This window comes from Pseudomonas putida (assembly GCA_041879295.1).
Taxonomy (GTDB): domain Bacteria; phylum Pseudomonadota; class Gammaproteobacteria; order Pseudomonadales; family Pseudomonadaceae; genus Aquipseudomonas; species Aquipseudomonas putida_Y.
The window spans coordinates 2,633,450-2,689,319 of sequence record CP047152.1; the positions used below are offsets into that span (position 1 = coordinate 2,633,450).

The following is a 55,870-nucleotide window of genomic DNA, read 5'->3' on the forward strand; positions in this document are numbered from 1 at the left end:
GGATCACGCTACGGCGTTTGAGTTCGCTGTACAGCCACTGCAGCACGAAGCGCCCGGTGAAAACGGCCTGACCCGCGAAGCCGATGATCAGCCAGAGGGTTTCGCGGGTCATCCTTCAAGCTCCTGCGGGCGGCTGTGCAGGCGGGTGCGGCGGATTAGCCACCACACCCCGAACAAGTCGAGGATGCCGACCAGGGCGCGGTCCAGGTTGCCGTACTTGGAGACACCGGCGTGGCGTGGCCGGTGGTTGACCGGGTGCACCAGCATGCGGCCGTTGTGGCGCAGGATCAGTGCCGGAATGTAGCGGTGCATGTGGTCGAAGTAGGGCAGGTGCAGGAAGGCTGCCCGCTCGATCAGCTTCAGCCCGCAGCCGGTGTCGGGCGTGGCATCCTTGAGCAGGCGGCTGCGTAGGCCGTTGGCAAAGCGCGAGGCCCAGCGCTTGCTGGCGCTGTCACGCCGGTTGACCCGGTGCCCTGCCACCAACTTGACGCCGCCGGCCAGGTTCTGGCTGGCGCGCACCAGGGCTAGCATGCCGGGGATGTCTGCCGGGTCGTTCTGGCCGTCGCCATCCAGGGTCGCCAGCCAGTGGCCACGGGCCACCTGGGCGGCATGCCACAGCGAGGTGCTCTGGCCCAGCGAACGGTCGTGACGCAGGATGCGCAATTGCCTGTAGCCCTGGCTTTTCAGTTGTTGCAGTACGTTCAGGGTGCCGTCGCTGCTGCCGTCGTCGACCACCAACACTTCGTAGTCTTCGGCCGTGAGTGCAGCACGAATCTCCATCAGCAGTGACGGCAGGTTGTCGACCTCGTTCTTGGCGGGGATGAGTACCGAGAGGTCAAGTGGATCGCTCATGAGGCTACCTGTGATCGTGTTGTGAGTGCGTGGATCAAACCCGGTAGAAACCCCGGTACCAACCAACGAAGGCGTTGACGCCATGTTCCAGCGACGTGCCAGGGGAGAAGTCGATCCAGCGTGTCAGTGAGCTTACGTCGGCCCAGGTTTCCAGTACGTCCCCCGCTTGCAGCGGTAGGTAGTCGCGCTGGGCCTTGATACCCAAGGCGTCCTCCAGGCAGTCGACAAAGTGCAGCAGCCTTACCGGCTGACCGCGGCCGATATTGAACAGTTGGCAGGGTGGTTTCCCTTCGACCGGGCGGGGCGGTTTCAGGCGCAGGCGCACGATGCTCTCGACGATGTCGTCGATGTAGGTGAAGTCGCGGCCCATCAGGCCGTTGTTGTAAAGCGCTATCGGCCGGCCTTCGAGCATGGCGCGGGTGAACTTGAACAGCGCCATGTCGGGGCGGCCCCAGGGGCCATAGACGGTAAAAAAACGCAGGCCGGTGGTCGGCAGGCGGTACAGGTGCGCGTAGCTGTGCGCCATCAGTTCATTGGCGCGCTTGCTGGCGGCATAGAGCGACACTGGCTGCTCGACCGGGTCGTCGATGCTGAACGGCAGCTTGGCATTGGCCCCGTACACGGAGCTGCTGGAGGCGTAGATCAAGTGGCGTGGTGGCTGCGCTCGGCAGGCCTCGAGAACATTGAGGAAACCAACCAGGTTGGCCTGCCCGTAGGCACCAGGGTTGTCCAGTGAATAGCGCACGCCGGCCTGGGCTGCCAGGTGGATCACCTCGCTGAACGCCTGCCTGGCGAACAGCGGTTGCAAATCGGCAGGGTTGGCGATGTCGAGGGTATGGAAGTGGAAGCTGGAAAAACCGAACAACGCCTGCAGGCGCGCCCGCTTGAGCTCGACGCTGTAGTAGGCATTAAGGTTGTCGATACCGACCACTTCGATGCCGGCCTCGCACAGGCGCCGCGCCACGTGGTAGCCAATGAAACCTGCCACACCGGTAATCAGTACGGGCATACTGGCTGCACCTGGCCACGGCCGATCCCGTAATAAGTCAGGCCGGCGGCGGCCATGTGCTCGGGCTCGAACAGGTTGCGCCCGTCGAACACCACCCGGTCGGTCAACTGCTGCGGCACCTTGTCCAGATTGAGTACGCGGTAGTCCTGCCACTCGGTGACGATCACCAAGGCATCTGCGCCCTTTAATGCATCGTCCTTGCAGGGCACCAGTTGCAAGTCGGCACGCGGGCCGTAGTGGCGCCGGATTTCTTCCATGGCCTGAGGGTCGTGGGCCTGGACCCGCGCACCCGCGGCCCACAACGCTTCCAGCAAGACCCGGCTGGAGGCTTCGCGGATATCATTGGTATTGGGCTTGAACGACAACCCCCACAGGGCAAACACCTTGCCCCGCAGGCCGCCGGGGTAGTGGCGCTGGATCTTGCTGAACAGCCGGCCCTTCTGCTGCTCGTTGACCGACTCTACTGCGCGCAGCAACTGTGTCTCGAAGCCTTCTGCCTCGGCACTGTGGCGCAGAGCTTGCAGGTCTTTGGGGAAGCAAGAACCGCCAAAACCGCAGCCGGCGTAGATGAAGTCATAACCGATGCGCGGGTCCGAGCCGATGCCACGGCGCACCATTTCGATGTCGGCCCCCAGGTGCTCGGCCAGGTTGGCGATTTCGTTGATGAAGGAAATCTTGGTGGCCAGCATGCAGTTGGCCGCGTACTTTGTCAGCTCGGCGCTGCGCGCGTCCATGACCATAAGCTTTTCGCGGTTGCGGCTGAACGGCAGGTAAAGCTCGCGTAGCAACTCCACTTCGGGCGCCTCTGCGCCGCCGATGATGATGCGTTCGGGGCGCATGCAGTCATCCACCGCAGAGCCTTCCTTGAGAAACTCCGGGTTGCTGATCACCTGGAAGCGGCTGGTATCGGCCACGGCCTGGGCGATGCGAGCCTTGATGCGGTGTACCGTACCCACCGGCACGGTGGACTTGTTGACGATCACTTTGGGCCCGTCGGCATGTTCGAGGATGCTGTCGACCACGGCAAAAACATGCTTCAGGTCGGCGCTGCCGTCGGCTTGCGGCGGGGTTCCGACGGCAATGAACTGCAACCTGGCATAGTTGGCGGCCGCTGCGGCGTCGGTGGTGAAGGACAGGCGACCGCAGGCGAGGTTCTTCTTCAGCAGCGGCGCAAGGCCGGGCTCGAAGATCGGGCAATGTCCTTCACTCAGGCTGGCAACCCGATCGGCATCGACATCCATGCACAGCACCGAATGGCCCACCTGGGCCAGACACACCGCCTGGGTCAGGCCGACGTAGCCGGTTCCGAAAACCGTGACCTTCATTTGACAGCTCCTTGATAAGAAAGCTGAAAAAAAATGTCACATCGTTGTTTAGGAATTGTTACCTGAAGGATGTTTCGTGGGCCATGAGGCCGTTATTCCACGGTGCCCAGGCAGAGCATCTAAACTTACTGACAGCTCGCGGTAGCGAATCGTACCGCGAACCGACACCCTTGAACCGACCACCGCCTCCCCGGAGTGGACGTCCCTCGCTGGCGATGGCCTTCTTGCAGAGGAGGGCAGGTCATGGACGAGGCAAAGCTTCACGATTTCATGGGCAAGCTGGTGAGCGACATGGGCGCAGCGGCGACGCTGGCCAACGTCATCCTCGGCGATGAACTGGGGCTGTACCGGGCCTTGGCGGACAGCCAGGCGGTCACCCCGGAGCAACTGGCGGAAAAGACCGGCTGCCACCCGCGGCTGGTGCGCGAATGGTTGAATGCCCAGGCGGCCTCGGGTTACATGGTCCATGAGAAGGGCCATTTCGTGCTGCCTGAGGAACAGGCCATGGCCCTGGCGCTGGAGGACTCCCCGGCCTACATGGCCGGCGGCGCGGCAGTGGTGGCAGCGCTGTTCCATGACAAGGACAAGCTGGTAGCCGCCATGCGTGGCGATGGCGGGCTGGCCTGGGGCGATCACCACCCGTGCATGTTCAGTGGTACCGAGCGGTTTTTCCGGCCGGGGTATCGCACCTTTCTGGTGGCGGATTGGCTGCCGGCGCTGGAGGGTGTGGTGGCCAAGCTGCAGGCGGGCGCCAAGGTGGCGGACGTGGGGTGCGGTCATGGTGCCTCGACGCTGGTGATGGCGCAGGCGTTTCCGGCGTCGACCTTCGTGGGGTACGACTATCATGAGCCTTCGATCGCAACCGCCAACGAGCGTGCACGTGAAGCGGGGCTGGAGGCGCGGGTGAGCTTCCAGCAGGCCAGCGCCAAGGACTATCCGGGGCATGACCATGACCTGGTGTGTTTCTTCGATTGCCTGCACGACATGGGTGACCCGGTCGGGGCAGCCCGGCATGCCTACCGTGCTTTGAAGGCGGATGGCACGGTCATGCTGGTAGAGCCTTATGCCGAGGACTCGCTGGAGGGTAACCTGACACCGGTCGGACGGTTGTTCTATGCCGCGTCTACCTTCATCTGCACGCCGAATTCGCTGTCGCAGGAGGTGGGCCTCGGGCTGGGCGCACAGGCCGGAGAAGCGCGCTTGCGGGCCGTCTTCGAGGAGGCGGGGTTCAGCAGGTTCCGCCGGGCGACGCAGACGCCGTTCAACCTGATTCTGGAGGCCCGCAAGTAGAGGTAAGCCTGCGCCGGCCTCTTCGCGGGCTTGCCCGCTCCCACAGGTTACGTGCTTGTTTCAGGCCTGTGACGATCCTGGACCTGGAAAGCAGAAGGGGCGCCATGTGGCGCCCCTTCTGTTTGTTGCTTAGGCTTCAGCGTCCCAAGGACGATCGCCTTTTTCATCTTTGACGCGGGTCGGCAGGCCCATCACGTCCAGCGCCTTGAGGAACGGCTCGGCTGGCAACTCCTCGACGTTGACCATGCGCTTGGCATCCCACTCGCCACGGGCAACCAGCAGGGCGGCAGCCACTGGTGGTACGCCGGCGGTGTAGGAAATGCCCTGGCTGTCGGTCTCGGCGTAGGCTTCTTCGTGGTCAGCCACGTTGTAGATGAACACTTCGCGCGGCTGGCCATCCTTGGTGCCTTTGACCAGGTCACCGATGCAGGTCTTGCCGGTGTAGCCAGGGGCCAGCGAGGCTGGGTCTGGCAGTACGGCCTTGACCACTTTCAGCGGCACCACTTCCAGGCCTTCGGCGGTTTTCACCGGCTGCTCGCTGAGCAGGCCCAGGTTTTTCAGAACAGTGAACACGTTGATGTAGTGCTCGCCGAAGCTCATCCAGAAGCGCACGTTCGGTACATTGAGGTTCTTCGAAATCGAGTGAACTTCATCGTGGCCGGTCAGGTACAGGTTTTGCGAGCCTACCACTGGCAGGTCGTCGGTACGCTTGACCTCGAACATGGTGTTGCTGGTCCACTGGCTGTTCTGCCAGCTCCACACTTGTCCGGTGAACTCGCGGAAGTTGATTTCCGGGTCGAAGTTGGTGGCAAAGTACTTGCCATGGGAACCGGCATTGACGTCGAGAATATCGATCGAATCAATGCTGTCGAAATATTGCTGCTGCGCCAGCTTGGCGTAGCTGTTCACCACACCCGGGTCGAATCCGACGCCGAGAATGGCGGTAATGTTCTTGGCCTGGCACTCTTCGAGGTGTTTCCACTCGTAGTTGCCGTACCACGGCGGGGTCTCGCAGATCTTGCCCGGCTCTTCGTGGATGGCGGTGTCCAGATAGGCGGCACCCGTATCGATGCAGGCACGCAGCACCGACATGTTGAGGAAGGCGGAACCCACATTGATCACAATCTGCGATTCGGTTTCGCGGATCAGTGCCTTGGTTGCCTCGACATCGAGGGCATTGAGCGAGAAGGCCTGGATGTCGGCGGGCACCTTGAGGCTACCCTTGGCCTTGACGCTGTCGATGATGGCCTGGCATTTGGAGATGTTCCGTGACGCGATAGCGATACGACCCAGTTCGTCGTTATGCTGCGCGCACTTGTGGGCCACCACCTTGGCGACACCTCCTGCACCAATGATAAGAACGTTCTTCTTCAATTTACCTTTTGCTCCTTACTTGAAAGCCGGTCTTACGACAGGCTGGAAACGTAGTCTTCGAAACCGAACTCGCGGACGACTTCGACGCTGCCGTCGAGCTGCTTGACCACGATGGAAGGCATCTTCAGCCCGTTGAACCAGTTTTTCTTGACCATGGTGTAACCCGCCGTGTCGATGAACGACAGGCGATCGCCAATGGCCAGCGGACGGTCGAATTGGTACTCGCCGAAGATATCACCGGCCAGGCATGACTTGCCGCAGACCATGTAGGTATGCTCGCCGTCATTGGGGGCCATCTTGGCGTTGAGGCGGTAGATCAGCAGGTCGAGCAGGTGCGCTTCGATCGAGCTGTCGACCACGGCCAGGTGCTTGCCGTTGTACAGGGTATCGAGCACGGTCACTTCCAGCGAGGCGCTGTTGGTGATGGCTGCTTCGCCGGGCTCCAGGTATACCTGCACGCCGTATTTTTCCGAGAACGCCTTCAGGCGCGCGCAGAAGGCGTCCACTGCATAGTCTTCACCGGTGAAGTGAATGCCGCCACCAAGGCTGACCCACTCGACCTTGTGCAGCAGGTGGCCGAAACGCTCTTCGATGTGCGTGAGCATCTTGTCGAACAGGCCGAAGTCACCGTTCTCGCAGTTGTTGTGGAACATGAAACCGGAAATCTGTTCGATCACCTGCTCGATCTTGGCCGGGTCCCATTCGCCCAGGCGGCTGAACGGGCGGGCCGGGTCGGCCAGCAGGTAGTCGGAGCTGCTGACCTGCGGGTTGACGCGCAGACCACGCACTTTGCCTTCGGACTGTTCGGCAAAGCGCTGCAGCTGGCCGATTGAGTTGAAGATGATCTTGTCGCAGTTCTCAAGCATCTCCTCGACCTCGTCGTCGGCCCAGGCCACGCTATAGGCATGGGTTTCGCCGGCGAACTTCTGGCGGCCGAGCTTGAGCTCGAACAGGGAGGACGAGGTGGTGCCGTCCATGTACTGCTGCATCAGGTCGAACACCGACCAGGTGGCGAAGCACTTGAGGGCGAGCAGCGCCTTGGCACCGGAGTGTTCGCGCACGTAGGCGATCTTCTCCATGTTGCTGAGCAGCTTGGTTTTATCGATGAGGTAATACGGCGTCTTGATCATTTAAAGGCCCCCGGCCAGGCCGGCCAAAAAAAGGACACGCATTGTGCCTTCACTTGCCGCAGACCGAAAGGGCGGGATACGCATTTCGTCAGGGTTGACGCGATTGCGAGGGCTTTTCGGTTGCGGCGAGCCTAGTAGATCAGGTGCATGTGACTGTCGTAATCACCCCCGACAGATGGCAGCTTCAGTCTGCCTGCTGCAGCCACGCCCTGATCTGCTCCAGTGTTGCGGTAGCGCCGCCACAGACCACCACCAGTACATTGCGCAAGGCGCCCAGTGCCTTGGCATCATAGGCCACTGCCAGCGCCGCCCCGCACGCGGGCTCGACCAGCACACGGTGGTCCAGCAGGAACCGCTCACAGGCCTCCAGCGCTGCGCGATCGCTGACCAGGTGGCTGTGCACCGGATGCTGCTGCACGCATATCAGCGCCTGATCAGCCACACGCTTGGCCCCCAGCGACGTCGCCACCGAGGCGATACGCTCCAGCTCCACCGAATGGCCGGCCTGCATGGCCGCATGCAGCGACGCCGCGCCCTCGGTTTCTACCGCCAGCACCGGCACGTCGCCCCAGCCATTGCGCTTCAGGCCCTCCACCACGCCGCTGAGCAAGCCGCCACCGCCGACTGACAACACCACCGCGTCCGGCTTCAGGCCGGCTTCGGCCACTTCATCCACCAGGCTGGCATGCCCGGCCCACAGCAGTGGGTCGTCGAATGGGTGGATGAAGGCATCGTTCGGGCCTACCAGTGTCTGTGCCAGGGCGTTGGCCTCTTGCCAGGAACTGCCGTGCACCACCACCTTGGCGTTTTCCAGGTGCAGCAGCTCCTTGGCCCGTTCGGTGGTGGTTTCGGGTACCACCACGGTCACCGGCACCCCCAGCTTGCGTCCGGCGTAGGCGACTGCCAAACCGGCATTGCCGCCTGACGAGGACACAAAGTGCCGGGCGCCGCGCGCCTGGTGTACCTCGCAGGCGTGGCCTACACCGCGCAGTTTGAACGAACCGCAGGGTTGCAGGGCGTCGAGCTTGAGCCAGATATTACGGCCGGCAGCCAACGACAGCGGGCGCGATTCGATCAGGGGTGTATGAATGTGCAAGGTCATTGGCTGGCTCCGCGTAGTTGCTCGAGGTAGTTGTAAATGGTGTAGCGCGTCACGCCGAGGGCGCTGGCAGCCTTCTCGACGCCGCCCTTGACGATGAACAGGCCGCGTTCCTGCATGACGCGCACTGCCTCGACCTTGGCCTGTTTGTTCATTCGCCCCTGGCCGCTGCGATGCAGGGCGGCCTGGATGATCTCGCTCATCAGCAGCTCCATGTCGGCTGGTTCGTTGACCGCCGGTATGGCCCCCAGCGGCTGCAACTGCTGGAGAAAGCTCATGGCAGCATCGAGGCCGGTGACGTCGGTGTTGACGCACAGGCTGGCGAACGGGTGGCCGCTGCTGTCACGGAAAATTGCCGTGGCACTTCGTAGCGTGCGGCCTTTGAGCGTAGTGGGGTAATCGGGCAGCACCACCGGCTCACAGCCGTGCTGGTCGGCCGAGGCCTGCATCAGTGCCTTGAAACCCTGGTCCTGCTCCGGTGCGGCGAGGATCGGGCTGCCCAGGCTGCGGCCGGAAAGATGACCATTGACGATCGCCACCACCGAGTGCTCGGGGTGGTCAAGGTCGTGCAGGAGAATTTCCATGTTGCGCGCGGCAACGCTGCCCAGGGCCTGGATGGCGGCCTTGAGCACGGTGAGGGTGAGTTGGCGTTCTTCGCTGGGGGTGATAGGCATGGCAGATCGCAAAATCAACTGTTTGTGTATTTTTACACATATGGTTGAAATTCGCGATCTGCTTTTAGGGGCCCTGTAAGACTCAGCCAAGCGCCGGCGTGCGCGGCGGGATCATCCGGCGCGAGCCGGTCGACTCGAAGGCGGCAGCAAAACTCAGCAGCGCGTTGTCGCTATAGGCCTTCCCGGCAAAGGTCAGCCCCACCGGCATACCGATATCGGCCATCACGCCCATCGGCACGGTCACGGTCGGAACGCCCAGGTGACGGATTGCCAGGTTGCCGTTGGCTACCCAGATACCGTTGCTCCAGGCGATGTCCGCCGATACCGGGTTGATATCGGCATCGGCCGGGCCAACGTCGGCTACGGTGGGGAACAGCACCGCGTCCAGGCCCAGCTTGTCCATCCAGTCTTCCAGGTCCAGCTTGCGGGTCTGCTCCAGGCCGCGCAGGCCGTCGGGCAGTGTTTCGATCTGGTCCCAGGTCTTCAGACCGCGTTTGGCCATGTTGACGTACTCGTCCATGCCGGCAGCCAGGTCGTCTTCACGGTTGGGCAAGGTGCCCGGGTCGTGCGGGAAGATCTTCAGCCCGTCGACATCAGCCAGGCGGTTAAGCTTGGGGTCATCGTTGGCGCGCAGGAAGTCGTCAAAGGCCCAGCCCGACAGTTCCCACAGTTCGTCATGCAGGAACGCTTTGCTGACGATGCCACGGTTGTACACGGTCGGCGCGCCTGGGCGGTCACCTTCACAGTTGGACACCAGCGGGAAGTCCACTTCCAGTACTTCGGCACCCGCTGCTTCCAAGGCCTGGCGTGCTTGTTGCCACAGGTCGATCACCGTAGCGCGGGTGTTGATGCGTTGGCCGGTCGGCCCGCCGATGCCCGGTTTTTCGGAGGTGCCTGCTTCGGGGTCGGCATTTATATACATGCGTGGTACGCCAAAGCGCTTGCCCTTGAGCGCGCTGGCATCCGCCGCCAGGTCAAGGTAAGACGTCGGACGTACCGTCGAGGCAGCCGGGATCGGCACCCACGGCTGCAGGCGCCACAGGTCGCCGCGCTTGTCGGCGTCATCGGCGACCACCACGTCGAGGATTTCCAGCAGGTCGGCCATGGTGCGGGCATAGGGCACCACCACGTCCATGGTCGGCGTCAGCGGCCAGTTGCCACGCACCGAAATCACTCCGCGCGACGGGGTGTAGGCACACAGGCCGTTGTTGGACGCCGGGCCACGGCCGCTGGACCAGGTTTCTTCGGCCAGGCCAAAGGCGCTGAAACTGGCTGCGGTGGCGGTGCCGGCACCGTTGGACGAGCCCGAGGCGAAGGGCGCGGTCAGGTAGTTGGCGTTGTACGGGCTTTCGGCGCGGCCATAGACGCCGCGCTGCATGCCACCGTTAGCCATGGGCGGCATGTTGGTCTTGCCCAGGCACACGGCTCCGGCGGCGCGCAGGCGCTCGATGGTGAAGGCGTCGCGCTGGGCGACCAGGTCCTTGAAGGCAGGGCTGCCGGAGGCGGCAGTCAAACCTTTGACCAGGTAGCTGTCCTTGGCGGTGTAGGGGATACCGTCCAGCGGGCTAAGCACCTGGCCCTTGGCACGGCGAGCGTCGGAGGCCTCGGCTTCTTTCAGCGCCTCCGGGTTGCGTACCACTACGGCGTTGAGGGCAGTGGCGGTGTCGGCGCCATCGTAGGCGTCGATACGTGCCAGGTAGGCCTTGACCAGCTCGACCGCCGTCGTGCGGCCCGACTCGAGCGCGTCGCGCAGCTCGGCAATGGAAACCTCGGTTACCTCGATCATGCGTTCACCAAAAAAAAATGTGCAGGTAGGGGCTAATGCGAGGAGTGTACAAGAAGGGCTTGGTGGGCGCAGGTTTGCGCAGGGGCAAATGGTTTTATGCAGGGGGGCATTGTCGGGGGGCATTAACAGGCATTACGCGGTCCTTTGCCGGGGCGGCCTTTTGTTGACAAAGGCCGCCCCCACACCGTATGCGTCAACCGGCCAGGTCTGCGGCGCTATGGCGCTCCGGCACCTGGCTGTTTTCATCTCCCCAGGTACGGTTCACCCGTGTACCGCGCTGCACCGCAGGGCGCAGGGCAATTTCCTCGGCCCAGCGCTGTACGTTCGGGTACTCGTCAACCGCCAGGAACTGTGCGGCGTCATACAGGTTGCCGCGTACCAGCTGGCCATACCAAGGCCACACGGCAATATCGGCAATACTGTATTCCTCGCCGCCCAGATAACGGCTTTCGGCCAAGCGACGATCAAGTACGTCCAGCTGACGTTTGGCCTCCATGGTGAAGCGGTTGATGGCGTACTCGAACTTTTCTGGTGCATACACGTAGAAGTGGCCAAAGCCACCGCCCAGGTAAGGCGCCGCACCCATCTGCCAGAACAACCAGTTCAGGCTTTCGGTGCGCGCAGCCGGCGATTTTGGCAGCAAAGCTGCGAACTTCTCAGCCAGGTACAGCAGGATCGAGCCTGACTCGAACACCCGCACCGGCGGCTCCACGCTACGGTCGAGCAGGGCAGGAATCTTCGAGTTGGGGTTGACCTGGACGAAGCCACTGGAAAACTGATCACCCTCGCCGATGCGAATCAGCCAGGCATCGTATTCGGCACCGGCGTGACCCAGGGCAAGCAGCTCCTCAAGGGCAATGGTGACCTTGACGCCATTGGGCGTGGCCAGGGAATACAGCTGCAGCGGGTGCTTGCCCAGCGGCAGGTCCTTGTCGTGAGTCGGGCCGGCTACCGGGCGGTTGATGCTGGCGAACTGGCCGCCGGAGGCTGCGTCGTTGCGCCAGACTTTGGGTGGCACATAGGCAGGCTTGCTCATGCATGAATCTCCTTCAATGGCGCGAGAACGTCACGTAACAACGTGGACCTGCATCTATGCCACGGGTTCGATACGATACGCAAATGCACGGGGCGCCGGCGCAACATGCATGACGGCGGTTTCATCCAGTTTTCATCCGGCACGAGCCCGGCCGTCTTTATGCTGAGCTATCTCCTCGTCCTGCAAGGAACCGCTGGCCGATGACCATTGCACGCTGCGTGTTGGCGCTGGTCTTGCTCGGCGGCCTGTTGGTCCGCGCCGAGGCCGCGCCGTGGGTTGCCGGCCTGCACCTTATGACCTTGACCGACCCGGTCGATAGCCGCCCAATGCAAGCGCTTGCGTTCTACCCGGCCATTGGCAAGACCCGTCGCAGCCGAATAGACGGGTATCCCGTCGATGTGGCCGAAGAGGCGCCCGTCGCCATGGGCCGATTCCCGTTGCTGGTGCTGTCTCACGGCAATACGGGCAGCCCATTGGCCTTGCATTACCTGGCCACGTCGCTGGCGCGGCAAGGGTTCGTGGTGGTTGCGGTTGTGCACCCGGGGGACAACGTGCGCGACCACAGTCGCCTTGGCACCCTGAGCAACCTTTATGGACGGCCGCTACAACTCAGCGCGGCGATCACCGCAGCGCGCGCTGATAGGATGGTCGGGCCTTATCTGAACGAAGGCAAGGTGGGGGTTATCGGCTACTCGGCCGGCGGAGAAACCGCGTTGATCCTGTCTGGCGCACGCCCCGATCTGGACCGTCTGCGTCAGTACTGCCTGGAGCGCCCGAAGGACGCAGACGCCTGCAAAACCCACGGCATACTGATTGCCGACCGCAGCGAACTGGCGCCTGAGACCGACCCGCGAGTGGGGGCGGTCATGTTGATGGCGCCGCTGAGCCTGTTGTTCGGGCGCCATGCCTTGGCCGGGGTACAGGTACCCGTGCTGATCTACAGTGGCGACAGCGATCAGCTTGTGGCTGTGGACCGTAATGCCGAGGCCCTGGCCCGCAAACTGCCGGTCACACCGGACTACCGCCTGTTGGCCGGTGCCGGGCACTTCGTATTCATGGCCCGTTGCGATGCCGAGCAGTACGCGCGGATGGCAGCGCTGTGCAAGGATGCCGATGGCGTCGACCGCCGGCATATCCATCGCTCGCTGCAGCGAGAAACGGCGGCGTTCTTCAGCCAGGCGCTGGGTGCGCCAGCGCCGGCTGAGCGTTCAGCTGCGACGGGCGCGCCGCGCCAGCAACAACGTTAGGCCGACCCCGGCCAAGGCGAGCAGGGCAGCCACGCAGAAGATCGAGGCATACCCCAGGTGCGCAGCGACGGCCCCCATCACTGGGCCGGCAATGGCCAAGGCCATGTCGAAGAACACTGCATAGGCACCCAGCCCCGCGCCGCGGCTGCTGCTGGGGACTTGCCTGATCGCCTCCACGCCCAATGCCGGGTACACCAGCGACAGCCCGAAACCGGTCAGCCCGGCGCCAACCAGCGCCCAGGGCGGCGACGGCGCCAGCCACAGAAGGCTCAGGCCAAGCACTTCGGTGGCCATGCAGGCGACCGCCACGTTGTAGCCACCAAAGCGGTTGACCGCGTTGACGAACAGCAGCCGCGAAATGATGAAGCACACACCAAACGCACTCAGGCACCAGGCCGCGCCAGCCCAGCCGCGCTCGAGGTAATACAGGGTGACGAAGGTGGTCAAGGTGCCGTAGCCGATCGAGGCCAGGGTCAAACCCAGGCCGCACGGGGCAACCCGGCCGAACGCCGACCAGAAGGGCAGGCGCTCGCCGCGTACCACGACCACGTCGGGGCGCTTGCGAAGCACCAGCAGGGCAAGGGTTGCCAGCACCAGCAAAGCCGGCCCCAGCACGCTGAAGTCCAGCCCGTCCACGGCCAGCACGCCCATTGGCGCACCGATGGCGATCGCGCCATAGGAGGCGATACCGTTCCACGAGATAACCCTGGCAGTGTGCTCGGGGCCGACTTGGCTGATGCCCCAGCTCAAGGTGGCCACGCCGATCAGCCCTTGGGCGATGCCCAGCAGCAAACGTCCACCGAGTAGCAGTGCCAGGCTCAGCAGCGGTAAGGTGAGGGTCCAGGCTGACAGCAACGTCAACACCCCACAACCGGCAATCCCCAGCAGGCCAAAGCGGATGGCCTGTTTCCCTCCCAAGGTGTCCGCCACCCTCCCTGCAAACGGGCGGCTCAGCAGCGTGGCCAGATACTGCAGGCCAATCGTTACACCGGCGATTACTGCGCCAAAGCCGAGTTGGTCGTGCACATAGCTGGGCAGTACCGCAATCGGCAGGCCGATGCATAGGAAGGCAATGAAGGTATAGAAAACGATCGACAGGATCTGCAGGGTGATGTGCAGCGTGTTACTGGCGGGGGCAGGTTGTTGCGCGGTCATGGGCTCTTTCGCGGGCGGGCGGTTGGGCGTGGGCCCATCATGGCTGGTGCGCGAAGGAAAAGAAAGCAGGCTAACGAATTATTCGTCGGGTAGTGTCAGTCGGTGGGAGGGGGCTTCGCGGGCAAGCCCGCGAAGAGGCCCAGCCACACAAGGTGGCCAGGCCTTGGCCTTCAATCAGACCAGCACACCCTGGCTACGCAGGTAGTCATCGTAAGTACCGCTGAAGTCCACCACACCATCGGCCGACAGCTCGATGATGCGCGTGGCCAGCGACGACACGAACTCACGGTCGTGGCTGACGAACAGCAGGGTACCCGGGTAGTTTTCCAGCGCCAGGTTCAGCGCTTCGATCGATTCCATGTCCAGGTGGTTGGTCGGCTCGTCCATCACCAGCACGTTCGGCTTCTGCAGGATCAGCTTGCCGAACAGCATGCGACCTTGTTCACCACCGGAAATCACCTTCACCGACTTGAGGATCTCGTCGTTGGAGAACAGCATGCGCCCCAGGGTGCCGCGGATCACCTGCTCGCCAGACGTCCACTGGCCCATCCAGTCGAACAGGCTCATGTCGTCTTCGAAGTCGTGGGCGTGGTCCTGGGCGTAGTAGCCCACTTCGGCGCTGTCGGTCCACTTTACCGAGCCGGCATCCGGGGTCATCTCGCCGACCAGGGTGCGCAGCAGGGTGGTCTTGCCAATACCGTTGGGGCCGATGATCGCAACGCGCTCGCCCGCCTCGACGGTGATGTCGAAGTTCTTGAACAGCACCTTGTCGTCGAAGGCTTTGGCCATTTTCTCGACGACTACGGCCTGGCGGTGCAGTTTTTTCGTCTGTTCGAAGCGAATGAACGGGCTGACGCGGCTGGACGGCTTGACCTCGGCCAGCTGGATCTTGTCGATCTGCTTGGCACGTGAAGTGGCCTGCTTGGCTTTGGAGGCGTTGGCCGAGAAGCGGCTGACGAAGGTTTGCAGCTCGGCGATCTGGGCTTTCTTCTTGGCGTTGTCCGACAGCAGCTGCTCACGCGACTGGGTGGCTGCGGTCATGTACTCGTCATAGTTGCCCGGGAACAGGCGCAGCTCACCGTAATCCAGGTCAGCCATGTGGGTGCAGACGCTGTTGAGGAAGTGCCGGTCGTGGGAAATGATGATCATGGTGCTGTTACGCGCCGTGAGGATCGTTTCGAGCCAGCGGATGGTGTTGATGTCCAGGTGGTTGGTCGGTTCGTCGAGCAGCAGCACGTCCGGGTCCGAGAACAGCGCCTGGGCCAGCAGTACACGCAGCTTCCAGCCCGGTGCCACTTCGCTCATCGGGCCGAAGTGCTGGTCCAGTGGAATACCCAGGCCCAGCAGCAGTTCACCGGCGCGGGACTCGGCGGTGTAGCCGTCCATTTCGGCGAATTCGGTTTCCAGCTCGGCGACGGCCATGCCGTCTTCTTCGGTCATTTCCGGCAGCGAGTAGATACGGTCACGCTCGGCTTTGACTTTCCACAGCTGGCCGTGGCCCATGATCACCGTGTCGATCACGGTGAATTCCTCGTAGGCGAACTGGTCCTGGCGCAGCTTGCCCAGGCGGGTATTCGGCTCGAGCATGACCTGGCCTGCGGACGGCTCCAGATCGCCGCCGAGGATTTTCATGAAGGTCGACTTGCCGCAACCGTTGGCGCCGATCAGGCCGTAGCGGTTGCCGTTGTTGAATTTGACGGAAACGTTTTCGAACAGTGGCTTGGAGCCGAACTGCATGGTGATGTTAGCGGTGGAGATCAAGGAGCTTACCTATCAATAACTTACGTGGCTTCTTCGCAGCTACGGACCAATTTGGAGCTTATCCAGCTCCTGCCAGTCGTTAGACGAGTTAATCCAGCGCGCATAAGTCGATAAGAGCATCTGCACGCCTTGCCCGAGCTGTTGGGCGATAAATGCGGGGTTGAGACCAGACATTGAGCATATTGTCGCATAGGTGTGGCGGCAGTTATACGGGGGCGGTACCTGATGCCCAAACCTTTCAGGATTGGCCGCTACTGGTGGTGCAGGTCCGACATCTGCTTGACGTGCTCCCCATTATTACCGGGCGGCAAGAGGAACGGCGATTCCCGTGCAGCGCGGTAGTGCACCTCTGCGTGAGCCTGCGGATAGCCTATCCCTAAGAACTGGACACCCAGCGCCAAACGACCGCGCGTGTGATTTCGTTCACCGACCGCCCTTGTAACAGTGGCGGAGGCAGCTCGCGCACAGCACAGTACAGTGCTTTAGTCGTTTTAGTGGTAGCGGCATTGCAGAACGGTGAGCATACCGGCCTCGAAGAAGTAGACCAGACGGTGCTCACGGGTGATGCGACGGGACCACACGCCAGATAAATCGCCTTTCAGCGGCTCAGGCTTGCCAATACCCGTGAAGGGGGGGCGTAGACACACGTCAATCAGGCGGTTGACGTTGCCAAGTATGGTGAGGTCGGCACTCTGCCAGTGACAGTAATCCTCCCAGCCCTCTTTGGTGAACTTCACGCTTACCTTGTCGCGGGCTTCATCCTTGTTCCGCTGCTTCTGGTTCTTGCTCATTGAGGTCCAGCTCCTTCGCCAAGGCCTGGCCGTCCCGGAGCTGATCGATGGATGAGCGCAAGCGCGAAGCGTTTTTGGACGATCCCAACAGGTGAATGGTCTCGTTCATCCCGTTGTAGTCCTCCAGGGACATTATCACTACGGGTTCGCCACGCTGTCGCGTGATTACGGCGGGCTCATGGTCCCGGCAAACATCATCCATTGTCTGCTTCAGTTCGGCGCGTGCCTGGCTAAAAGTCAGTACGTGCATTTGTCCATCCTCCGGGCTCTGCCCGGGTAAGGGTTGCTCTTTGGACCGCCACAGGCGACGCCCAAAGTACTAAGAAAGTGAAGCCAGTCGGCCCGCACAGCGGCTCCGTAGTGACTCACAGTGTTCTCTCATCTGGATCAGAATCGTCATTCCAGTAGCCACAGGCCAAAGGTGTCCAGATGGATCCAGCCGTCGCTGGCAACCGCAGCCATTGTACCTAACGTTGTACAAGGCATTAAACCGGTAGATGCAACGGGAGCTTTTGAGATGATCTGCAATGAGTGCGGAAAGGAACACGCCAGCGATGACATTGAGCTTGTTTTCCGCCGAACGATTCTTTGTCCGGGCAACGCTACCTCTTCCCGTATTGCAGCGTGATGAGCCCTATAGCGGGGGGGTATGGGTCGAACTCATGCAACCAGATTTTGAACGTATCTACGAGCAGTGGGATGCCCCCCATCAGTCCTCTGAACCACCGTTTTCCGTATCCCTTGCCAACTCCATACCGACTTTTGGTGACACCAACGGCCTTCACGCTCAATTGCGGCTGACAGGGCCGACTACCAGGCCCCAGGCAGTCTCTCTGCGGCGATCCGCGTGCAGAACGACGCGTGGCGCCTGCAAAGACGCTACATGCAATTGAAGGCTTTCGAGACGGTCAGCGATAATCCTCAAGCCAAGCTGTCGGCCGTGATCACCCAAACGGCGAACTCAGTGGCCAGCGCCATGATGAGTTACACCACTTGAGCAGTGATCAGCTGCCGACTTGTGAAGGACGCCCAGAGCATGAGTGCGCTTGCAGTTGACCGCGTCGCCCATTGCCGTAGAATCGCGCGCCCAAAATTCAGCAGGCATGGCGAGAGGGAGCTTGAATGCAGCGGGTGATGATTATTGGTCAGCCAGGGGCTGGGAAAAGTACCCTGGCGCGCAAGCTTGGCGAGCGCACTGGCTTGCCGGTCGTGCACATCGACACGATTCATTGGCAGCCAGGGTGGGTCGAGCGGAGCCGGGACGAGAAGACGCGTCTTTGTCATGAGGTCGAGGCCCGTGAGCGCTGGATCTTCGAAGGCGGGCATTCGACCACATGGAACAACCGGCTGGCCCGCGCTGACATGTTGATATGGATTGATCGCTCGGCTCCGCTTCGATTCTGGCGCGTGCTCCTCAGAACGGTGTTAAACCGCGGTCGATCCCGGCCTGACTTGCCGGACAACTGTCCGGAGTTGCTGGCCAACCTGCCGGAGTTTTTCAGGTTCATGTGGCGGACGAAAACCTCGTCTCGGGAGGCGATAAAGCGATTCGTGGCGACGGCCCCGCCGGGCTGTCGCGTGGCTTGCCTGCGGACCAATCGGGATACTGATGTTTTTCTCGCGAGTATGGGCACGCAGCCTGACCAGATTGCGCAAGGCCATTAGATGCCAGACCGCGCTTGATTGGCGGCAGGTGCCTGCCGTGTAGGCGCATCGGAACGTTTTCACTTGCCCAAGGAGGCCTCATGGCGCTGACCAGCAAGATCACGGCTTACGACCCTGCATGGCCGCAGCGGTATGAGGCGGTCAACGTTCTGCTCGCCTCGGTGTTCGGCGATGAGCTTCTCGCCATTCACCATGTAGGCAGCACGGCTGTGCCGCAACTTGCAGCCAAGCCTGAGATCGATGTGCTGGTCGAGGTTTTAGAGCATCGCAATGAGGCAGCGCGAGACGAGGTGTTGCTGACGTTGGGCTATGTGCGCGGCAGTGACCTGTCGGAATGACACCACTTCTACCGCCGCAATGTTGGCGAGATGCGGACCCCCGATCATGGCGTTGGGTTCGGTGGGGCCTGGAATTGTTCGTCATGAGGTTTTTGGCGCCTGCCAGATCGAGCGCCGCCCGCGCGGCGCATCGCGAGCTGCGCTCGCTCCTACGTTTGTTACGGGCCAATTGTTCCTGAGGATTTTGCGCGCGAACGCCTTGGCGCATGGCTCAGTAGCGCGTGGTACAAACCAGGCGGTCGCGCGCGCCTGTCACAGGCATGACTGGCCCGAAACAAACGTAGGAGCGAGCGCAGCTCGCGATGCGCCGCGCGGGCGGCGCTCGATCTGGCAGGCGCCAAAAATCTCATGATGAACACCTCAAGGCCCCCACCGAACTCAACGCATGTGGGGCGCTTTAACTAATGCCTACCGTTTTTTCGGCGAGTGAGATATCTGAGCGCTTGAAATGATCCCTGATAAGATCGGCAAGATCAGAAACAGGACGAGTAGCATCATCCAACGACTGCAACCGTACCGCGAATTCGGGCAGTGTCGGTAGCCCACAATCCGGCAATGGCAGGATGATATCTTCGGGCGCTAGGCGTTGCAGCCAAGGCGTAACCGCAAGCCCATTGCGAACCATGGTCAATGTGGTATCGGCTGATGCATTTTCGAACACCATCTTTCCAACAATACCTTCTTCGTCCAGACGCTGGAAAACGGTATCGCGAAAGGCACAATTCGCAGTCAGAAAGCACAGTGCCAATGGCCGCTGTGCTGCTGTTACCTCGTTGCCCAACCATACCAGTTGATCCACAGCCAACCGTTCGCCCAATTCGACGTTGGTCGGGCCTTGACTGATCACCAGATCGAGTTTGCCGTTGGTGAACGCTTGGTCGAGATCCGTCGAAGAAGCGCTGAAGATCTTTACCTCGACCCTCGGAAAGGCATTACTAAAAGCTTTGAGCAAGTGGGCAAGCGGGGCTCCGGCCATATCGAAGGGGAGCCCAAGGCGCACCGAGGCTGCTGATTCCCTTCCACCAATGGAGGCACAGAAAGCGTCATGCATTCGTAGCAGACGACGGGCGTCTGGCAGCAGCGATTTTCCCTTACCCGTCAGACGACTGCCCTGTGTATCACGCAGCAATAACTGGCAGTCGAGGAATGCCTCCAGACGTTTGATTCGCTGGCTAACAGCACCTTGTGTCAGGTGCAGGTTGACTGACGCAACGCTCATGCTCCCAGTATCCGCCACCTCGACGAAGGCTCTGAGCAGCGCCAGATCAAGGTTATGAGTTTTGTTCATGTCAAGCCATTAGCAGTGTTAATACCGGCATTATAATTCGTCGCTACTCAAAGTTCACGCTCCTCTTTAGATTGCAAGGCACAGACTGACACATGGACATGAGCAAGAATGATCAACACCTTGGACAGCATCAACCTACGAAATGAACTGGATACGCTCACAGAATACTGGAAGCCCCGAGTCCTCAGTCGCGTCAATAACCAGTTCGTCAAAATTGCAAAACTGAAAGGAGAATTTGTTTGGCATGCGCACGAACATGAAGACGAGATGTTTTCAGTAATCTATGGCACGCTTTGCATTCAGCTCGAAGATCGCACCATTGTCTTGAATGCAGGGGAGTTTTGCATTATTCCCAAACGGGTGCGACACAAACCGATCGCCGAAGATGAATGTGCGGTCATGTTGATTGAAACGGATACCACACTCCATACCGGCGGAGAACATTCGCCACTTACAGTCTCGATAGATGATCAATTGTATCCAGCTTGATTCAATGACAGCGCCCATGTTTTCACGTTCGAGATTTAGGCGCTCAACCAGGCCTTTGGGTGATTGACGCTACAATCTGCCGGCAGAGCATGCACCTGCGTGGAGCATTTTATGCCGGAGCGGCATAGGCGCTGGGCGAAGCCCTTCGGACCAATTCGCGAACCAACTGATGCGTTTTCGTGAGGGCGCCTCTCTTTCAGCCAGCCAAACATCCGTTCGATGATGTTGCGCTGCCGGTACTTGGGCCGGAAGAATTTACTATCGCATCACTGAAGCGGCTGTATCAGTTCGGCACCTTGGTTGCGCACATTGCCAATGGCTGTGCTCACTCGATACCACTCGAAGGCCTCGGCTGGCTCGCCCAGGTTGAGCGCCATCTGCTCGGCCTGTTCGCCCGGCGTCGTGGTTTGCATCCACTCACGCGCAAGGTCTGGGGCCAAAACCACTGGCCTGCGGTCGTGCACATCTACCATTCCGCCCTGGGCATCGGCCGTAATGATGACGAACCCATCATGCTCGCCGCCAGCGAACTGGCCGATGCTGGCGCAAAGGGAAGGGCGCCCGTCGCGGCGTCGGATGTAGTACGGCTGTTTCTTCGGTCCGCCTTCATCGACCCATTCATACCAGCCGTCGATCGGCGTTATGCCTCGGTGCGGCCAGATTGCCCGGAAGAAGGGGCCGTGTGTCACCTTTTCGACCCTGGCGTTGATCGGCGCAGCACGGTCGGTCGCCCAATGGGGCCGCCATCCCCATCTCACCAGGTCCGCCCGCGGGCCCGCCTCATCCATTCGCAGCACTGCCACCGGCGTGGTCGGCGCGACGTTGTACCGGCCAAGTGGCTGGTCGCCGACGTTGTTCCGCCAGGCCTCTGGCAGGCTCAGGGTTTCGACAAAATCGTGTATGCCTCGGTACTGGCTCAACCTTCCACACATGCGCGGCCCTCCTGCCTGAGCAAGCATAGCGCTTGGGTGTATCGCCACCCAGCGCGTCATGCGGCTGACGGATGGGTATACCGCAATCCAAAAAGGGCAGGGGCGTGCCCCGGCGATCCAGCCAACAAGTCAATGCTTGGCCGTGGCGAGTAGCCGATAGCGCGAGAAGGGCGTGCCGTCGATATCCACCTCTCCGTCAAGGCGAAACCCCAGGCGAAGAATACCTTTGATTCGGGTTCTGGTTGGTGGAAGCAACAGGGTGATCGACTCAAGCCCCATCTCCTGGAAAGCGCGCCGTACGATCTCATCGAAAATCACTCTGCCAAGCCCCCAGTAGTCTGGATGAAGCACCAAGGCAAGATCAGCGTCACCGTCTTCCTGCTGCAGGCCACCCCAGCCGGCGAATTCATCTTCAACGAAAAAAGCCCAGGGACCATAGCCATTCAGTGCCCATTGGGCCTCTTTTTGGGCGACCCACACCTTGCACTTGCTTTCGTCAAAGTCGGGACGACCCAAGGGCATTTGGCGTAAGACATCGGGATTGTTGTTGAGCGCGATGATGTCAGCGATGGAGGCGTCGCTGAGAGGTCGGAAATGCAGTTGCATGATGTGCCTTTTCAAACCGCTTTAAACCTGATGTATAGCGCCCTGGCCGAACTGCACCAGTGCGGATCGATTCATAGGCCGCCGACTGCACGGCCTGAGGTCCGCTTCTTACGCTAGACCACCGCGCCAAACAAGCGGCCCACCAGAGCCGTGACGCCCATGGCCAGCGCCCCCCAGACGGTCACCCGACAGGCGCCCGTCATGATGCTGGCCCCGCCAGTCTTGGCGGCAATAGCCCCCAATGACCCGAGAAATACCAATGACATGCCCGATATCCAAGGCACCACGCTGTGCTCCGGCGCGACAAAAGTCACCGCCAGTGGCAAGGCGGCGCCCACCACGAAACTGGCGGCGGACGCCAGGGCGGCTTGCAAGGGTTTGGCGGCGAGCGTGGTGCTGATGCCCAGTTCGTCCCGCGCGTGGGCGCCCAATGCGTCATGAGCCATCAGTTGATCGGCCACTTGATGCGCCAGCTCGGGTGCTACCCCGCGATGTATGTAGATGTTGGCGAGTTCGATGTGCTCAGCTTTCGGGTCTCTGGCCAGTTCTGCCCGTTCGCGGGACAAGTCCGCCCGTTCGGTATCGGCCTGGGAATGTACCGAAATGTACTCGCCAGCGGCCATGGACATGGCCCCGGCCATCAGCCCCGCCATTCCGGTGACCAGCAACGTGGCATGGCTGGCGTCGGCGGCCGCGACGCCTATCAGCAGGCTGGCGGTAGAGACAATGCCGTCGTTGGCACCCAGGACAGCGGCGCGCAACCAGCCGATACGATCGCTTCTGTGTACCTCAGTGTGTCTGTGCATGAATTTCACTGTTTAACGGGGCTCCCTGTCATCAGGCGGTTCAAGTGACTTGCAGCCGGCGTCAGCGGGTTTCAATTTGCGCCTGCAACTGTCCGCCGACAATGGATATTTCTTTGAACTGTTCGCCCTCGCGCAGCACGAACAGCGCGTCCATCCCGCGCTCCTGAGCCAGACGAGGGCCTTCGGTTTCGCCCAGGACCATCAGCGCCGTGGCCCAGGCATCGGCGAGCATGCACGAGGCCGCCACCACGGTGACGGCGGCGAGCGAGTTGCGCAGTGGCGCGCCGGTGGCCGGGTTCATGGTGTGAGCATAGGACTGACCGGCCACGTCGACCCACTGTCGGTAGTCGCCGGAGGTCGCGATTGAGGTATCGCTAAGTTCCATCACACCCATGACTTCACGCACGCCCCTTTTGGGCTTTTCCAGGGCCACGACCCAGCATTGTCCGTCAGGTTTGACGCCCCGGGCGCGCATTTCGCCATCGATACCGACCAGGTAGCGAGTGATACCTGACCCTTCCAGGCAACGGGCCAGTTCATCCACGCCAAAACCTTTGGCAATCCCACTCAAGTCAAGGTTCGCCGGCGCGCGCTTGCGTACCTGATTGCGTTGTGGCTCAACCTCCAATGCGGCGTCGGCTGACAGCCAGGTGCGCGGCGCAATTGTGCCGATTCCCTGCGCTGTGACCTGCCGCGCCGCTGGGCCGAAGCCCCACGCGTTCACCAGGTCACCAACAGCGATGTCGAAGGCGCCGCCGGTTTGCCGGCTGACGCGCAATGCAGCAGACAGCACCGTGGTCAGTTCGTTGGGTACCGACACCCATTGCTGCTCGGGGGCGGCATTGAGGCGGTTAAGGTCCGAGTCGGGTTTCCAGGTGGACATTTGCTGGTCCACCCGGGCCACGGCGCGGGCAAGTTGCTGGCCAATTTCGTCGGTATCAAGCCCGGCCCCGGCATAAAACAGGGCGGTGTAGCGGCTGCCCATGGTTTCGCCGTTCAGGCTGTAACGCTGCAACTCAGTAGACATCTTCACGGTAGCGTCCTTGTGCCTTGAGGGTCAGCACGCTGAGGTTGAGGGGCGCCAAGACTTCATCCAGGGCCTGCATTACGCCTTTGGCCATTTCGCGACTGCCACACACCAGCACTTGGGCACCTTTTTCAATCAGCCGGCGCAAGGCGAGGGCATCACTGATCAGCCGGTCTTGTACGTAGCTGCGCTCCGGGACCTGAGAAAAGGCGGCGTGCAATTGCGTAAGGCGGCGGTCCGACAAGAATTGGTTGAGTTCCGGTTCGTAGAGAAAGTCCGAGGCCGGGTTGCGCCCGCCCCAATACAAGTGCATCGGGTGTCGGGCCTTGTTGTTGCGGATAAAGCCGGCCAAAGGACCGATACCGGTACCGGCGCCGATCAGGATTACCGGGTGCGTGCCCGATGCCGGACGAAATTGCGGGTTGGGCTGAATGAAGGCGTCAATCTGCGCGCCAATGTCCAGGCCGTGAAGAAACTCCGAGCACATGCCCCCGTTGTGTTTACGCACACAGATCTCGAGCACGCCGTCCTGGGAACCGCTGGCCAGCGAGTAGAAGCGCGGGATTGGGCTGCCCGGGGGCAGAATCCCGACCAGGTCGCCGGCCAGAAAGCTCGGCAGTCCGCCGCGCGCTTTGAAGCGCAGGACATGGGTCGGTGCATTTACCTGTTCGCCATAGGCAATCCGCTCTGTCAGCTCTAGTGAATGGGTACGCGGCCGCTGCGGGGTATGAACCAGCGCCAGCGCGTGCCCCAACACGTCGCCCAACGCGTGGCCCCAGCGCGCAAACTCCTGAGGGGACTGGCGGTTGACGGTTTCCAGCCCCAGCAATGGCGAGCCACCGGCCTGCAACATGGCGTCCTGCACTTGATGGGCGTACTGACAGAACTGCGCAAACTGGCGGTCGCCCAGGCCCAGCACCGCAAAGGGTAGGCCGGGCTTGATGCCGGTTTTGGCCAGCCGCGCCAGGAACTGCGAAGCCGAGGCCGGCGCATCGCCGTCACCGTGGGTCGCGGTGAGGATGAACACCCGTTGGGCACTACGGTAATCGCCCAACCAGTCGTTCATCGCCGCGCTGTGCACCTGATGGCCGCTCTGGTGCAAGGCGTCATGCAAGGTTTTGGCAAAACCCCAGGTGCTGTTGTTTTCACTGCCCACCAGAATCACGCTGTCGGCGGCATGCGCAGGGCTGTTGTGGCGGAGGCTCGGGCCAGCCTTGCGGCGGCGCCACCATAATAGAACGCCGGTCACGCTCATCAACGGCACGCAGAGGGCGCAGAGCCCGAGCAACAGGCCCAGCCACCAGAGGCCTTCGCCAGTGTGCAACTGGTAGACCAATTCATAGAGGTTGAGCATCGGGTCGTGGGCTTGATAGGACAGCAAGGCGCCGCTGGCCTGATCCACGTAGCCGTCGCCCTGTGCTGTGCGCAGGGAATACACATCGCGGGGGTTGCCGGGGCTCGGGTAGACCAGCTCGCGCAAGTCGTTCAAGTCGGTGGCCTGCAAGGCCTGCAGCTTCGCCACCGGCAAGGCCGGACCGGCGCTGACGTGCGCAGGGAAGGCGGGTTCACCTTGACTGCCGTCGGCGATAAAACCAAACGTGGTGGCGGACATGTAGGCCCCGCTCAGTGCCGACAACAACAGCCCGAGCAAGGCCAGTCGCCCGACTTCAGCATGCCAGCGCTGGCTGAAAGTGCCCCGCAGCGGCCGCAGCAGGTTGCGCCAGCCACCCAGGCGTCGGGCCAGCAATAGCGCGCCGGACACTGACAGCGCCAGCATGAGCAGGGCACCAACACCCGATACGCCATGGCCCGGCGTGCCAAGGAACAGCGAGCGGTGCAGGTCTTTCACCCAGCGGGTGAACGCGGATGGCTCGTAAGGGGCGAGCCCTTGGCCGGTCAGTGGGTCGACCTTCTCCGCCCCGGCCTTGCCGTTCTGGTTGTAGTAGACGATCACCGTGCCGGACGCTGAGCGCTGGATCTGCTCCACCCCCGTAAAGTGGCTGGCAACGCGCCCGGCAAGTTGGCCGACGTTGAGTTGCCCGGCAGAAGTGGACGTATTGTGCAGACGTTCCAGCGCCGGCTCGACAGACAGGATCGCGCCGCTGATGGCCAATACCATGACCAACAGGGCGGCGATCAGGCCAGGAAGGGAATGGAACTGACGAAGCATGTTCAGCCTCCGGAGGTGGCGGGTGCTACAGATCGTAAGTAAAGGAGTCGACGTAGCCACTGCCGGTCGCGGGCTTGCCTGCACCCTTGGATGTCAGCGGCACGCTGACATCGCCGCGGGCGTCGCGTTTGTCCTCGACGGCGCTGTCGATGCGGATCTGATACCCGGCATCAATCAGGGTGTCCGCCAGTTCTACGCTGACTTTCAGCGTGCGCCCACTGCCGACGCTGGCGCCGCTGACCCCGTCGAACTCGCTCGGGTTCATCCCGCTGCCACGGGCCCAGTCGGCCAGGTGCTTGTAATATTTGGCCTTCTTGCCGGCCACCCAGAGGGTTTTCTGGTACTGGCCATTGGCGTCGGTGACGTAGATCGCCAGGTAGGCATCATTGCCGCTGTAGTCCTTGAGCTGCGTGGTCAAGGTCACTTCACGGGCCTGGGCCAGCGCCGGCAGGGTAATGGCGCCGATGAGGCAGGTTGCTGCGATGATCTTTTTCATGAGCGTGTCCTCTTGATCGTTAGGTCGAGAGCCTGGACCTGCCGGCTGACAGCAACCTGAACGGCAGGAAAATTCATAGACAGGTGAGTTGTCATTCGGCGAGCGGGCTGCCGAGATAGTCCCTGGCGTCGCCGTCATTGCGGAAATGGACCTCGAGTGTCCTCAGGTGCAGCGATGCCGGGGAGTAGCTGGCTTCGATGTCATTGCCTTTGCGGTCCTGGCCCTTGAGTTCGTAACAGCCATCGTCGACCTTGATGCGCTGCACGCGCCAACCGTATTGCCGCTCTACCTGCTGACGCAGGGTTTCGCGAGGTTGCCAGTCGCTGACCGGGTCGCTGCAGTCGTCACCGGCCAGGGCGTAACCGCTGAGCAGCAAGCCCATCAGCGTGGCATTGGCAATAAAACCTGATTTCATGACTTGTCTCCTGTCGAGGGCGGCGTCTGTGGCATAACCTAAAGGGCCTTCCTGACAGCCAGCTGAATTTTCAGATTCACGTCAGGCAAGGCGATTAAGGTGCTGCAAGACAACCATCACAGGAGGTGTCAGATGCGGGTTCTACTGGTCGAGGACGCTCCTGGCCTGGGTGAAGCGGTGCGCGAGCAGATTGCCGATGATGGCCACGCCGTCGATTGGGTACAGCGCTTGGACCACGCGCGCAACAGCGTCCGCAGCACGCCTTACGACTTGATCTTGCTGGACCTGATGCTCCCGGACGGGCGCGGGTTGGATTTTCTGCGTCAACAACGCTCGGCAGGAGACGTGACCCCGGTGATTATCCTGACCGCCCAGGATCAGATTTCCGATCGTATCGCCGGCCTCAACGCCGGTGCCGATGACTACCTGGTCAAACCGTTCGACCTGTTTGAACTCTCGGCCCGCGTGGCAGCGGTGGGGCGGCGTTATAGCGGCAATCCCAATCCACAGATCAAACTCGGTGATTTGCAGGTCGACATGAGTGCCCGCACGGTGCAACGGGGCAGTGCCACGGTGGACCTCACGGCGCGGGAGTGGGCGCTGTTCGAGGCGTTTGTGCAACGCCCCGGCGCGCTACTGTCCAAGTCGCAGCTCGAAGAGCGGCTGTATGCTTTTGGCGCCGAAATCGAGAGCAATACCATCGAGGTATACATCAGCCGTCTGCGTAAAAAACTCGGACGCGAGCTGATCGAAACCGTGCGAGGCATGGGCTATCGGTTAATGTCCGCATGAAGCCTTCTTCGAGCCTGCAAATACGTCTCGGTCTAGGGCTGACGCTTGGTATGACTTTACTCTGGCTGGTGGCGACAGTGGGTGCCTGGCTAGTGGTGCGGCATGAGTTGAACGAAGCGTTCGATAGCGCGTTGGAAGAAACTGCACAACGCATTCTGCCCTTGGCCGTGCTGGAAATCAGCAACCGGGAAGAATCCCGGACAGCACAACACGTCGCGACACTGAAGATGCACAAGGAATACCTGACTTACCTGGTGCGCGATGCCAAGGGCAAGATTCTGATGCAATCTCACGACGCCAACCCGCAGATTTTCAACCGACAACCAACTGAAGGCTTCTCCACTTCTGAAAAGTACCGATTGTATGGCGCTAGCGCATTGCGTCAGACGCTGTTCATCGAGGTGGCCGAACCGCTTGGTCATCGTCGTGAAGCCGCGCGGGAGGCCTTGTTTGCGTTGTTGTTGCCCCTCATGGTGTTGATTCCTGTCAGCCTGGTGGGTACCTGGTTATTGGTGCGTTTCAGCCTGCGCAGCGTGCTGGCTTACCGTCGTGCCATTGAAGCGCGCGGTGTGGGTGACCTGTCTCCGATCAAGGTGGAGCACCTGCCTGCAGAAATCGATCCGTTGGCTGAGGCGGTCAATCACCTGCTGGAGCGCTTACGCAACGCCCTTGAGGCCGAGCGCAGCTTTACCGCCAACAGCGCCCACGAACTACGCACACCATTGGCCTCGACCCTGGCGCAGATCCAGCGGTTACACCACGAAGCGCCGGAGGGGCCGCTGCGAGTACGTGCACAGAAGATCGAACACGCGTTGCATGAGCTTTCAAGGCTTTCAGAAAAGCTCATGCAGTTGGCCAAAGCCGAGGGCGGCGGGCTGTTGTCCGAAACGCCACAAGACCTGATCCCGTTGCTTGCCCATGGCGTGGACGAGTGGAACCAACGCAGCGGGCAGCGCATCGAGTTGCGGTTGCCAAGCCAGACCAGCGTGTATTCGATCATTGACCCGGACGCCTTTGGCATCCTGCTGCGCAACCTGATTGAGAATGCGCTGAAGTATGGTGCAACGGACCAGCCGGTCGAAGTCAGCCTCACCGAGCAGGCACAGCTGCGGGTAGTCAATAGTGGCCCGGCAGTGCCGCAGCCTGTATTAGAACACCTGACCGAGCGTTTTGTGCGTGGTCACAGTGAGATCAGTGGTTCGGGGCTGGGCTTGGCGATTGCCAAAACCATCGTGCAGGGGGTAAACGCGCGGATGAAATTGGTCTCCCCGGCAACAGGTCGACAGGATGGGTTTGAAGTCTGCATCTGGTTACCGCTTGCCCCATCATGAAAGTCCATGGGGCTCGCTATCAGGCGCTCAGCACTCGTTTCAACACTTCGTAAATCCTGGCATCAGCCGATTGGGCAACGTTGAAACGGATGAAATCACCCGCAGTCATGGACTGGCTAAACGCATTTCCGGGCGCCAGCACTACACCTTCATTCAAGCAAGCCCGGGCCAGCGTGGCTGCATCCGTGCCTTGAGGGAGTTGGCACCAGACATACATGCCTGACTGGGGCGTTATCCAGGGCTTGATACCAACGGCCCTTAGTTTCGCTACCGTTCTCTCCATGGCCTCGGCCAGCCTGAGGCGAACGCTTTCCATGTGTTTGCGGTACCCGCTATCGGTAATCGCCAGATGGATGATGTCCGCGGCCAGGCGGCCACCCCCGAATGTAGTCGCAATCTTGAGATCGACCAGGCTCTGGATCCAGTCACTGCGAGCCGCGATGTAGCCGCATCGAATCGACGCGGAGATGGTTTTGGAAAAACTGCCTATCTGGATGACACGAGAGAGACCATCGAAGGCAGACAGCCGTGGCGCTGGTGCATTCTCGAAATCCCCGAAGATGTCGTCCTCTACAATCACCAGGCTGGAGTTGTCGGCCAGCTTCAGCAGCCTGTGCGCCGTGACCGGAGACAGGGTGGCGCCGGTTGGGTTATGGATGCCTGCATTTGTTATGTACAACCGGGGAGCATGCGCTAGCAGGGCAGCGCCAAAAGCATCGATGTCCGGGCCCGTTGCCGTATAGGGTACGCCTACGATGTTGACCCTGTGCGCTTTGAGCAGTGCGTGAAAATTGAAATAGCAGGGGTCGTCGACCAGCACGGTGTCCCCCGGTTCCAGCAGAAAACGGCAGATCAGGTCGATGGCGTGGGTGCCGGACTCCGTGAGCATGATCTGCTCGAGAGGGGCTTCGATCCCGATGCCTGTCAGCCTTCGTGACAAGAATTGCCTGAGTGGCAGATGCCCAAGCGGTGAGGCGTACTCAGTCAGTTTCAGCGTGTCAGAACGGGCAACGGTTCGAAGCGCTTTCCGCAAGCCCGCTTCGAACATCCAGGAGGGAGGTAGCCACCCGCACCCCGGTTTCAACGCATCGCTAGCGGTTTCAAGCGACTGGCGGGAGATCCACAGCGGGTCCACTTCACGATCAAGCCTGGGGCCTAGTTCGGTGAGTACCAAGGGCGCCACTGGTCCGGCTACGTAAAAGCCGGAGCCAGGGCGAGAATTGAGTACACCCTCTGCCATCAACCTTTCATAGGCCTCAAGAACCGTAGAAACCGACACTTGCATGGTCTGCGCCATAGCGCGGACCGAGGGAATTCTCGCGCCTGGTGTGTAGGTTCGAGAGGCGATCCGCGACTGGATTTCACCCATGACAGCTCGAATTCGCGTTCCGTCCCGTTTCATCGCACCCTCAACTGTGCTGGAGTCATATGCATAACAGTTTGGTTGAAGTGTATTGGATTGTACATGGCCTGGGTGAGCCTGTCGGTGATGTACTGAGCCTTGGCTTATCGAGGACTTACCGATGGAAAAATCAGCAAGCGGGTGGATCAACGGCTTCATAGGCGTCGCCATCTTTGCGGGTTCGTTGCCGGCAACCCGAGTGGCAGTGGCCGACTTCGAACCGACGTTCCTCACCTGTGCCCGGGCAACCATTGCCGCCATGCTGGGCGCGCTTTTTCTGATCGTGCTACGCCAGCCTCGACCCAAACGGAAGGACTTGTCGCCCTTGGCCGTAACAGCGCTCGGCGTTGTTATCGGTTTCCCGCTACTGACCGCATTTGCCCTTCAGCACATCAGTTCTGCTCACTCCATTGTCTTTGTCGGGCTCCTGCCATTGTGTACCGCAGGCTTTGCCGTTCTGCGGGGCGGTGAACGACCTCGGCCATTGTTCTGGCTGTTCTCGTTGACAGGTGCCGGGTTGGTCGCTGGCTATGCCTTGATGAACGGAGGTGAGGCATCGGCGGTGGGCGATCTGCTGATGTTGGCTGCGGTTGCGGTCTGTGGGTTGGGTTATGCCGAAGGCGCGCGCCTGTCGCGGACATTGGGGGGATGGCAGGTGATCAGCTGGGCATTGCTGGTAGCGTTACCGTTCATGCTGCTGCTGACGGTGGTCAATCTTCCAGCCCCTGATGACTTTGCCAGGGTAAGTGCCCCTGCGTGGCTCAGCTTTGGCTACGTTTCACTGTTCAGCATGCTGATCGGGTTTGTGTTCTGGTACCGAGGGCTCGTCCAGGGGGGGATTGCGGCTGTGGGCCAACTGCAACTGTTTCAGCCCTTCATGGGGCTTGGGCTGGCAGCGTTGCTTCTGCACGAGCATGTCAGCTGGACGATGCTGCTCGTGACGCTGGGTGCTGTCATCTGCGTTTACGGGGCTAAGAAATATGCCTAAGTACAGCGTCATTCCCTGTCAAACAAGGTTGGATGTAGCCCGGCGCCGTCTGACGCCGGGCTGAATTGCATCAGAAAGGCTTGGTAGGCAGGTACTTGCCGTCCAGGGTGATCACAGCGCGGTGGCCACCGTCCGGGTCTTCGACTTTCTTGATGTCCAGCTTGAAGTTGATGGCGCTGATGATGCCATCGCCGAACTTCTCGTGCACCAGTGCTTTGAGGGTGGTGCCGTATACCGACATCATTTCGTAGAAACGGTAGATGGTCGGGTCGCTCGGCACGCCGTCGAAGAAGCTGCCGCGGATAGGCATCGATTGCAGCAGCGCGACTTGATCAGCATCGAGGCCGAGTTTCTCGCCTACGACCTTCGCGGCGCTTTCAGGCAGCGGATGCTGGCCGAGCAGTGCTGCTGTAACGAAAGCTTCGGACAGGCCGGTGCCGTCAACGATTTCGGCGAAGGAGAGGTCTTTGCGGGCCTTGGCCAAAATGATGGTCTCGGTCAGTTCCTGGCGAGCAGTGCGGGTAGCTTGAGTCTGGATCATGGTGAATCTCCTGGGTAGGCAAAGGTACAGGTAAGGTTTCAGGCAACGTGCCTGGCTTGCTGGGAAACGGCGTGGACTTCCGGGTTTGCTGCGAGAGACACGAAGGTCCCGGTACTGCCATCAAAGGCGTCGATGCATCCGGTCTCGATGTCATAAATCCAGCCATGCAGGGTCACGCGGCCTTCTTCGAGCGCCAGACGCACGGATGGGTGGGTCTGGATGTTGGCCAACTGCGCGATGACGTTTTCGCGCACCATGGCAGCGATTTTGCTCGGCTCGTCCGCGTGCTGACGGGCTTCGTTGACCACCTTGGCCGAGTCTGCGTACCGCAACCAGCCGGATACGGCAGGCATGTGGTCCAGGCACTTGCAGGTGGCAATGGCGGTCATCGCGCCGCAGTCCGAGTGGCCGCAGATCACGATGTCTGCGACGTTGAGGCCAGCCACCGCGTATTCGACCGAGGCCGAAACGCCGCCCGGTTCCGGGCCATAGGAGGGCACGATGTTGCCGGCGTTGCGGATTACAAACAGATCGCCTGGTTCGCGCTGGGTAACCAGTTCAGGCACCAGCCGGCTGTCCGAGCAAGAGATGAACAGTGCCTTTGGGCTTTGTTGGGTGGCCAGGTCCTTGAACAGTTTGACCCGCTCCGGGAAGGCGTTTTGCTGAAATTTCAGAAAACCGTCGATGATCGCTTTCATGGTGGCTGTCTCGATGTCGCTGGGTGTGAGACAAAGATTAAGCAGCGCATGACATAAGGTAAAAGTCTCATTTATTATGCATACAATCAGATAATCTTATGGGTAAGGCCATGCTCGCTCGACATATCCAGTACTTTCTTGCGGTGGCGGAGCACCTCAGTTTCACCAAGGCTGCAGCGGCGCTGCACGTATCTCAGCCAGCCCTTTCCCAGCAGGTAAGGCAGTTGGAAGAAAGTCTTGGCGCCCAGTTGTTCGACCGCTCAGGCCGCGCAACACGTTTGACGGATGCCGGAGACGTCTATCTTCACTATGCGCGCCGTGCTCAGCAGGAACTGCGGGAAGGTAAAAGTGCCATCCATGACGTGAGCGACCTCAGCCGCGGCTCATTGCGCGTAGCCGTCACGCCGACATTCACGACCTATCTGGTGGGGCCGCTGATCGAGGCGTTTCACTTCCGGTATCCAAACATCACCCTCAACCTGAAAGAGATCTCTCAGGAGCGCATCGAGGAGCTGCTTTTGGCGGGAGAACTGGACGTAGGTATTGCGTTCGATGAAATAAATTCTCCGGACATCGAGGCCGTTTCCTTACTGAGCGAAACCCTCGCTTTAGTGGTGAGCCGCAGACACCGCCTGGCCGAGGAGCGGTCCATTGCATCGCAGGCGCTGAGTGCTGAGTCTATGGTTCTGCTCAGTCCAGAGTTTGCCACTCGCGAACAAATTGACCGCTACTTCCGCAAACACGAAATTCGCCCGCAAGTGCAGATGGAGGTCAATGCCCTTGGCGCAGTGATTGAAATCATTCGCCGGACGACGCTGTCGACTTTATTGCCTGCCAGAATTGCCTTGGCCCATGACGATCTGGTGGCCATCACGCTGGAGCCAGAACGCTTGCAGCGAACGGCCGTACTCATGCGGCGAAAAGAGGCCTTTTTGAGCGCAGCCGTGCGCGTGTTCATCGAACTGGTTAAAGAAGTATCCAGCGATCTTTAGGCGTGAAGCCGCGTAGGTACAACGCGATCTCCACTACTACGATTAACCCGGTGATCGTCGAGGCCATGGGTCTTCGTGCTGGAACTGATACCGTCGCTCGGCGCGGTCAGGGCTGAGGTCGCGGTTGAGGACGGCCTGAGCAAGATGGGCTTCTGGCAAACAAAAAAACCTGATCCTCTATGTAAAAGAATCAGGTTTAGCAGGACCTACAGGCCCAGTTCAGTCAGGCCTGGGTGATCATCCGGCCGGCGACCCAGGGGCCAATGGAACTTGCGCTCGCTTTCCTTGATGGGCATGTCGTTGATGCAGGCGAAACGGCGGTGCATCAAGCCATCGGCTTCAAACTCCCAGTTTTCGTTGCCGTAGGAGCGGAACCAGTTGCCCGAATCGTCGTGCCACTCGTAGGCGTAACGGACGGCGATGCGGTTGTCGGTGAAGGCCCAGAGCTCTTTGATCAAGCGGTAGTCCAGCTCTTTCTTCCACTTGCGAGTGAGGAATTCCTGAGCTTCTTCACGATTGTTTGCAAACTCGGTACGGTTACGCCATTGGGTGTTCGGCGTATAGGCCAGTGCAATCTTTTCGGGTTCGCGAGTATTCCAACCATCCTCGGCGAGTCGGACTTTTTCAATCGCCGATTCGCGAGTGAAAGGAGGAAGTGGCGGACGAGTGTGTTCGTTGGACATGGTGGTGCCTCCAATCTTCTGGATGGTTAAGTTGAGTGGGTGTTGCTTTAACGTCAAACGCTTGCGTGCTGTACGTCCTTGAGTAATATCTTTGCGATTTCTCTTGCACTATCGAGAACGGTGTAGTCACCCATGACGTGGGCCACGGTTATCGTGCCCTCTATCATCAAAAAAAGTTGCTTGGCCAAGCCAGCCGGATCGTTAATCCGTAATGCGCTGGTCAGCTCTAGCGTGTAGTCCAGCAGCTTTTGTTTATGCAGTTTTGCGATCTGCCGAACAGGATCGTCTGCGTCACCAACCTCTCCGGCTGTGTTGATGAACGCACATCCGCGAAAACCGTCAGACTCGAACCAACTTTTGAGTACATCAAAAATTCCAAGGATGCGCGCTTCTGGCGTTTGCGCTTTTTCGCATTCACTTCTAAACCACTTCATCCAGCGTATATCGCGTGCATTGAGTGCCGCTGCGGCTACGTCGTCTTTATTCGCAAAATAACGATAAATACTTTTACGTGCTACGCCAGAGGTCTTTACCAAGAGGTCCATGCCCGTGGCATGAATCCCGTTTTCGTAAATAAGCTTCTCGGCAGTCGCCAGGATTTTTTCGCGTGTGTCGGTCATTGGCTTATCCATGTAGTCAGAGTAGAACGATCGTTCTCCCTGGTCAAGCATCTCTTGAAATTATTCGATTGCGCGCAAGCGGGGCGCCGGAATGCTTTCGATCAGGGGGGGGGCTTCCCGCTGATCAGTCGCGCTCCAGTTCGGCGAAGCGGCTGGACAGCCAGGCGTGAAGGTGCCTCACCGCAGGCGACAACTGCTTGCGGTGTGGGCACACCAGACTCAGCGGCATGGCCGGCCCGGGGTGATCCTGCAATAGCACGACAAGCCTTCCTGCCAGTACATCGTCGCTCACATCCAGCCAGGACTTGTAGGTTATTCCTTCGCCGGCCACGGCCCAGCGCCGGGCGATATCAGCGTCATCGCAGAGCAGGGCGCCACGCACCTGGACGGTCTGCGTTCCCAGTTGCCATTTGTCGTAGACCCGGCCCTGCTGCATGTACAGCAAGCACTGGTGTTCGAGCAGGTCTTCAGGGGCTTGCAGGTTGCCTTGCTGCGCCAGGTACTCGGGCGAGGCCACCAGTACCTTGCGGTTCCAGGGCGCCAGTGGCAGGGCTATATAGTTGGCGTCGGCGTTCAGGCCATAGCGGATGGCGATATCTACCGGATCGCGAAAAAGATCGGCGATCTGGTCGGAGAGAAACAAGCGCAGGTTCAACTGTGGATGCTCTCGGCGAAACGCCGTGAGCCAGGGCAACAACACGTTGCGTCCCAGATCGGAGGGCGCGGCCACCTGCAAGGTTCCGCTGAGCTGGGCGCTTTCCTGACGCAGGTTGTCGCGCCCGTGCCTGAGGGCTTCCAGGGCGACAAGGGCCGAGGGAAGGTACTGCTCGCCCTCGGCTGTCAGGCGCAAGCTGCGTGTGGTGCGGGCAAACAATCGCACATCCAGTTCACGCTCCAGGCGCTTGACTGCCTCGGCTGCCTGGCCGGGCAGCAGGTCGGCCTCATGGGCCGCCGCGGTAAAGCTGCCCAGCGCGGCACTGCGAACGAAGATGCCCAGGTCGTCGAGACGGATCATTATCACTCCTGCAATGAAAGTGTTGACGGGCAGGGTCCGTTTTTTCCGGCCGCCTGGCACGCCAGACTCAATGCCAGATCAAACCACATTCAGCAGTGAGTGCCTATGAGAGCGATCAGTTACATCCACAAAGGCTTGCCTATCGAAGACCCTGCGTCTCTTCAAGACATCTTTATGCCTAAACCCAGCCCTGGGACCCGGGACCTTCTGGTCGAGGTCAAAGCCGTGTCGGTCAACCCTGTCGACACTAAGGTACGCGCCGGAACTTTCACGGGAGAGCCGAAAATCCTCGGCTGGGACGCGGCCGGAATCGTCCGCGAAGTCGGGGCCCAGGTGACCCTGTTCAAGCCCGGAGATCAGAGTCGCCAGCCTCATCAATGCCGCCAACATGCGCCGTGCCCATGCGCTGGTCGAGAGTGGCAAGGCGCGCGGCAAGATCGTCCTGGAGGGCTTCTGAAACGCGTATGACAGACCACGGCGGACCGGCCGATCCGGCCCGTCAGGAACAAGCAGGGTTAAACGAACCGTGTTTTTCTGCGCCGCGCTTACTCACGGCGCCACGCCCGGCGAAACGCATGCACACCTTGAAGCAGGCAGTACCGCGCCTGCGCCTTGCAACTGACCAGGAGCTTGATATGAACCAACAAGATTACCCCCTCGTTTCCCTCGCCATCCTCAAGGCCAAGCCAGACCAGAGAGCAAAGCTGAAAGCGGCCTTGCTGGCCTTGATCGAACCGACTCGGGCGGAGCCCGGCAACCGCGACTACATGCTGTTCGAACGCAGCGACGAGCCCGGGACGTTCTACATGCGCGAGGCGTTCGACCACCAGCAGGCCCTGGACGCGCACCTGACCACCGCTCACTTCCAGCGGTTTGCCGAGCAGGCCGAACAGTTGTTGGCGGAGCCCTTGCAACTGATCTTCCTTGACCCGGTGTCATCTGCCGTTGCGCCCTGTCCCTGAGGCAGGCCAGGCCTTGGCCACTGTGGCGTTACTGCCAGCAGCATCGGCACGTAGGCACACGCAAGAGCGGAGGGCAAACAGGGTCAGGCTTGGCGTCCACGACTTGTCTTTACACTTCAAGCGCTAAGCAATGCTTCGAGCTGGCCCTTGCGATCCAGACTCGCCAAGTCATCGAAGCCGCCGACATGCACCTTGCCAACAAATATCTGTGGGACGGTTCGGCGTTGGGATCGCTGCATCATTTCCGCCAAGTGCCGGGGTGACTGTTCAACGTCGATTTCGTCAGGGGTAATGCCCTTGCTCGACAGCAGTCGCTTGGCGCTCACGCAGTAAGGGCAGTGCTGGGTGGTGTAGATCGTCACGTGGCTCATGGTGGTTACCTTCCTAGCTTGCCGATGGCGGAAAGTCGATATCGGTAGCGGCGATGTTGTTCAGGTAGTTGGTCAGGGTTAACAGCGTGACCTGCGCCACTACCTCCACGATCTTGCTATCCGTAAGGCCCGCCTCACGCGCTGCAGCGATCTGCTCGTCACTCAACTGGCCGCGACTCGCGGTGATCTGCTGCGCCAGCGCGGCAACCGCGCTGAGTGTGCCGGCTCGGGCTTGCCTGACGGCCTCATCGCTCAACCCAGCCTTGCCGCCAAAGAAGGTGTGTGCCGCCAGGCAGTAGTCGCAACCGTTGATTTGCGAGGTGGCGAGGGCAACGACTTCACGCTCGACGGCACTCAGTGAGCCTTTACCCAAGGCTTGGGCGAGGGCCAGGTAACCGTTGAGTGCGACCGGAGAGTGAGCCAGGGTCTTGAATGCATTGGGGATGAAGCCGAGACCTTTCTGAATGCCTTCGAGGGCTGCGCGCGTGCCAGTAGGGGCCTGGTCCAGCGAGAGAGTAGCGATGCGAGTCATGGTAGTTCTCCACTAGGTTGATCAAACGGCTTGTCTATCAAGCCTGGAGTCCATACTAGGGAGGCAGACTTTTCTTTCGGCTTCAGATCGTCGAAGGTATGCAACAGATCGTCTAAATCTGAGCGCGCTATGGACCGACTATCGACACTGCTCAAGCACTTCAACCTGCACGCATCCACGTTTCACCAGGGTGGGTTCTGCGGAACAACCCACCTTTATGGACAACACAGTGTCGGCCACGCCCACCTGCTGCGCTCGGGGCGTCTGGCCTTCAGGGGCAAGCGTGGCCAGCTGATCGAGTTGACCGAACCCAGCCTGATTCTGGCGGTGCGCCCGCAGGAGCACCACTTGCTGGCCACCGAAGCCGATGAGGCGGAATTGGTTTGCGCCACCCTGCATTTCGATGGCGGCGCCAACAACCCGCTGACCCTGGCTTTGCCGGACTTCATCATCAAGCCCCTCGGCGAATTGCAAGGCCTTGATGGCACCCTTCACTGGCTGTTCGAAGAAGCCTTTGGAGATGAGTGTGGTCGTGATGTCATTCTCAATCGCTTGTTCGAGCTGATGATCATTCAACTGCTTCGCCACCTCATCGCCAACCGCAGCATCGCCTCGGGAATGATGGCCGGGTTGGCCAACACTCAGCTGTCCCGCGCGCTTGTGGGGATCCACGATGAGCCGCAGCGCAATTGGTCCGTGGCGGAACTGGCGAATCTTTCGGGCATGTCGCGGGCAAGCTTTGCCGCGCACTTTCGCGAGATCGTGGGTATCACCCCCGCGGACTACCTGGCGAACTGGCGCATCAGCCTGACGCAGAAACGCCTTCGCGAAGGGCGCCCCATTGCCCTGATCGCCGATGAGGTCGGCTACGAAAGCCCTTCTGCGCTGGCCAGAACCTTTCGCCGCAAGGTGGGCGCAAGCCCGACGCAATGGCTGCAGCAGGATGCGGTATAACGCCTGCTCGACAGATTTGCGCGCGAGGCAATGAGCGAGGTCCCGTGCCCCAACGAGGTGGCTTATACGTTCTCCCGAAGAAATTCGATGAACGCCATCGTCCTTGCCGAGCGTCGCCGCTCACAGCTGAACACGGCGCTGACCGGCAGCGCGGTCGTCTGGTATTCGTCGAGCAGGCTACACACGCCACCCTGCTCGAAGTCCGCAGCAAACAGCCATTGCGGAGACAGGGAGATGCCCAGGCCGGCGAGGACCATTTCACGAATGGCCTCGCTGTTGTTGCTGGTGACGTTGCCTTTGATTGCAACCTCAAGTGCTTCGCCACGACGGGTGAAGTGCCAGCGGTCGTAATGCTCAAGCAAGGTGAAGGCGATGCAGTTGTGGCCTGCCAGTTCGGCGGGCTCGCGTGGCCGGCCATGGCGATCGAGATAGGCCGGTGCAGCGTAGACTCGCCGTGTGCTGGTGCCCAGGGGCACGGCCACCAGTCCCTCGCTCTTCACCACGCCAATGCGGATGGCTAGGTCGATGTTTTCCATGAGCAGGTCTTCGTTGTAATCGTTCAGGCGCAGGTCGATCTGCACATCGGGATGTCGCTGTAGAAAAGCCCCGATCAGGGGCGCTATACATAGCCTCCCATAGCTGACCGGTGCGGCAATTCGCAGGGGGCCGGCGATCTGCTCCTGGCCGCTGGCGAAGCTGCGCGTGGCATGCTCTAGCTGGCTGAGAATTTCCTGGCAGTGGCTGTAGAAACGTTGCCCTTGATCGGTGAGGGCGAGGTGCCGGGTGCTGCGGGCAAACACGGCTCCGCCCAGGTACTGCTCCAACGCACGGACCTGCTTGCTGACTGCCGGCTGCCCCATGTTCAGCTCCCGAGCCACTGCCGAAAACGAGCCACGCTCCACGACGCGCACGAAGATGCGCATGCTGTCGAACAGATCCATCGCTATTGGGCCTCTTGGGGGAATAAGTAATATGCAAATTTAGTTTCTTATCGGAATGAGGAAGACGGTGCAACCTGTAAGCGTCCACTCATTCAGAGGTTCCCGTCATGAATCAGACCATGCTTGCCGCTATCGCCGAATCCGCCCAGACCCCGCTGGCCGTGCGCCACATCGCCCGTCCTGTACCCGGCAAGGGGCAGGTCCTGGTGCGGATTCACGCCGCAGGGGTCAACCCGCTCGACACCAAGATCGCTGTCGGTGCAGGCGCTCATGCCCGCCAGGCGCTGCCGGCCGTGCTCGGCCTGGATCTCGCTGGTACGGTCGTTGAACTGGGCGAGGCGGTTGATGGTTTCACGCCTGGCCAGGAGGTCTTCGGCATGGCCGGCGGCATCGGCGGCGCCCAAGGCACCCTGGCCGAATACATCGCCGTGGATGCCAGGCTGATTGCATCAAAGCCGCATGCGCTCGGCATGCGTGAGGCTGCCGCGTTGCCGTTGGTTTTCATCACCGCCTGGGAAGGTCTGGTTGATCGGGCCAATGTTCATAGTGGTCAGCGGGTGCTGATTCATGGCGGCGCAGGTGGCGTCGGCCAAGTTGCGGTGCAATTGGCCAAGGCTCGCGGTGCCGAAGTCTACGCCACCGGCTCCGCGAGCAGTCTAGACTTCATCCGCTCGCTGGGGGCCACGGCGATTGACTATCAGGCGCAGGGTGTAGAGGCCTATGTCGAACAATATACGGCTGGAGAAGGTTTCGACATCGTTTATGACACCGTCGGCGGCAGCACGTTGGATGCGTCATTCAAGGCAGTAAAACCGTATACCGGGCACGTACTCAGCTGCCTCGGTTGGGGCCAGCACAGTCTCGCGCCTTTATCCTTCAAAAGTGCCACCTACTCGGGTGTATTCACCCTGGCACCGCTACTGACCGGGAAGGGGCGCGAACACCACGGAAGTATCCTGCGCGAAGCAGCTGTTCTGGCCGATGCCGGGCAACTGACGATCCGGGTGGACCCGCACCAGTTTGCACTGGACGAGGTCAACGACGCATTCCGACAGGTCGCGGAAGGTCGTGGCAGGGGCAAGACGGTTATCCAGTTGGTAAGCGATTAGCCTCCAGAGCTTCATTAATCAGCAGTTACCGGCCAGTAGCGCCCGCTTCTGGCCCTGGCTGGCTTTCACGAATCTGCCCAAGGGTAAAATTGGCGTTTCACACGCAGATGCTCCAGGCCGGTGGAAACACGCTGGATTACCACGTCTTTCAGATCCGTGTCCGAAATCAGGAAAGGCGGGGTCTTGGCGAGGAGCACCTTCATCGTCGCAGTATTCCTGCCGTCGCCGTCGTGGATGGCACGGGCTTCGCCCTTGTTCGCGGGCAAGCCCGCTCCCACAGGGATGGCGCCAGCTTTTAGAAATTGAGCAAGACAGTTGCTCCTACCCAAGATTTTGGTCCCACCCCCCGAACCATCAACCAGATGACGGCCAGCCATTTCTCCCGCACACTGCGGAAAATTCCCAAGCCCGTACCCCGTCACATTGCGGGGCACAGCCGGAGTAGAAAATGGCGCGACAACTAATAACAAACGCCCACGACCCGTTGCACGAATCCCGCGAGGCCCGGTTGAAGCTGGCCAGCGAAGGCGAACTACCGCTGGGCATGCTGCGTGATGAGATCGACGCCTCCTGGCGCCGAAGCCTGGGCCACGGCCTGGACTGCCTGCAGGGCGAACAGGTCGGCCTGGGTTTGGAACAGGGCCATGACCTGCGCCTGCTGCTGGAGCGCAACCGCCTGCTGATCGATGCCGTCACCCCAGAACTTGACTACCTGGTCGCGCGCCAGGGCAAGGCTGGCATCGTCATCCTCGGCGACGCCCAGGCCAACGTGCTGGCCATCGAAGGCCAGAAGCACGTGCTGCAGCGCGAGGGCCTGCGCGATCTGCACCCGGGCAGTTGCTGGAGCGAATCGCTGCGTGGCACCAACGCCATCGGCACGGCCGTGGTCGAAGGCCGGCCGACGCTGATCAACTGCGGCGAACATTACCTTGACCGTCTGAGCCCGTTCTCCTGTACTTCCGTGCCATTGCGCGACCCGCGCGGCGAGGTGATCGGCGTGCTCGACATCACCCGCGAAGGGGTGATGGCGCAACCGCAGGACAGCCTGTCGACCCTGATGCTGGCGGCCGGCAACATTGAAAGCCGCCTGTTTGGCCTGTGCCACCCAGAGCAGCTGGTGCTTGCCTTCCACAGCCGCCCGCAGTACCTCAACAGTGCCTGGCACGGCCTGTTGGCCCTGAGCCTGGACGGTGAAGTGCTGGCCGCCAACGACAGTGCCTGCCAGTTGTTGCAGGTGCCGCGCCATGAGCTGATTGGCCGGCGCAGCACTGACCTGCTCGGTGAACGGTCACCTGCGTTCATTGCGCGCCTGTGGCAGGGCGGTGTGAGCAGTGTGCAGACGGCCAAGGGCGAGTTCCACTTCCGTGCCTTGCAGTTGCCACGCCATGGCCGGGTCAATGGCAGCACGCCGGCAAGCAAGCCGGTGCTGGGCAAGCAGTCGCCGGCACTCGACGCCCTGGCCGGTGGTGATCCACGGCTGGCGCGCAACTTGCGCATGGCCCGCCAGGGGCTGGGCAATGGCCTGCCGGTGCTGCTGCTGGGCGAGACCGGTACCGGCAAGGAAGTGGTCGCTCGCGCCTTGCACCAGGCCAGCCCGCGTGCCGACAAACCGTTTGTGGCAGTCAACTGCGCGGCCATTCCCGAAGGGCTGATCGAGTCCGAGCTGTTCGGCTACCGTGAGGGCGCCTTCACCGGTTCGCGCCGGGGCGGCATGGTCGGACGGCTGATGCAGGCCCATGGCGGCACGCTGTTTCTCGACGAAATCGGCGACATGCCGCTGGCCCTGCAAGCACGCCTGCTGCGGGTATTGCAGGAGCGCCGCGTAGCACCATTGGGGGCGGGCGACGAGCAGGACATTGACGTGGCGCTGATCTGCGCCACCCACCGCGACCTCAAGCGCCTGGTCCAGGAACAACACTTCCGTGAAGACCTTTACTACCGGGTGAACGGTGTGTCGTTGCGCCTGCCGGCCCTGCGCGAACGTGATGACCTGGCGGCGATCATCCAGGGCCTGCTGGACAAGGCCGATGCGCGTGGCGTAACCCTTGACCCGGCGTTGACCGCGTTGCTCGAAGGCTTCGACTGGCCAGGCAACATCCGCCAGCTGGAAATGGTGGTGCGCACCGCCCTGGCCATGCGCGAGGATGGCGAGCAGGTGCTGACCCTCGATCACCTTACCGACTGCCTGTTGGACGAGCTGGCGAGCAGCACAGCGCCCTCCGGCAGCCTCAAGGACAATGAACTGGAGCAGATCCGCGGTGCTCTGGCACGCCACCAGGGCAACGTCTCGGCCGCCGCCGAGACGCTGGGTATCAGCCGGGCGACGCTGTACCGCAAGCTCAAGCAGTTGCGCGGCTGACGTGGGCGGCCTGTTCGCAAGGCTGGTGGACTCCAGCGACCCTGTACTCATGCGCCAGGCGTTGGCCTGGCTGTATGGTTTCGTGCGCCCACACCGGCGTGCCATCGGCCTGTTGCTCGGTTTGTCGCTGGGTGCATCACTGCTGGCGCTGGCGCAACCCTGGCTGGTCAAGACTCTGATCGACGAAGGGCTGCTGGCCAAGGATTACCAAACGCTTTGGCACATGGCGGCAATCATGATCGGCGCGGGCCTGCTGGGCACGGTGCTGGCCGGCGTCAACCGCTACCTGCATACGCGCCTGTCGGGGCGCATCCTGTTCGCCTTGCGCGACGATCTTTACCGCCATCTGCAGCAGTTGTCGCCAACCTTCTACGGGCGGCGGCGTATCGGCGACATTCTTTCGCGGCTGGATGGCGATGTGGCAGAGATCCAGCGCTTTGCCGTGGACTCGCTGTTCTCGGCGGTGTCGGCGGTGATCGGCCTGGTGGGTGCGGTGGCGTTGATGCTGATGCTGTCGTGGCAGTTGTCGCTGTTGCTGGCGCTGCTGGTGCCGATCGAGGTGCTGTGGCTGCGCTGGATGCGGCGCAAGGTGGAGCGCGAAGTGCGCAACTTGCGTGAGCGCTCGGCGGATGTGTCGTCTTTTCTGGTCGAGACCCTGCCGGCGATGAAGTTCATCCAGGCGGCCGGCCAGCAAGGCCGGGAAGCAGGGCGCCTGGACCAGCTTGGGCAAGGTTACATGCGCCAGTTGCTGAAGGTGCAGGTGACCGAATTCTTCACCCAGGCCATCCCCGGCACATTGACCTCGTGGTGCCGCGCCTGCGCGTTCCTGGTGGGTGGTTGGTGGGTTATCCAAGGCACCTGGCAGTTGGGCGCGCTGATCGCTTTTTCTACTTACATGGGTATGGCGGTTGGGCCGGTGCAGAGCCTGTTGGGCTTGTACGTGGCGGTGCAGCGCATGGCTGTCAGCCTGGGAAGGGTGATGGAATTGAAGCAGGAAGCGGTAGCGGTACATCAGACCGCCAACCCGCAGCCCATCCCCGTTGGCCCCGGCGAGTTACGCCTCGAGGCGCTGAGCTTTGCCCATGAGGGGCGCCAGGGTGCGGTACTGAAAAACGTGCAGGTGAGCATCCCGGGTGGCCTGAAAGTCGCCATCAGCGGTGCCTCCGGGGTGGGCAAGTCAACCCTGATCGACCTGCTGCAGCGCTTCTACGACCCGGATGCCGGGCGCATCCTGCTGGACGGTGTCGACCTGCGCGACCTCGACCTTGTTGCATTGCGCAGGCAAATCGCTGTGGTCAGCCAGGACATCGTGTTGTTCCGTGGCACCCTGGCGCAGAACCTGGCTTATGGCGTGCCCGAGGCCAGCCGTGACGAACTGGAGCGGGTGGTGCGCCTGGCGCGGCTGGACAGCCTGGTCGACAGCCTGCCATTGGGCCTGGACGGCCTGCTGGGCGAGCGTGGCCAGCAGTTGTCTGGCGGGCAGAAGCAACGTATTGCCATCGCCCGCGCGGTATTGCAGGCCCCGGCGATCCTGGTGCTGGACGAGGCCACTTCGGCGGTGGACGAAGCCACCGAGCGTGAAGTGATCGCGGCCATCGACCAGTTGTTCGCTGGCCGCACGCGTATTCTGATCAGCCACCGGGCTTCGACCCTGGCCGATGCCGACCTGCACCTGCAACTGCATGACGGCCAGTTGCAGAATCTGGCGCAGGAGGTGATCAAACATGGGCACTGACGTACGTGTTGGCATCATCGACAGCGGCTGCTCGCCGGCGCAGGCCAACGGTTTGCTGGGCGCCCGCCGTTTCTGGCTGGAGGACGGCCAGTTGCGCGAAGGTGAAATGCTCCCCGACCAACTTGGGCACGGCAGTGCGGTGCTCGCCAGCTTGCAACACGAGGCCGGTCCGGTGTCGGTGCTGGTGGCCCAGGTGTTCAGCGCCCAGGCCAGCACCAGTGCGTTGCAGGTGGCTGCCGCATTGCTGTGGCTGGTGGAATCGGGGGCCACGCTGGTCAATCTCAGCCTGGGCTTGCAGCAGGACCGGCCCGTGCTGCATCAGGCTTGTGCCGAGGCGCTGGCGGCTGGCGTGCTGTTGTGTGCATCCAGCCCGGCACAGGGTGGGCCGGTATACCCGGCCAGCTACCCGGGTGTGATTCGACTGACCGGTGATGCGCGTTGTGCGCCCGGCCAGTGGTCCTGGCTTGGCACCCGGCAGGCGGACTTTGGCGGTTATGTGGGAGCGGGCGGCCGAGCGGGTGCGAGCTTGGGCTGTGCGGCTTTGAGCGGAAGGATTGCGGCTTTGCTGCGTGACGAGCCGGGCAGGGATCGCCAGCAGGTCCATGACTGGTTGCGCGATCACGCGGCTTTCATCGGCCCAGAGCGTCGAGGGCCCAGCCATGGTTGAGCCGCGCATTGTGGTGCTGGGGGCCGGCCCTGCGGGTGCAGCCACGGCCATTGGCTTGCGGCGGCTGGGTCACACCGTGACAGTGGTGTCGGAGTGGCGCCGTTTCGCGGCAGTTGAAGGCGTTTCGCAGCGGGTGCTGGAGGGCTTGCGGCACGCAGGCCTTGGCGGGGCCTTGAGCCAGGCGGCCATGCCGGCCACCCGCCAGGTGCACTGGAACGGCCAGCACCTGCACATGAACCAGGAGTTTTTGCTCGACCGGCAACGCTTTGACCAGGCGCTGCGCGAAGACCTTCAGCGCGCAGGCGTGCGTGTGGTCGAGGGCCGGGTGCGTGAGGTCGTGCAGGGGGGCGGTCATCATGTGCGCCTGGACGATGGGCAGGTGCTGACCGCTGATTTCCTGGTTGAGGCCCGAGGCCGACAGGCGCCCCTGGCCGCAGACCGACTGCGTGGGCCGGAAACGGTCAGCCTGCTCAATGTCTGGCAGGGTAGCCCCGGTGCGCCTGCGTCGGCGGTGGAGAGCCTGGAGGATGGTTGGGCGTGGATGGCACGGCTGGAAGATGGCCGCTGTTACTGGCAAGTCACCCAGGAGGCTGCCGGGCTGCCGGGGAAAGCTGGGTTGGCAGCTTACTGCGTGGCGTTGCGGGGCCGCAGCGCGTTGGTAGCCGAGCTGTTCGACGGTCAGGCATTGATCCCGGCACAGGTGCATGCACGCAGCAGTACCGCCATTCTGGCAGGTGAATGTGTCGGGCAGGACTGGATCCGGGTGGGGGATGCCGCGATGGCCGTTGACCCGCTGTCGGGCAACGGGATTTTTCAGTCGCTCTCTTCGGCATTGCAGGCGCCGGTGGTGATCAATACGTTGCTGCGCAGGCCTGAGCGGGCTGAGCTGGCGCGGCAGTTTCACCAGCAGCGGGTCGAGCAGCTGTTCCTGCGTTTTGCCCGCATTGGCCGGGATTTCTATGCCCAGGAACAACGCCGGGTGGGGCAACCGTTCTGGGCCCGGCGCCAGGGTTGGCCGGATGCGCACCCCCTGCATCAGGCGGCTGATTGGCAAGCGGTGCGGGTTGAGCGACGGCCTGTACTGCGTGATGGGCTGGTGGATGCAGCAGAGGTGGTCGTGACAGCGGATCAGCCGTTGGGGGTGTGGCATTTGCAGGGGGTGGAACTGGCACCTGTGGTGCAAAAAATACGCAGTGGCCGGCCTGTTGAGGCGGTGTTGTCAGGGCTTGCGGGTGAACAGCAGAGGATGGTGCGGCGGTGGCTGGGGGAGCAGGGGTTGGTTTGAGATTGTCGGGGCTGCGAAGCAGCCCCAGGATGTCGGATCAGAAGAAGGTACCGACGACCAGTTGCATGTAAGTCCCGGTATCCCGCCCACCCAGCTGCGTGCCGCCATTGGCCGCACTGCGCTCCGGCTTGTAGAACCCCACCACCGGGCTGATCAGCAGGTGGTCGTTGACCATCCATTCCACATACAGGTCCAGCTCGCGCCCGCCAAGGTTGCCCTGGTCGGTGTCCAGCGTGTCGAAGTCGAAGTACAGTGCGCCGACGGTCAGGTTGTCCCGTGGCTTGCCCTTCAGCGCTACATGGTGCACTTGACTGTTCTTGTTGAACGGCCCGGCATAGTTGGCTGCCACTTCACCCTGGAACCAGGTGCCGTAGCCCCGGCTCAGGCCATAGAACAGCGGGTCGAAGCCTTCGGAGAAGCGGCTGTAGCGGTAGGTGGCCGTAGGTGACCAGGGCAATTGGGAGAAGGTCCAGTTGCCCTCCAGGTACCAGGCATTCTCGCGCCCGCCGGTCTTGTCCTGGGTCACGTACTCGGCGGCCAACTCCAGGTCTTTGACGCCCAGGTTGCCGCGCCCGCGCAGGCTGGCGGTGTCCATGCCGTCGCGGTGTTCCAGGCCCATGATCTGCGCATAGCGCTGGTCCACGTCGAGGCCGCGGATCCAACTCAGGCCGACGGTACCGGTGTCGGTGACGTGCTCTAGGTTGGCTACCGCCAGGGAAGTGTCGGCCTGGTAGTGGTTGTCGGACTTCAACCACATCAGGTCACCGCGCCAGCCCTGGTTGCCACCCAGGCGCAGCACGGCGGTGCGGTCGAAGGCCTTGCGTGCAGCAAGGTAGTAGGCACCGCCGCGATCGAAGTTGGCCCCCAGGTCGACCTTGCCAAGGTTGACCGGGTCACCCTGGATCAGGAAACCATCGCCCAGGGTGACAACCTGGCGGCCACCGGAAATGTCCACGCCATCTTCACCCAGCGCCGGGAACAGGTTGGCCGAGCGCCAGCCCAGGTACAAGTCTTCGATGGCGGTGCGGCGTTCGTCGCCCAAGGTCAGGCCGGCGGCGTCGCCATCGCCCCAGGTGGCGGAACTGAGCAGGCTGAAGGCCCCGTAGAGGGTGCCGCTATCGGCCAGGGTCTGGCTGCCGCTGAGGCCGTATTTTACGTAGCCTTCCTGCCAGGCGGTGCTGCCGGGTTGGTGGTTGCCGGCCTGGTTGAAGCTTTCCTCGCTATGGAAGACGCCGAACAGGGCTTCGAGGTTGGCGTTGAGGCTGGTGCCATCGTGGTTGTACAGCTCGTAGGCTTGGGTGGCGGGGGCGGTTAACAGAAGGGCCAATGTGCAGGCGAGTGTGTGCCTCATGGGTTTGCTCCATGGTTGTTATTGTTGTTTTTGTATCGCCTGTACCGGCCTCTTCGCGGGTGAACCCGCTCCTACAAGGCATGTGTTATCTGATGTAGGAGCGGGTTCACCCGCGAAGAGGCCGGCACAGGAAAAGGATCAGAGCTTGATCAACACCGATTTCAGCTCGGTGTAATGCTCGATGGCCGCTGCGCCCATCTCGCGACCGACGCCGGACATCTTGTAGCCACCAAACGGCAGTGCTGGGTCGAGGGCGCTGTGACAGTTGACCCACACCGAGCCGGACTTGATGCGTGGGATCATTCGGTGCACCGCGGCCAGGTCGTTGGACCAGATGCTTGCACCCAGGCCGTAGGGGTTGTCGTTGGCCATGCCGATCACTTCGTCGATGTCATCGAATGGCATCGCCACCAGCACCGGCCCGAAGATTTCTTCCTGCACCAGGCGATGACGCTGGTCCACATCGACAATCACCGTCGGCTTGACGAAGTAACCAGGCCCGAATCCTTCACCCCCGCAGGCGATAGTGGCGCCCAGTTCGCGGCCAAGTTCAATGTAGCCAGTGACGCGGTCCTGCTGCTTGGCTGAAATCAACGGGCCCATCTGCACCGCCGGGTCCAGCCCGTTGCCCAGCTTCATGGCATTGGCGATCCCGGCGATGTCGGCCACCACGTTGTCGAAGTGCTTGCGGTGCACATACAGTCGCGAGCCTGCGCAGCACACCTGGCCCTGGTTGAAGAAGATCGCCGTGGCCGCACCGGCTGCGGCTTCCTGCAGGTTGGCATCAGGCATGACGATGGTCGGCGACTTGCCGCCCAGCTCCAGGGTGACGCGGGTCATGTTATCCATGGCCGCCTTGCCGATCAGCTTGCCGACCTCGGTGGAGCCGGTGAAGGTCAGTTTGTCTACGCCGGGGTGGCGGCTGAGCGCGGCGCCGGCGTTCAGGCCAGTACCGGTAACCACGTTGAACACGCCGGCCGGGTAGCCGGCCTCGTCGACCAGTTCGGCCAGCTTGAGCACGCTCAGTGGGGTTTCATCGGCAGGCTTGAGCACCACGGTGCAGCCGGTGGCCAGTGCCGGGCCGAGCTTCCAGCAAGCCAGCAGCAGCGGGAAGTTCCAGGCGACGATGGCGCCAACCACGCCCACTGCCTCGCGGCGTACGAAGCCGTGGAACTGGTCGTTGGGCATCAACGGCATGGAGGCTTCGACGGTGCTACCCTCGATCTTGGTGGCCCAGCCCGCCATATAGCGCAGAAAGTCGATGGCCAGTTGCACGTCCATCACCTGGGCCACGGCGGCGCTCTTGCCATTGTTCAGGCATTCCAGTTCGGCCAGCTGACGCGCATCGCGCTCCATCAGGTCGGCCAGGCGCCACAGCAGGTTCTGCCGCTCGCGTGGGCGCATGCGGCTCCAGGGCGAGTCGTCGAAGGCCTGGCGCGCAGCGCGCACGGCGCGGTCGACATCTTCGGCCTCGGCGGCCGGCACTTCACCCAGCACCTCGCCGGTGGCCGGGTTGCGGAACGACAGGGTTCGACCGCTGGCGGCGTCCTGCCAGTCGGCACCGATGCGCATCTTCAGCTTGCGTTCGAGAAAGGCGCGGGTGGCAGGCAGGATGGGCAGTTCGGAAAGCATGGGGCTGTGCCTCTTGTCATTGGATGTGACGGGCACTGGCGCAATGGCCGTGCCAACGTGGGCAGATGGCCGCAAAGCGTTGTGGGCGTTGGGTTTTGCCTGAGCGCAAGGTCGCGATTGCCGGGTTGCGCTGTTGCACATTGAGACGGTGTGAGACGGTGGTGAAACAGTGGCTGTTCGGCGTCTTCGCGGGCCCTGTCTCAACATGAAACACCCTGTCGCGAAATGGCACGCTGCAAATGGCCAACTTGGCTGCTGGCCAAACCTCGAAAACCGCTTAAAAGGTTGAAAGGAAACGCTTTTACCGCAACTGGCACAGTTCCTGTATCACAACCGTCACATGCACACCTGCTGTACCAAAGCGTGCGAAAACGATAAGAACAACAACCGTGGAGGTCTGACCTTGAAGACGACTCGACTCCGGCGGCATGCGGGCAAACTGGCGCTGGTCGCCGCCGCGCTGCTGAGCACCCAGGCCATGGCGGCCGAGCAGGGCCCGAGCCTGTTGCAGAACAAGTGCATGGGGTGCCATATCCCCGAAGGCAACGACACCTATAGCCGCATCAGCCACCAGCGCAAGACGCCGGAAGGCTGGCTGATGAGCATCGCCCGCATGCAGGTGATGCATGGCCTCCAGATCAGCGACGACGACCGTCGCACGCTGGTCAAATACCTGGCCGACAAGCAGGGCCTGGCGCCTAGCGAAACCGATGGCGTGCGTTACGCCATGGAGCGCCGGCTCAATACCGTCGAGCACTTCGACACCCAGCTCAGCGAGACCTGTGGCCGTTGCCACTCGGGTGCTCGTGTTGCCTTGCAACGGCGTCCGGCCAAGGAGTGGGAACACTTGGTCAACTTCCACCTTGGCCAATGGCCGTCCCTTGAATACCAGGCCCAGGCGCGTGACCGCGACTGGCTGCCGATCGCCCTGCAGCAAGTGGTGCCGGACCTTGCCAAGCGTTACCCGATGGAAAGCACCGCCTGGGCCGAATGGCAGAAGGCCAAACCCAAGGCGGACGTACTGCCGGGGCAGTGGGCATTCAGCGGCCATATGCTGGCCAAGGGCGATGTACGTGGGGTGATGAGCGTCACGGCCGGAGAGGGCGATACCTTCAAGGTCGAGGTCAAGGGTGCTTACGCCGACGGTACACCGTTCAACGGCAGCGGCTCGGCCATCCTGTACAACGGTTATGAATGGCGCGGCAATGTGAAGGTTGGCGATACCAACCTGCGTCAGGTGTTCGCTGCGCTGGATGGCGAAATGAAAGGCCGTATGTTCGAAGCCGATCACGATGAGCGCGGCCTGGACTTCAGCGCCGTGAAGGAAGGCAAGGCGCAGTTGCTGGCGGTGCAACCGGCGTTCATCAAGGCCGGCGGCGAAAGCGAAATTACCCTGGTTGGCAGCGGCCTGTCTGGCAAGCCGGACCTGGGCGCCGGGGTGGAAGTGACCGAAGTGCTGGAGCAGACCCCGACCTTGGTAAGGGTCAAGGCCCGCGCCGCGGCCGATGCCAGGCCAGGCCTGCGCGAGGTGGCGGTAGGTGCGCTCAAGGGCGTGAACCTGGCGGTTTACGACAAAGTCGACGAAGTGAAGGTCGTGCCGGCGTTCTCCATCGCGCGCATTGGCGAGAACGGCGCCTCCGTGCCGAAAGTGCAGGGGCGTTTCGAGGCTGAAGCCTGGGGCAAGGATGCCGATGGCCAGCCATTGCGTATCGGTTACCTGCCGGCAAGTTGGAAGGTCGAGCCGTTCAACGAGCGTGCTGTCGAGGATGAAGACGTCAAGTTCGCCGGGCAGATGCAGGCCGATGGCGTGTTCGTGCCAGGCGGCGCCGGGCCCAACCCGGAGCGCAAGATGATGACCAACAACGCCGGTAACCTCAAGGTCATCGCCACGCTGGCCGACGGTGGCCAGACCGGCGAAGGGCACATGATCGTCACCGTACAGCGCTGGAACAACCCGCCGCTGCCATAACGGCAGGCTGCAACGGTTTTCCAACGGATCGATTATCGGGAGGTCGCCATGGGCGTACTACTGAACCTGGTCGAACGCAACCTGCACGAAGTACAGGTTGATGCCGACCGCATGCTGTTCCACATCCCCAGCAGTTCGCTGTTCACCGCTGATGCGGTGACCGGCGGCATCATCGACACCTTGCGCCAGCAAGGCTGCTCGGCCGAGGAGCTGATGCAGCGCCTTGGCCAGCAGTTTGCCGGAGACGATATCCAGGACACCCTGCGCGAGCTGATCGCGCTGGAGCTGGTCAGCGACGGCTCGCCGCTGACCCCGGAAATCGCCCTCAGGCAGGTCGAGCGCACCGCGCTGAACACCGTGGTGCTCAACGTCAACACCGGCTGCAACCTCAGCTGCACCTATTGCTACAAGGAAGACCTGGACAAGCCTTCCGCCGGCAAAAAGATGAGCACCGCCACCGCCGAAGCCTCGGTGGAGATGCTGCTCAAGGAATCACCTGACGAGCAGCGCTACAGCGTGGTGTTCTTCGGTGGCGAACCGCTGTCCAACCGGCCGTTGATCGAGCACATGGTGGCTTACTGCGAGCGGCGATTCGCCGAGGCAGGCAAGCAGGTGGAATTCATCATGACCACCAACGCTACCTTGCTGACCGAAGAAATCATCGATTGGCTCAACGCCCACCGCTTTGGCCTGTCGATCAGCATCGATGGCCCCAAGACCGTGCACGACCGCAACCGTATTACCGTGGGCGGGCAGGGCACCTATGACGTGGTGCGGCGCAAGGCCGACCTGCTGCTGTCGCGCTACACCAGCCGGCCGGTGGGGGCGCGGGTTACGCTGACCCGTGGCATTACCGACGTTGAAACCATCTGGAACCACCTGTTCAACGAAATGGGATTCGCCGAGGTTGGCTTTGCCCCGGTTACCTCCGGCGACATGGCCGACTTCAACCTGACTGGCGAAGAGCTGGTGCAGGTCTTCGCCAACATGAAGGCACTCGGCCGGCGCTACCTGGAGGCGGCACTGGAGCACCGCAACATCGGCTTCTCCAACCTGCACCAGTTGATCACCGACATCCACGAAGGCCACAAGAAGGCCCTGCCGTGTGGCGCCGGGTTGAAGATGCTGGCGGTGGACCACGAAGGTGAGCTGAACCTGTGCCACCGCTTCACCGGCTCCAGCCTGCCCACCTTCGGTAACGTGCACCAGGGCGTGAAGCAGGCGCAGCTCAACGACTTCCTGTCGCAGCGCCTGGACCGCAGCAACACCGGCTGTGAAAGCTGCCGTATTCGCAACCTGTGCTCCGGCGGCTGCTACCACGAAAGCTATGCGCGCTACGGCGACCCGCAGCACCCGACTTACCACTACTGCGAACTGATGCGCGACTGGGTGGACTTCGGCATTGAAGTCTACAGCCGCATCATGGCCGTCAACCCGGCCTTCATCGATCGCTACATCACCCCGCGGAAGGCGCATTGACATGAAGCACTTGAAGCCCCTGAACAACAAGGCGCGCATCCTGGAGCAGGCCGCCGCCGAAGACCGTGTCGAAGAAGTGATGGCAATGAGCGCGGTGGCAGGCTGCACGGCCACTACCGACCCGGGCTGGGAGGTGGACGCCTTTGGCGGCGTGAGCTCGCTGTGCCAGCCGATGGAGGCTGACCTTTATGGTTGTTCCGACCCTTGCTGGTGGCCGGCCCAGGTGCCGGACATGATGAGCACCTACCAGGACTGGAACGCCCAGGCGACCAACTCGGCAGAGGACTGGCGCAACCTCGGCACCGTGTTCCCGAAAGACAAGTGACGGCCCAACAAGAATGACAAGGGGAAACCGCATGAAAGCTGGACGCTGCGCGCCATTGGCGCTCACCATCGCCGCCATGGCTTGCGCCGGGCTGGCACAGGCCGACGATACTGGCCCGGCACTGAAGGCTGGCCACGAATACATGATCGTGACCAACTACCCAAACAACCTGCATGTGGTCGATGTGGCCAGTGACACGGTCTTCAAAAGCTGCCGGATGCCCGACAAGTTCGGCCCTGGCACCGCAATGATGGCGCCGGACAACCGCACCGCCTACGTGCTCAACAACCATTACGGCGACATCTACGGCATTGACCTGGACACCTGCAAGAACACCTTCCACGCCAACCTGTCCAGCGTAGCCGGTGAAGTTGGCCGGTCGATATACTCGTTCGCCATCAGCCCCGATGGCAAAGAGGTGTACGCCACGGTCAACCCGACCCAGATGCTGAACGACCATTACGTGGTCAAACCACCGCGGCTGGAGGTGTTCAGCACCGCTGATGGCCTTCAGGCCAAGCCCGTACGCACCTTCCCGATGCCGCGCCAGGTGTATCTGATGCGCGCCTCCGACGATGGCAGCCTGTACGTTGCCGGGCCGGATATTTACAAGATGGACGTGAAGACCGGCAAATACACGGTGGCCCTGCCGTTGCGCAACTGGAACCGCAAAGGTTACAGCGCCCCGGATGTGCTGTACTTCTGGCCGCACCAGAGCCCGCGCCATGAGTTCACCATGCTGTACACCATTGCCAAGTTCAAGGATGACAAGCAGGACCCGGCCACCGCCGAACCGCTGTATGGCTACCTGAGCATCGACCTTAAGACCGGTAAGACCCACACCCAGGAGTTCGCCGACCTGACCGAGCTGTACTTCACCGGCCTGCGCTCGCCCAAGGACCCGAACCAGATCTACGGCGTGCTCAACCGCCTGGCCAAGTACGACATCAAACAGCGCAAGCTGATCAAGGCGGCTAATCTGGAGCACACCTACTACTGCGTGACGTTCGACAAGAAGGGCGACAAGCTTTACCTGGGTGGCACCTTCAATGACCTGGCGGTGTTCAACCCGGATACGCTGGAAAAGGTGAAGAACATCAAGCTGCCGGGTGGTGACATGTCTACCACGACGCCGCAGGTGTTCGTTCGCTAAAACGGTGTGTGCTTCTTCGCGGGTAAACCTACAAAGGACGGCGCCACATTTGAGGCCGGTGCAGCTTTTTGTAGGAGCGGGTTCACCCGCGAAGAAGCCAGCACAGAAAACACAAGAACAACAAGAGAACGCCCATGCCCCAGCCAAGCTACACCCAGGGCAACCAGGACAAGCCCCTGCTGACCCAATGCATCGGCGACGCCTTCGACGCCACCGTGGCCCGCTTCCCCGACCGTGAGGCGCTGGTGGTGCACCATCAGGCCCTGCGCTACACGTGGCGGCAACTGGGCGACGCCGTCGACCAGCATGCCCGCGCGCTGCTGGCCCTGGGCGTGCAGCCCGGTGACCGTCTTGGCATCTGGGCACCCAACTGCGCCGAGTGGTGCATTACCCAGTTCGCCAGCGCCAAGGTTGGCGCGATCCTGGTCAACATCAACCCGGCCTACCGTTCCAGCGAACTGGACTACGCCCTTGGCCAGTCCGGCTGCCGCTGGGTGATCTGTGCCGACGCCTTCAAGACCTCCGATTACCACGCCATGCTGCAGGGCCTGCTCCCGGGCCTGGCCAGCAGCCAACCGGGCGCGCTGATCTGTGAGCGCTTCCCCGAGCTGCGTGGCGTGGTCAGCCTGGCGCTGTCGCCACCGCCCGGGTTTCTGGCCTGGAACGCATTGCAGGCCCGTGCCGAGGTTGTCAGCGGGGAGGCCCTGGCCGCACGCCAGGCACAACTGCATTGCGACGACCCGATCAACATCCAGTACACCTCAGGCACCACCGGTTTCCCCAAGGGAGCCACCCTTAGCCACAGCAATATCCTCAACAACGGGTACATGGTCGGCGAAAGCCTGGGCCTCACCGAGCACGATCGGCTGGTGGTGCCGGTGCCGCTGTATCACTGCTTCGGCATGGTCATGGCCAACCTCGGCTGCATGACCCACGGCAGCGCATTGATATACCCCAGCGATGCCTTCGACCCGCTAGCCACGTTGCGGGCAGTGGCGCAGGAAAAAGCCACTGCGCTGTATGGCGTGCCGACCATGTTCATTGCCGAACTGGACCATCCGCAGCGTAGTGAATTCGACCTGTCGAGCCTGCGCACCGGGATCATGGCCGGCGCGACCTGCCCGATCGAGGTGATGCGCCGAGTGATTGGCGAGATGCACATGGCCGAAGTGCAGATTGCCTATGGCATGACCGAGACCAGCCCGGTGTCCTTGCAGACCGGT

General features: G+C 61.6%; 56 protein-coding genes and 2 pseudogenes (2 of these 58 cut by a window edge). 24 read left to right on the top strand and 34 right to left on the bottom strand.

Annotated features, from left to right (window positions below; all coding sequences use genetic code 11):
* The 4 genes in view from GST84_11925 to GST84_11940 are tightly spaced (at most 34 nt apart) and all read right to left on the bottom strand, a layout consistent with a single transcriptional unit that may run on beyond the window.
* A protein-coding gene (locus GST84_11925; protein XGB13040.1) for a hypothetical protein crosses the window boundary here: on the bottom strand, positions 1 to 112 show its 5' portion. It extends 161 nt beyond the left edge of the window; 112 of the gene's 273 nt are visible here — the first part of the coding sequence; its start codon is at positions 110 to 112; its stop codon lies beyond the left edge, outside the window.
* Positions 109 to 852, bottom strand: coding sequence for a glycosyltransferase (locus GST84_11930; protein XGB13041.1), 744 nt, complete (start codon positions 850 to 852; stop codon positions 109 to 111). Before GST84_11930 ends, GST84_11925 begins: the two co-directional genes overlap by 4 nt.
* A 34-nt stretch (positions 853 to 886) precedes the next feature.
* A complete protein-coding gene (locus tag GST84_11935; protein XGB13042.1) occupies positions 887 to 1,861 on the bottom strand; it encodes an NAD-dependent epimerase/dehydratase family protein in 975 nt (324 codons plus the stop codon).
* Positions 1,849 to 3,186: a nucleotide sugar dehydrogenase gene (locus GST84_11940; GenBank protein ID XGB13043.1), complete on the bottom strand. Its 1,338-nt coding sequence runs from the start codon at positions 3,184 to 3,186 to the stop codon at positions 1,849 to 1,851. Before GST84_11940 ends, GST84_11935 begins: the two co-directional genes overlap by 13 nt.
* Positions 3,187 to 3,429: 243 nt before the next feature.
* Between GST84_11940 and GST84_11945 the strand changes: the two genes are divergently transcribed.
* Entirely contained in the window at positions 3,430 to 4,476 is a 1,047-nt protein-coding gene (locus tag GST84_11945; GenBank protein XGB13044.1) for a methyltransferase domain-containing protein, read from the top strand.
* 129 nt (positions 4,477 to 4,605) lie between these two features.
* On the opposite strand, the gene GST84_11950 is transcribed toward GST84_11945, so the two are convergent.
* From GST84_11950 to yghU, 6 genes are all read right to left on the bottom strand, one after another.
* On the bottom strand, positions 4,606 to 5,850 hold the full coding sequence (locus GST84_11950; GenBank protein XGB13045.1) for a saccharopine dehydrogenase: 1,245 nt from the start codon (positions 5,848 to 5,850) through the stop codon (positions 4,606 to 4,608).
* Positions 5,851 to 5,882: 32 nt separating this feature from the next.
* Positions 5,883 to 6,980, bottom strand: coding sequence for a carboxynorspermidine decarboxylase (nspC, locus tag GST84_11955; GenBank protein XGB13046.1), 1,098 nt, complete (start codon positions 6,978 to 6,980; stop codon positions 5,883 to 5,885).
* A gap of 184 nt (positions 6,981 to 7,164) precedes the next feature.
* Positions 7,165 to 8,082: a pyridoxal-phosphate dependent enzyme gene (locus GST84_11960; protein ID XGB13047.1), complete on the bottom strand. Its 918-nt coding sequence runs from the start codon at positions 8,080 to 8,082 to the stop codon at positions 7,165 to 7,167.
* The gene (locus tag GST84_11965) at positions 8,079 to 8,753 is read right to left on the bottom strand and encodes a hypothetical protein (GenBank protein XGB13048.1); all 675 of its coding nucleotides are present in this window, start codon (positions 8,751 to 8,753) and stop codon (positions 8,079 to 8,081) included. Before GST84_11965 ends, GST84_11960 begins: the two co-directional genes overlap by 4 nt.
* Positions 8,754 to 8,835: 82 nt before the next feature.
* Entirely contained in the window at positions 8,836 to 10,539 is a 1,704-nt protein-coding gene (locus GST84_11970; GenBank protein XGB13049.1) for an amidase, read from the bottom strand.
* 193 nt (positions 10,540 to 10,732) lie between these two features.
* Positions 10,733 to 11,575, bottom strand: coding sequence for a glutathione-dependent disulfide-bond oxidoreductase (gene yghU / locus GST84_11975; protein XGB13050.1), 843 nt, complete (start codon positions 11,573 to 11,575; stop codon positions 10,733 to 10,735).
* 200 nt (positions 11,576 to 11,775) lie between these two features.
* Between yghU and GST84_11980 the strand changes: the two genes are divergently transcribed.
* Entirely contained in the window at positions 11,776 to 12,822 is a 1,047-nt protein-coding gene (locus GST84_11980) for a dienelactone hydrolase (GenBank protein XGB13051.1), read from the top strand.
* Here GST84_11980 and GST84_11985 read toward each other — a convergent pair.
* The 4 genes from GST84_11985 to GST84_12000 form a co-directional block, all read right to left on the bottom strand.
* Positions 12,784 to 13,977 carry an MFS transporter gene (locus GST84_11985; GenBank protein ID XGB13052.1) on the bottom strand — a complete coding sequence of 398 codons (1,194 nt, stop codon included), beginning with the start codon at positions 13,975 to 13,977 and terminating at the stop codon, positions 12,784 to 12,786. The genes GST84_11980 and GST84_11985 overlap by 39 nt on opposite strands.
* 174 nt (positions 13,978 to 14,151) lie before the next feature.
* Positions 14,152 to 15,738: an ABC-F family ATPase gene (locus GST84_11990; protein ID XGB13053.1), complete on the bottom strand. Its 1,587-nt coding sequence runs from the start codon at positions 15,736 to 15,738 to the stop codon at positions 14,152 to 14,154.
* Between the two features lie 491 nt (positions 15,739 to 16,229).
* Positions 16,230 to 16,529 (bottom strand): Txe/YoeB family addiction module toxin, encoded by a 300-nt coding sequence (locus GST84_11995; protein ID XGB13054.1) that lies wholly within the window; start codon positions 16,527 to 16,529, stop codon positions 16,230 to 16,232.
* Entirely contained in the window at positions 16,495 to 16,779 is a 285-nt protein-coding gene (locus GST84_12000; protein XGB13055.1) for a type II toxin-antitoxin system prevent-host-death family antitoxin, read from the bottom strand. Before GST84_12000 ends, GST84_11995 begins: the two co-directional genes overlap by 35 nt.
* 304 nt (positions 16,780 to 17,083) lie before the next feature.
* Between GST84_12000 and GST84_12005 the strand changes: the two genes are divergently transcribed.
* The 4 genes and pseudogenes from GST84_12005 to GST84_12020 all read left to right on the top strand — a co-directional run bounded on the left by GST84_12005 (position 17,084) and on the right by GST84_12020 (position 18,532).
* Positions 17,084 to 17,422, top strand: coding sequence for a DUF2199 domain-containing protein (locus GST84_12005; protein ID XGB13056.1), 339 nt, complete (start codon positions 17,084 to 17,086; stop codon positions 17,420 to 17,422).
* Positions 17,380 to 17,523: pseudogene (locus GST84_12010) on the top strand (IS256 family transposase). Before GST84_12005 ends, GST84_12010 begins: the two are co-directional and overlap by 43 nt.
* A gap of 128 nt (positions 17,524 to 17,651) precedes the next feature.
* Positions 17,652 to 18,194, top strand: coding sequence for an AAA family ATPase (locus GST84_12015; GenBank protein ID XGB13057.1), 543 nt, complete (start codon positions 17,652 to 17,654; stop codon positions 18,192 to 18,194).
* An 80-nt stretch (positions 18,195 to 18,274) separates the two neighbouring features.
* Positions 18,275 to 18,532 (top strand): hypothetical protein, encoded by a 258-nt coding sequence (locus tag GST84_12020; GenBank protein XGB13058.1) that lies wholly within the window; start codon positions 18,275 to 18,277, stop codon positions 18,530 to 18,532.
* A 397-nt stretch (positions 18,533 to 18,929) separates the two neighbouring features.
* Here GST84_12020 and GST84_12025 read toward each other — a convergent pair whose 3' ends face one another.
* Positions 18,930 to 19,820 carry a LysR family transcriptional regulator gene (locus tag GST84_12025; protein ID XGB13059.1) on the bottom strand — a complete coding sequence of 297 codons (891 nt, stop codon included), beginning with the start codon at positions 19,818 to 19,820 and terminating at the stop codon, positions 18,930 to 18,932.
* A 108-nt stretch (positions 19,821 to 19,928) separates the two neighbouring features.
* Here GST84_12025 and GST84_12030 point away from each other — a divergent pair, with 108 nt between their 5' ends.
* Positions 19,929 to 20,309, top strand: a complete 381-nt coding sequence (locus GST84_12030) for a cupin domain-containing protein (protein XGB13060.1) — start codon at positions 19,929 to 19,931, stop codon at positions 20,307 to 20,309.
* A 266-nt stretch (positions 20,310 to 20,575) separates the two neighbouring features.
* Here GST84_12030 and GST84_12035 read toward each other — a convergent pair whose 3' ends face one another.
* The 7 genes from GST84_12035 to GST84_12065 form a co-directional block, all read right to left on the bottom strand.
* On the bottom strand, positions 20,576 to 21,241 hold the full coding sequence (locus GST84_12035) for a DUF159 family protein (protein XGB13061.1): 666 nt from the start codon (positions 21,239 to 21,241) through the stop codon (positions 20,576 to 20,578).
* A 129-nt stretch (positions 21,242 to 21,370) separates the two neighbouring features.
* Positions 21,371 to 21,847 (bottom strand): GNAT family N-acetyltransferase, encoded by a 477-nt coding sequence (locus tag GST84_12040; GenBank protein ID XGB13062.1) that lies wholly within the window; start codon positions 21,845 to 21,847, stop codon positions 21,371 to 21,373.
* Between the two features lie 113 nt (positions 21,848 to 21,960).
* Positions 21,961 to 22,662: a VIT family protein gene (locus GST84_12045; protein ID XGB13063.1), complete on the bottom strand. Its 702-nt coding sequence runs from the start codon at positions 22,660 to 22,662 to the stop codon at positions 21,961 to 21,963.
* A gap of 52 nt (positions 22,663 to 22,714) precedes the next feature.
* Positions 22,715 to 23,680, bottom strand: coding sequence for an FAD:protein FMN transferase (locus GST84_12050; protein XGB15754.1), 966 nt, complete (start codon positions 23,678 to 23,680; stop codon positions 22,715 to 22,717).
* Complete coding sequence (locus GST84_12055) at positions 23,670 to 25,850, bottom strand: nitric oxide synthase (GenBank protein ID XGB13064.1); 2,181 nt, start codon at positions 25,848 to 25,850, stop codon at positions 23,670 to 23,672. Before GST84_12055 ends, GST84_12050 begins: the two co-directional genes overlap by 11 nt.
* 25 nt (positions 25,851 to 25,875) lie before the next feature.
* Positions 25,876 to 26,346, bottom strand: a complete 471-nt coding sequence (locus GST84_12060) for a DUF2271 domain-containing protein (protein ID XGB13065.1) — start codon at positions 26,344 to 26,346, stop codon at positions 25,876 to 25,878.
* Positions 26,347 to 26,437: 91 nt separating this feature from the next.
* Positions 26,438 to 26,761 carry a PepSY domain-containing protein gene (locus GST84_12065; protein ID XGB13066.1) on the bottom strand — a complete coding sequence of 108 codons (324 nt, stop codon included), beginning with the start codon at positions 26,759 to 26,761 and terminating at the stop codon, positions 26,438 to 26,440.
* A gap of 132 nt (positions 26,762 to 26,893) precedes the next feature.
* Here GST84_12065 and GST84_12070 point away from each other — a divergent pair, with 132 nt between their 5' ends.
* Positions 26,894 to 27,553 (top strand): response regulator, encoded by a 660-nt coding sequence (locus tag GST84_12070; protein XGB13067.1) that lies wholly within the window; start codon positions 26,894 to 26,896, stop codon positions 27,551 to 27,553.
* Entirely contained in the window at positions 27,550 to 28,884 is a 1,335-nt protein-coding gene (locus tag GST84_12075) for a two-component sensor histidine kinase (protein ID XGB13068.1), read from the top strand. The genes GST84_12070 and GST84_12075 overlap by 4 nt, the downstream gene beginning before the upstream one ends.
* A 19-nt stretch (positions 28,885 to 28,903) precedes the next feature.
* On the opposite strand, the gene GST84_12080 is transcribed toward GST84_12075, so the two are convergent.
* Complete coding sequence (locus GST84_12080) at positions 28,904 to 30,286, bottom strand: aminotransferase class I/II-fold pyridoxal phosphate-dependent enzyme (protein ID XGB13069.1); 1,383 nt, start codon at positions 30,284 to 30,286, stop codon at positions 28,904 to 28,906.
* Positions 30,287 to 30,407: 121 nt separating this feature from the next.
* Between GST84_12080 and GST84_12085 the strand changes: the two genes are divergently transcribed.
* On the top strand, positions 30,408 to 31,274 hold the full coding sequence (locus tag GST84_12085; protein ID XGB13070.1) for an EamA family transporter: 867 nt from the start codon (positions 30,408 to 30,410) through the stop codon (positions 31,272 to 31,274).
* Positions 31,275 to 31,344: 70 nt separating this feature from the next.
* On the opposite strand, the gene cynS is transcribed toward GST84_12085, so the two are convergent.
* Together cynS and GST84_12095 are read right to left on the bottom strand one after the other, a co-directional pair.
* A complete protein-coding gene (gene cynS, locus GST84_12090) occupies positions 31,345 to 31,815 on the bottom strand; it encodes a cyanase (protein XGB13071.1) in 471 nt (156 codons plus the stop codon).
* A 38-nt stretch (positions 31,816 to 31,853) separates the two neighbouring features.
* Positions 31,854 to 32,513, bottom strand: a complete 660-nt coding sequence (locus GST84_12095) for a carbonic anhydrase (protein ID XGB13072.1) — start codon at positions 32,511 to 32,513, stop codon at positions 31,854 to 31,856.
* Positions 32,514 to 32,623: 110 nt separating this feature from the next.
* Here GST84_12095 and cynR point away from each other — a divergent pair, with 110 nt between their 5' ends.
* On the top strand, positions 32,624 to 33,505 hold the full coding sequence (gene cynR, locus GST84_12100) for a transcriptional regulator CynR (protein XGB15755.1): 882 nt from the start codon (positions 32,624 to 32,626) through the stop codon (positions 33,503 to 33,505).
* Between the two features lie 206 nt (positions 33,506 to 33,711).
* Here the strand turns inward: cynR and GST84_12105 are convergent, their stop codons facing one another.
* From GST84_12105 to GST84_12115, 3 genes are all read right to left on the bottom strand, one after another.
* Positions 33,712 to 34,188, bottom strand: coding sequence for a DUF1348 family protein (locus GST84_12105; GenBank protein ID XGB13073.1), 477 nt, complete (start codon positions 34,186 to 34,188; stop codon positions 33,712 to 33,714).
* Positions 34,189 to 34,241: 53 nt separating this feature from the next.
* Positions 34,242 to 34,820 (bottom strand): TetR family transcriptional regulator, encoded by a 579-nt coding sequence (locus tag GST84_12110; protein XGB15756.1) that lies wholly within the window; start codon positions 34,818 to 34,820, stop codon positions 34,242 to 34,244.
* A 112-nt stretch (positions 34,821 to 34,932) separates the two neighbouring features.
* Positions 34,933 to 35,823, bottom strand: coding sequence for a LysR family transcriptional regulator (locus GST84_12115; protein ID XGB13074.1), 891 nt, complete (start codon positions 35,821 to 35,823; stop codon positions 34,933 to 34,935).
* A gap of 105 nt (positions 35,824 to 35,928) precedes the next feature.
* On the opposite strand from GST84_12115, the pseudogene GST84_12120 reads away from it, so the two are divergent.
* Both GST84_12120 and GST84_12125 read left to right on the top strand, forming a co-directional pair.
* A pseudogene (locus tag GST84_12120) lies at positions 35,929 to 36,183 on the top strand (alcohol dehydrogenase catalytic domain-containing protein).
* 215 nt (positions 36,184 to 36,398) lie between these two features.
* Entirely contained in the window at positions 36,399 to 36,785 is a 387-nt protein-coding gene (locus tag GST84_12125) for an antibiotic biosynthesis monooxygenase (protein XGB13075.1), read from the top strand.
* Between the two features lie 116 nt (positions 36,786 to 36,901).
* Here GST84_12125 and grxC read toward each other — a convergent pair whose 3' ends face one another.
* Positions 36,902 to 37,156 carry a glutaredoxin 3 gene (gene grxC / locus GST84_12130; GenBank protein XGB13076.1) on the bottom strand — a complete coding sequence of 85 codons (255 nt, stop codon included), beginning with the start codon at positions 37,154 to 37,156 and terminating at the stop codon, positions 36,902 to 36,904.
* Between the two features lie 13 nt (positions 37,157 to 37,169).
* Positions 37,170 to 37,688, bottom strand: coding sequence for a peroxidase-related enzyme (locus tag GST84_12135; GenBank protein XGB13077.1), 519 nt, complete (start codon positions 37,686 to 37,688; stop codon positions 37,170 to 37,172).
* A 129-nt stretch (positions 37,689 to 37,817) separates the two neighbouring features.
* Between GST84_12135 and GST84_12140 the strand changes: the two genes are divergently transcribed.
* Complete coding sequence (locus GST84_12140) at positions 37,818 to 38,642, top strand: AraC family transcriptional regulator (GenBank protein XGB13078.1); 825 nt, start codon at positions 37,818 to 37,820, stop codon at positions 38,640 to 38,642.
* A 62-nt stretch (positions 38,643 to 38,704) separates the two neighbouring features.
* Here GST84_12140 and GST84_12145 read toward each other — a convergent pair whose 3' ends face one another.
* The gene (locus GST84_12145) at positions 38,705 to 39,583 is read right to left on the bottom strand and encodes a LysR family transcriptional regulator (GenBank protein XGB13079.1); all 879 of its coding nucleotides are present in this window, start codon (positions 39,581 to 39,583) and stop codon (positions 38,705 to 38,707) included.
* 107 nt (positions 39,584 to 39,690) lie between these two features.
* Here GST84_12145 and GST84_12150 point away from each other — a divergent pair, with 107 nt between their 5' ends.
* Positions 39,691 to 40,692 carry a zinc-binding dehydrogenase gene (locus GST84_12150; GenBank protein ID XGB13080.1) on the top strand — a complete coding sequence of 334 codons (1,002 nt, stop codon included), beginning with the start codon at positions 39,691 to 39,693 and terminating at the stop codon, positions 40,690 to 40,692.
* A gap of 65 nt (positions 40,693 to 40,757) precedes the next feature.
* On the opposite strand, the gene GST84_12155 is transcribed toward GST84_12150, so the two are convergent.
* Positions 40,758 to 40,958, bottom strand: a complete 201-nt coding sequence (locus GST84_12155) for a hypothetical protein (protein ID XGB13081.1) — start codon at positions 40,956 to 40,958, stop codon at positions 40,758 to 40,760.
* A 182-nt stretch (positions 40,959 to 41,140) separates the two neighbouring features.
* On the opposite strand from GST84_12155, the gene GST84_12160 reads away from it, so the two are divergent.
* From GST84_12160 to GST84_12175, 4 genes are read left to right on the top strand one after another with little or no spacing between them, the layout of a single operon-like run.
* Entirely contained in the window at positions 41,141 to 43,051 is a 1,911-nt protein-coding gene (locus GST84_12160) for an AAA domain-containing protein (protein ID XGB13082.1), read from the top strand.
* A gap of 1 nt (position 43,052) precedes the next feature.
* Positions 43,053 to 44,786: an ATP-binding cassette domain-containing protein gene (locus tag GST84_12165; protein ID XGB13083.1), complete on the top strand. Its 1,734-nt coding sequence runs from the start codon at positions 43,053 to 43,055 to the stop codon at positions 44,784 to 44,786.
* Positions 44,776 to 45,453 (top strand): peptidase S8 and S53 subtilisin kexin sedolisin, encoded by a 678-nt coding sequence (locus tag GST84_12170; GenBank protein ID XGB13084.1) that lies wholly within the window; start codon positions 44,776 to 44,778, stop codon positions 45,451 to 45,453. Before GST84_12165 ends, GST84_12170 begins: the two co-directional genes overlap by 11 nt.
* Positions 45,446 to 46,738, top strand: coding sequence for an FAD-dependent oxidoreductase (locus GST84_12175; protein ID XGB13085.1), 1,293 nt, complete (start codon positions 45,446 to 45,448; stop codon positions 46,736 to 46,738). The genes GST84_12170 and GST84_12175 overlap by 8 nt, the downstream gene beginning before the upstream one ends.
* A 37-nt stretch (positions 46,739 to 46,775) precedes the next feature.
* Here the strand turns inward: GST84_12175 and GST84_12180 are convergent, their stop codons facing one another.
* Both GST84_12180 and GST84_12185 read right to left on the bottom strand, forming a co-directional pair.
* On the bottom strand, positions 46,776 to 48,089 hold the full coding sequence (locus GST84_12180; GenBank protein ID XGB13086.1) for a hypothetical protein: 1,314 nt from the start codon (positions 48,087 to 48,089) through the stop codon (positions 46,776 to 46,778).
* 138 nt (positions 48,090 to 48,227) lie between these two features.
* Positions 48,228 to 49,721 (bottom strand): aldehyde dehydrogenase family protein, encoded by a 1,494-nt coding sequence (locus tag GST84_12185; protein ID XGB13087.1) that lies wholly within the window; start codon positions 49,719 to 49,721, stop codon positions 48,228 to 48,230.
* 403 nt (positions 49,722 to 50,124) lie between these two features.
* On the opposite strand from GST84_12185, the gene peaA reads away from it, so the two are divergent.
* The 5 genes from peaA to GST84_12210 form a co-directional block, all read left to right on the top strand.
* Positions 50,125 to 51,690 (top strand): quinohemoprotein amine dehydrogenase subunit alpha, encoded by a 1,566-nt coding sequence (gene peaA, locus GST84_12190; protein XGB13088.1) that lies wholly within the window; start codon positions 50,125 to 50,127, stop codon positions 51,688 to 51,690.
* Positions 51,691 to 51,738: 48 nt separating this feature from the next.
* Positions 51,739 to 53,169, top strand: coding sequence for a quinohemoprotein amine dehydrogenase maturation protein (peaB, locus tag GST84_12195; GenBank protein XGB13089.1), 1,431 nt, complete (start codon positions 51,739 to 51,741; stop codon positions 53,167 to 53,169).
* Position 53,170: 1 nt separating this feature from the next.
* A complete protein-coding gene (gene qhpC / locus GST84_12200) occupies positions 53,171 to 53,494 on the top strand; it encodes a quinohemoprotein amine dehydrogenase subunit gamma (GenBank protein XGB13090.1) in 324 nt (107 codons plus the stop codon).
* 31 nt (positions 53,495 to 53,525) lie between these two features.
* On the top strand, positions 53,526 to 54,647 hold the full coding sequence (gene peaD, locus GST84_12205; protein XGB13091.1) for a quinohemoprotein amine dehydrogenase subunit beta: 1,122 nt from the start codon (positions 53,526 to 53,528) through the stop codon (positions 54,645 to 54,647).
* Positions 54,648 to 54,781: 134 nt separating this feature from the next.
* Positions 54,782 to 55,870: the 5' portion of an AMP-binding protein gene (locus GST84_12210; GenBank protein XGB13092.1), read on the top strand. 585 nt of this gene lie beyond the right edge of the window; the window shows 1,089 of its 1,674 coding nt (coding positions 1-1,089); the start codon lies at positions 54,782 to 54,784; its stop codon lies off the right edge, out of view.

Bases quoted from the DNA above. Each gene is read 5' to 3' on its own strand.
- qhpC (XGB13090.1), top strand. From the start codon at position 53,171: ATGAAGCACTTGAAGCCCCTGAACAACAAGGCGCGCATCCTGGAGCAG.
- yghU (XGB13050.1), bottom strand. From the start codon at position 11,575: ATGAGCAAGCCTGCCTATGTGCCACCCAAAGTCTGGCGCAACGACGCA.
- GST84_12110 (XGB15756.1), bottom strand. From the start codon at position 34,820: ATGGATAAGCCAATGACCGACACACGCGAAAAAATCCTGGCGACTGCC.
- GST84_12125 (XGB13075.1), top strand. From the start codon at position 36,399: ATGCACACCTTGAAGCAGGCAGTACCGCGCCTGCGCCTTGCAACTGAC.
- GST84_12070 (XGB13067.1), top strand. From the start codon at position 26,894: ATGCGGGTTCTACTGGTCGAGGACGCTCCTGGCCTGGGTGAAGCGGTG.
- GST84_12160 (XGB13082.1), top strand. From the start codon at position 41,141: ATGGCGCGACAACTAATAACAAACGCCCACGACCCGTTGCACGAATCC.
- GST84_11940 (XGB13043.1), bottom strand. From the start codon at position 3,186: ATGAAGGTCACGGTTTTCGGAACCGGCTACGTCGGCCTGACCCAGGCG.
- GST84_12040 (XGB13062.1), bottom strand. From the start codon at position 21,847: ATGCAACTGCATTTCCGACCTCTCAGCGACGCCTCCATCGCTGACATC.
- GST84_12020 (XGB13058.1), top strand. From the start codon at position 18,275: ATGGCGCTGACCAGCAAGATCACGGCTTACGACCCTGCATGGCCGCAG.
- GST84_11945 (XGB13044.1), top strand. From the start codon at position 3,430: ATGGACGAGGCAAAGCTTCACGATTTCATGGGCAAGCTGGTGAGCGAC.
- GST84_12050 (XGB15754.1), bottom strand. From the start codon at position 23,680: ATGTCTACTGAGTTGCAGCGTTACAGCCTGAACGGCGAAACCATGGGC.
- GST84_12015 (XGB13057.1), top strand. From the start codon at position 17,652: ATGCAGCGGGTGATGATTATTGGTCAGCCAGGGGCTGGGAAAAGTACC.
- GST84_12135 (XGB13077.1), bottom strand. From the start codon at position 37,688: ATGACTCGCATCGCTACTCTCTCGCTGGACCAGGCCCCTACTGGCACG.
- GST84_12115 (XGB13074.1), bottom strand. From the start codon at position 35,823: ATGATCCGTCTCGACGACCTGGGCATCTTCGTTCGCAGTGCCGCGCTG.
- GST84_11985 (XGB13052.1), bottom strand. From the start codon at position 13,977: ATGACCGCGCAACAACCTGCCCCCGCCAGTAACACGCTGCACATCACC.
- GST84_11965 (XGB13048.1), bottom strand. From the start codon at position 8,753: ATGCCTATCACCCCCAGCGAAGAACGCCAACTCACCCTCACCGTGCTC.
- GST84_12005 (XGB13056.1), top strand. From the start codon at position 17,084: ATGACATTGAGCTTGTTTTCCGCCGAACGATTCTTTGTCCGGGCAACG.
- GST84_12175 (XGB13085.1), top strand. From the start codon at position 45,446: ATGGTTGAGCCGCGCATTGTGGTGCTGGGGGCCGGCCCTGCGGGTGCA.
- GST84_12170 (XGB13084.1), top strand. From the start codon at position 44,776: ATGGGCACTGACGTACGTGTTGGCATCATCGACAGCGGCTGCTCGCCG.
- grxC (XGB13076.1), bottom strand. From the start codon at position 37,156: ATGAGCCACGTGACGATCTACACCACCCAGCACTGCCCTTACTGCGTG.
- GST84_12055 (XGB13064.1), bottom strand. From the start codon at position 25,850: ATGCTTCGTCAGTTCCATTCCCTTCCTGGCCTGATCGCCGCCCTGTTG.
- GST84_12145 (XGB13079.1), bottom strand. From the start codon at position 39,583: ATGGATCTGTTCGACAGCATGCGCATCTTCGTGCGCGTCGTGGAGCGT.
- GST84_12075 (XGB13068.1), top strand. From the start codon at position 27,550: ATGAAGCCTTCTTCGAGCCTGCAAATACGTCTCGGTCTAGGGCTGACG.
- GST84_12105 (XGB13073.1), bottom strand. From the start codon at position 34,188: ATGTCCAACGAACACACTCGTCCGCCACTTCCTCCTTTCACTCGCGAA.
- GST84_12085 (XGB13070.1), top strand. From the start codon at position 30,408: ATGGAAAAATCAGCAAGCGGGTGGATCAACGGCTTCATAGGCGTCGCC.
- GST84_11930 (XGB13041.1), bottom strand. From the start codon at position 852: ATGAGCGATCCACTTGACCTCTCGGTACTCATCCCCGCCAAGAACGAG.
- GST84_12140 (XGB13078.1), top strand. From the start codon at position 37,818: ATGGACCGACTATCGACACTGCTCAAGCACTTCAACCTGCACGCATCC.
- peaB (XGB13089.1), top strand. From the start codon at position 51,739: ATGGGCGTACTACTGAACCTGGTCGAACGCAACCTGCACGAAGTACAG.
- GST84_12030 (XGB13060.1), top strand. From the start codon at position 19,929: ATGATCAACACCTTGGACAGCATCAACCTACGAAATGAACTGGATACG.
- GST84_12060 (XGB13065.1), bottom strand. From the start codon at position 26,346: ATGAAAAAGATCATCGCAGCAACCTGCCTCATCGGCGCCATTACCCTG.
- GST84_11935 (XGB13042.1), bottom strand. From the start codon at position 1,861: ATGCCCGTACTGATTACCGGTGTGGCAGGTTTCATTGGCTACCACGTG.
- nspC (XGB13046.1), bottom strand. From the start codon at position 6,980: ATGATCAAGACGCCGTATTACCTCATCGATAAAACCAAGCTGCTCAGC.
- GST84_11980 (XGB13051.1), top strand. From the start codon at position 11,776: ATGACCATTGCACGCTGCGTGTTGGCGCTGGTCTTGCTCGGCGGCCTG.
- GST84_12035 (XGB13061.1), bottom strand. From the start codon at position 21,241: ATGTGTGGAAGGTTGAGCCAGTACCGAGGCATACACGATTTTGTCGAA.
- GST84_12180 (XGB13086.1), bottom strand. From the start codon at position 48,089: ATGAGGCACACACTCGCCTGCACATTGGCCCTTCTGTTAACCGCCCCC.
- GST84_12025 (XGB13059.1), bottom strand. From the start codon at position 19,820: ATGAACAAAACTCATAACCTTGATCTGGCGCTGCTCAGAGCCTTCGTC.
- cynS (XGB13071.1), bottom strand. From the start codon at position 31,815: ATGATCCAGACTCAAGCTACCCGCACTGCTCGCCAGGAACTGACCGAG.
- GST84_12065 (XGB13066.1), bottom strand. From the start codon at position 26,761: ATGAAATCAGGTTTTATTGCCAATGCCACGCTGATGGGCTTGCTGCTC.
- GST84_12185 (XGB13087.1), bottom strand. From the start codon at position 49,721: ATGCTTTCCGAACTGCCCATCCTGCCTGCCACCCGCGCCTTTCTCGAA.
- peaD (XGB13091.1), top strand. From the start codon at position 53,526: ATGAAAGCTGGACGCTGCGCGCCATTGGCGCTCACCATCGCCGCCATG.
- GST84_11970 (XGB13049.1), bottom strand. From the start codon at position 10,539: ATGATCGAGGTAACCGAGGTTTCCATTGCCGAGCTGCGCGACGCGCTC.
- cynR (XGB15755.1), top strand. From the start codon at position 32,624: ATGCTCGCTCGACATATCCAGTACTTTCTTGCGGTGGCGGAGCACCTC.
- GST84_11995 (XGB13054.1), bottom strand. From the start codon at position 16,529: ATGAGCAAGAACCAGAAGCAGCGGAACAAGGATGAAGCCCGCGACAAG.
- GST84_12095 (XGB13072.1), bottom strand. From the start codon at position 32,513: ATGAAAGCGATCATCGACGGTTTTCTGAAATTTCAGCAAAACGCCTTC.
- GST84_12000 (XGB13055.1), bottom strand. From the start codon at position 16,779: ATGCACGTACTGACTTTTAGCCAGGCACGCGCCGAACTGAAGCAGACA.
- GST84_12150 (XGB13080.1), top strand. From the start codon at position 39,691: ATGAATCAGACCATGCTTGCCGCTATCGCCGAATCCGCCCAGACCCCG.
- GST84_12080 (XGB13069.1), bottom strand. From the start codon at position 30,286: ATGAAACGGGACGGAACGCGAATTCGAGCTGTCATGGGTGAAATCCAG.
- GST84_11960 (XGB13047.1), bottom strand. From the start codon at position 8,082: ATGACCTTGCACATTCATACACCCCTGATCGAATCGCGCCCGCTGTCG.